We start from the raw sequence: 41,461 nt of genomic DNA, 5'->3' as shown, positions 1-41,461 counted from the left end.
CTCGGCAGGTCAGGTCGCCGACATCGAACAGGCCGCAGCACTGATCCAGGATCAGCCGGCCGAATTCATCGTGGCCGACAAGGGCTACGATTCGGATGCCTTCGTCGAAACAATTACGACGCAGGGCGGTCAGGCGGTAATCCCGCCGCGTTCCAACCGACTCAACCCCCGCTCGTTCGACCGGCATATCTACAAGAGCCGCAATCTGATCGAGCGTTTCTTCGCTCGCATCAAGCAATTCAGACGCATCGCCACGCGTTACGACAAGCTCGCCCACTCCTTCCTGTCGTTCGTCCATCTGGCTTGTTCCATCGTCTGGTTGGCTTGATTGAGAACAGACCCTAGGGAAAACGGCGCGTAGACGAGGCGCAGCTCGTGCCGGGGGCGGAAGGCGTAGGTAAAGGTCAGACGCCCCGCCGCATAGGGGCCGCTGCCCGTCAGCTCGGCCAAGTCGAAACGGGTGCCCGTGGCATCGTTGGGAATCTGCACCTTGTTGCGCGATTGCCAGACGCCGCCGCCTTCGAGTTCAATGGAAAAGCGTGGGTCCGGCTCCTGGGCGGCGGCGCCCGCCGCCAGCAGTGAAGTGGCCAGCCCAAGCCAGCGTACGTTGCTTGCCATGCTTCGCCCTCCTCCAGTCCGACAACGGTGGAGTGCCGGTCCGCGTGGACTTGCAGCACGCGGGTGCGGCGCGTCAAGTCAAGTCAAGTATAGTCCCTGAGAGACGGATTCGACAGGCGCAGCATGCCGGCCGTGCCGGGATCATCGCAGCGCCCGGCCGCAGCCCCGGTAGCGCTTGCCGTCCAGCGTGACCGCCACCGTAGTCGCGAAGACCGCGCCGCTCATGTCATCGCGGCAGGGCCGGTCCACCAGCCGCGCCGTGAGCGCCTGACCGCCGGCCCGGGCCCGGTACAGCACCGCCCCGGGCTCCCGCTCCAGCCGCGCCGCCGCAAAGGCATGGCGGGTCCGGCCGTAATCCGTCACGAAGAGCAGCCCGCCGTCCCGGCCGATTTCCAGATACCAGCCCGGCTCGTTGCCCAGCGCCCGAAAAACCACGCCGCGCAGCCGGGCATCCTCCCAGGCGTCACCCACCGGGCGGCCGCCGCATTGGCTGTAGCGGCGCGTCCCCAGGTCCAGCAGCGCGCTGCTGCCCTTGCCCCAGAAGGTCACCGTCCCGTCGCTGTAGCGGATGCCGGAAGCGGCGATCACCTGCGGCAAGGTCAAGCTGCCTTCGGGCAGGAAGAGCCTGACTTGGGTGCTCGCGAAATGCACCAGGAAGCGATAGCCGCCCTCGCATTCGTAGACGTAGGAGCGTACGGCATCGGCAGCTGCCTGCGGGCGGGGCAGCTCGGGCGGCTGGTGCGCACAGCCGGCCAGCAGAGAGACGCTCAGCGCCGCGCCGAGATGCCGCCAAGGCCAGAACCGAACAGGCCGGACCGCCGTCATTGCAGCTCGCAGAAGATCTCGGCCATGGCCGGATCGCCATGCCGGTTGCCGGAACAGCGCCCGGCGAAAGGCTTCGCGGTCCGCGCCAGCGCGCCGATTTCGGCCACCCTGAGCAGCTTCCAGCCGGCCTCCTCGCCGCCGCGGCTGCCGCCGGCGACCTGGTAGCAGCGCAGCAACTCGTCTCCATCCCGGTCCCGGCCGTAGGCGTAGGGCTCCACGATCCGGGCAAAGCCTTGATAGCGGAGTTCGAGCAGCACGCGATCGCGGATCGCTTCGCAGATGAGCGTTTGCATACGGATGCCTCTCGTTCGATGTGCCGCATGCGGAGCGGGCAGCGCGATATCCGGCCCAACCGCGCCGCTGCCGCCGGCCGCAGGAGCGGGCTGGCCCATGCTTGCTTGCCCACCGGCACGGCGGATCGCGGGCCAGCCCGCTCCTGCACACCAACATGCCAGCCCGCCAGGCTTGGCATGGCACCGCCCCCGCCCGGCATGCCCGCCCCCGCCGGGCGCATGCCGGGTGAAGGGCTAGCGTGGGCGATCCCCGTCGGTTCGCGCGGCCGTGACGCTGCCCGTGCTGGTAGGAGCGGGCTGGCCCGCGATCGGGTTGGTCGAGCGGCACCGTTATCGCGGGCCAGCCCGCTCCTACAGTCCATGAGCAGCGCGGCCAGTTCGCTGCCGGGGCAGCGGTGGCACGACGCCCGCGTTCCCCGAGTACCCTCTCGCTGGGAGCGGGCCGGTTAGGAGCCAGGCAGCCTGATTGCGGACAATTTCCAGGACAAGCCGTCGCGGAGGAACACCATGGTCAACTCCCGCTTCGGATCCACCTTGTCGGATACCCTCACCGCGAACCGGTTGAACGTTTCATAGCCCATTTCAAGCACAGGATCGGCCTCGCTCGCGCCAAGCCCGCCTCGTTGGGCGCCTGCGCCCGCCTGCCTGCCGGGGTCCGGCTGGCGCCCTTTCATCATGGCCGCCAGCCCCTCGGGGGACACGAGCGCATCGATCATGGGATTGATGATGACGCCGGCCATGGCCACGCCAAGCGCCGCGAATGCGTCATCCTCTCTCGCCATCTGTCGTGTCATCTCAGCAGCAAGGCTGGCCTTCAAGCTCGCCTTGAGTGCCGGAAAGTCGACGTGGTCGGCCAGCGCCACCGCATCTCCGCTTTCCGCCGCGCTTTTCATGCTGCGGACGGCCAGATACGGGGCCGCGTAAATCCAGCCGGCAGCGAGCAGGACGATCACACCCAGCATCAGCTTCTTGTTCTTTGTCACGCGGAATCCTCCCTTGTGAAGAATGCCAGCCCCGAGCTTGGCAGAGATGCGGCTCGGGGATGCTTTTTCCACCGGAGCATGATAGCTTATCGGGCGCCGTTCCTCCGTTGTCCACTTGGTCAAGGAAGTTCCCGTGCAGCACCTCAACTCCCCCCGGCGCAACCGCGTCATCTTCGTCGTCCTCATCGGCCTGTTCAGCTTCGCCGCGCTGCGCATCGCCATGGCCCTCGGTCTGGAGCCGACCGCCGCGACCCAGGCCAACGTCGTCACCGGCGCCATGTTCGGCGCGACCCTGGCCCTCGGCGGCACCTACGCCATGCGCGCGCCCCTGCCCTTTTTCGGTGCGGTCATCGTGCTCGGGCTGGTGACCGGGCTGGTGCACCGTTTGCTGGGCATCGGCTGACGCCTGCGGGGAGTTCACTGGTCACGTCCCAGCACTGGCGGTGCCGGGACGTCCAGGCTTCGGTGGCGGGTGGTCCCGGCAGCGTCAGCCGTCTGAGCTGCTGGACCGCGGCGGGAGTGAAGTCCGGCTGGCAGGATGCGTCAGGAGCGCCGCGCCATCTCCGCCGCCCGCCATTCGTGGGCGAGCCTGTCGAGGATGCCGTTGACGAAGCGGTGGCCCTGTTCGGCGCCGAAGCGCTTGGTGAGTTCCAGGGCCTCGTTGATGACGACGCGGTAAGGCACGTCGAGGCGATGGGCGAGCTCGAAAGCGCCGAGGCGCAGGATGGCGCGCTCGACCTCGCTGATCTCGTCCCACTTGCGGTCGCTGAGCTTGCCGCGGATGGCGGCGTCGAGCTCGTCCGCATGGGAGGTCACGCCCCGCCATAGCTGCTGGAAGAACTGCAGGTCGGCGCCCTGCACTTCCTCGTCGGCCAGGAACTGGGCCTCGACCTGGGCGGGATCGCCGGGGTTGAGTTGCCACTGATAAAGGGCCTGCATGGCTGCCTCGCGGGCCAAACGTCTACTTCCGCTCATACCAACCTCTGTGCGCCGTGGAAACTGCGCTTGCGCTGTCCCCTTTGGCAGCCCGAATGCCCGTTTTGTTCAAACTGCTCATAGCTTTTTGAGCAGGTTCACCATCTCGATGGCGGTCATGGCGGCATCGACGCCCTTGTTGCCCGCCTTGGTGCCGGCGCGCTCGATGGCCTGCTCGATGGTGTCCGTGGTGAGCACGCCGAAGACCACGGGGATGCCCGAGTCCATGCTGGCCTGGGCCACGCCCTTGGCCGCCTCGCCGGCGACGTAGTCGAAGTGGGGCGTGCCGCCGCGGATGACCGCGCCCAGACAGATGACGGCGTCGTAGCGCCCGCTCATGGCCAGCTTCTTGGCCACCAGCGGGATCTCGTAGCTGCCCGGCACCTTGACCACCTCCAGATCCTCGGCGCGGGCGCCGTGACGCAGCAGCGCGTCGATGGCCCCCGCCTGCAGGTGCTCGGTGATGAAGCTGTTGAAGCGCCCCACCGCCAGGGCGAAGCGCGCCCCGGCGACCTGCAGATCCCCTTCTATGCTCTTGATTTCCGCCATGTCGCTATTCCTCGTTTGCGGCCCCGAAGGGCTGTTGTCCCACGATCTCCAGGCCGAAGCCCTTGATGCCGTGGAGTTTTTTTTCACTGTTGCTCAGCAGGACGGCGCGCCGCACCCCGAGATCGGCCAGGATCTGCGCGCCGATGCCGTAGTTGCGCAAGGACTCGCCCTCGCCCGGCTCCGGCAGCAGGCCGCGGCGCAGCAGCTCCAGGTCGCGGACCTGGTTCGCCAGCGCCTGGCCGCTCTCCGGATTGCGAATGTATACCAGGGCGCCGCGCGGCGCGCGGGCAATGGCGGCCAGGGCCGCCTGCACGCCCGGTCCGCAGTGGTCGCCGCCGCCGAAAAGGTCGCAGAGGGCGGACTGGGCCTGCACGCGCACCAGCACCGGCTCCTCGCCGGCCGCTGACAGCTCGCCCCAGGCGAGGGTCAGGTGCGTTTCCTGGTCCACCCGGCTGTGGTAGGCGTGCAGGATGAAGGTGCCGTGGGGCGTGGGCCAGGGCGTGCTGGCGACGCGCTCGACCAGGGGCTCGCGGCTGCGACGGTAGGCGATGAGATCGGCGATGGTGCCGATCTTCAAGCCATGCTGCCGCGCGTAGGGTATGAGGTCGGGCAGGCGCGCCATGCTGCCGTCCTCGTTCAGGATCTCGCAGATCACGCCGAAGGGCTTGCAGCCCGCCAGTCGCGCCAGGTCGCCGGCGGCCTCCGTGTGGCCGGCGCGGGTCAGCACGCCGCCCGGCTGGGCCATGAGCGGAAAGATGTGCCCGGGCATGATGATGTCGTCCGGCCCGGCCTCGTCGGCGATGGCGGCCAGGATGGTGGTGGCGCGGTCGGCGGCGGAGATGCCGGTGGTCACGCCCCGGGCGGCCTCGATGGAGACGGTGAAGTTGGTGGCGAAGGGCGTGCGATTGCTGCTGACCATGAGCGGCAGGGCCAGCTGCTGGCAGCGCTCCGGGGTCAGGGTCAGGCAGATCAGGCCGCGGCCGTGCTTGGCCATGAAGTTGATGGCCTCGGGGGTGACGTGCTCGGCGGCCATGACGAGATCGCCCTCGTTCTCGCGGTCCTCGTCGTCCATGAGCACGACCATGCGCCCGGCGCGGATCTCCGCCAGGATTTCTTCGATGGGGCTGATTTGCATGTGCGACATCAGGCGAAGCCGTGCTCGGCGAGGAATTCGGGGGTGAGGCCGTCGGCCTCGCGGCTGACCAGCCGTTCCAGATAGCGGGCGATGAGATCCACCTCCAGGTTCACCCGGGTGCCGGCGCGCCAGGATGCGGCCGTGGTCTGGGCCAGGGTGTGCGGGATCAGGTTGAGATCGAAGTAGCCGCCCTGCACCGCGTTCACCGTGAGGCTGATGCCGTCCACGCAGATGCTGCCCTTGGCGGCGATATAGCGGCGCAACTCCCGGGGCGCATGGATGCGGTACACCACCGAGCGCCCGGCCGGCGACAGGTCCACCACCTCGCCGACGCCATCCACGTGGCCGGCCACCAGGTGGCCGCCGAGGCGGTCGGCCAGGCGCAGGGCCTTTTCCAGATTGACCCGGGTGTCGAGCTGCAGGTCGCCGAGGATGGTCTTGGCCAGGGTCTCCTGGGATACGTCCACCCAGAAAGCGTCGGGCAGCAGCTCGGTGGCGGTGAGGCAGACGCCGGAGACGGCGATGCTGTCGCCCAGCTTGACGTCGCTCATGTCCAGGGCGCCTGCGTCGATCAGCAGGCGCATGTCGCCGCCCTGGGGCTGCTTGGCCCGGATGCGGCCCACTGCTTGGATGATGCCGGTAAACATAGTCTCAACCGCTCCGATCAGTGCGTGCCGTGGGCACGCAGGCCCAGAATGCCCACGGCAATCAGGCCGATGAAAAAGAGGCGCGAGGCATCGCGGGCCTCGCCGAAGAGCACGATGCCGAGGATGCTGGTGCCCACCACGCCGATGCCGGTCCACACGGCGTAGGCGGTGCCGATGGGCAGGCTCTTCAGGGCCAGGGCGAGCAGGTAAAAGCTCAGGACCATGGCCGCCACGGTGACGGCGCTCGGCCCCAGGCGCGTGAAGCCCTCGGTGTACTTCAGGCCCACCGCCCACACGATTTCGCAGAGTCCCGCCAGAAAGAGATACAGCCACGCCATGACTTTCCCGCCGTCAGCTTCGAGGCCGCAGCAGCAGCTTGAGATCCTCGCCCAGCAGCTCGTGCCGCAGGCACTGCCACAAGGATACCTGATCCAGTGCCGCATAGGGTCCCAGATGCGCCAGCGGCAGGCCATCGTGGCCCAGTAGCTTGGGCGCCAGATACAGCACCAGCTCGTCCACCCAGCCGCCCTCGATCAGGGCGCCGGCCAGGGTCGGCCCGCATTCCGCCAGCACCTCGTTGATCTCGCGCGCCTGCAGGGCCTGCCAGACCGCGTCGAGCGCCAATCCGCGCGCCGCCGGCGCTACCGCCTGCAGCTGCGCCCCGGCTGCCCGCAGGGCCGCCTGCCGCGCGGCCGGCGCCCCGGGGCCGTGCAGGATCAGCACCGGCCCGGCCGCCATGAAAAGACGCGCCGCAGGCGGCGTGCGCAGCTCGCGGTCCAGCACCACCCGCAGCGGCTGGCGCAGGACCGTCTCGCCGTCCAGGCGCGGATCGAGCCGCGGATCATCGGCCAGCACCGTGCCGATGCCGGTGAGGACGGCGGCGCTGCGGGCGCGCAAACGCTGCACGTCGGCGCGCGCGGCCGGGCCGGTGATCCACTGGCTGACGCCGTTGCCGAGCGCCGTGCGGCCGTCCAGGCTGGCGGCCAGCTTGAGCCGCACCCAGGGCCGTCCGCGCTGCATGCGGCTGATGAATCCGGGATTCAGGGCAGCCGCCTGCTCCGCCAGCAGGCCCACCTCCACGGCGATGCCCGCCGCCCGCAGGCGCGCGATGCCCTGCCCCGCCACCTGCGGGTTGGGGTCCTGCATGGCCACCACCACCCGCGCCACCCCCGCCGCCACCAGGGCGTCGGCGCAGGGCGGCGTGCGGCCGAAATGGCTGCACGGCTCCAGGGTCACGTAGCAGGTGGCGCTGCGCGCCGCCTCGCCCGCCGCGCGCAGGGCGTGCACCTCCGCATGGGGAGTGCCGGCCTGGGCGTGATAGCCCTCGCCGACGATGCGCCCGTCGCGCACCAGCACGGCGCCCACGCGCGGATTGGGATCGGTCCCGTAGAGCCCCCGCTCCGCCAAGGCCAGGGCACGCGCCATGTACTCGGCATCCGCGCTCAAGCGCCGCCTTTCTTCTCCGGCAGCAGGCTCAGCTGCTGCGCGTCGTTCTCTTCGTAGGCCCGACGCAGGCGCTCGATTTCGGCGCTGAACGCTTCCACGTCCTCGAAGCGGCGGTAGACCGAGGCGAAGCGCACGTAGGCCACCGGGTCCAGCTCGCGCAGGGCCTCCATCACGTAGCCGCCGATCAGTCGCGAGGGCACCTCGCGCTCGCCGGTCTCGCGCAGGCGCTTCTGGATGGCGCGCGCCGCCGCGTGCACCTTCTGAGTGTCCACTGGCCGCTTGGACAGCGCGCGCTGCAGGCCGCGCAACAGCTTCTGCTCGTCGAAGGGCTCGCGGCGCCCGTCGGACTTGACCACGGTAGGCATGGCCAATTCCACCCGCTCGAAGGTGGTGAAGCGCGAGCCGCAGGCGGGGCACTCGCGCCGCCGGCGCACGCTGCTGCCCTCGTCGGCCAGACGCGAGTCGACGACGCGGGTGTCTTCGTGGTTGCAGAAGGGGCAGCGCACGGATGCTCCCTAGCGTCTCTTTAGCCGTAGACGGGGAAACGGCGGCACAGTTCCACCACCTCGCCCGCCACCCGCTCGGCAATGCCCGCGTCGTCCGGGGCGTCCAGCACGTCGCCGATCCAGTTGGCCAGATGATGCATTTCCGCCGTGCCGAAGCCGCGGCTGGTCACCGCCGGCGTGCCGATGCGGATGCCGCTGGTGACGAAGGGCGAACGGGTATCGAAGGGCACGCCGTTCTTGTTCACCGTGATGTGGGCGCGACCGAGGGCGGCTTCGGCGTCCTTGCCGGTCAGGCGGTCGCCCAGGTTGACCAGGAAGAGATGGTTGTCGGTGCCGCCGGACACGATGCGATAACCGCGCGTGGCCACGCCCTTGGCCAGGGCCTGGGCGTTGTCGATGACCTGCTGCTGATAGGCCTTGAACTCGGGAGCCAGGGCCTCGGCGAAGGCCACCGCCTTGCCGGCGATCACGTGCATCAGCGGGCCGCCCTGCAGGCCGGGGAAGATCATGGAGTTCACCGCCTTGGCGTACTCCTCCCGACACAGGATCAGGCCGCCGCGCGGGCCGCGCAGGGTCTTGTGGGTGGTGCTGGTGACGAAATCGGCGTGCGGCACCGGGCTCGGGTGCAGGCCGGCAGCCACCAGGCCGGCGATGTGGGCCATGTCCACCATCAGATAGGCGCCCACCGCGCGGGCGATCTCGCCGATGCGGGCGAAATCAATGATGCGCGAGTAGGCGCTGGCGCCGGCCACGATCATCTTGGGCTTCTCGCGCTCGGCCAGCTCGGCCATGGCATCGTAGTCGATGCGCTCGTCCTCGGCGGCAACGCCGTAGGCCACCACCTCGAAGAGCTTGCCGGACAGATTCACCGGTGCGCCGTGGGTCAGGTGGCCGCCGTGGGCCAGGTTCATGCCCATGATCTTGTCGCCGGGCTTGAGCACGGACAGATAGACCGCCTGGTTGGCCTGGGAGCCGGAGTGGGGCTGGACGTTGGCGTGCTCGGCGCCGAAGAGCTGCTTGGCGCGGTCGATGGCCAGCTGCTCCACCTGGTCCACGTACTCGCAGCCGCCGTAGTAGCGCTTGCCAGGATAGCCTTCGGCGTACTTGTTGGTCAGCACCGAGCCCTGCGCCTCCATGATGCGGGGACTGGTGAAGTTCTCGGAAGCGATGAGCTCGATGTGATCTTCCTGGCGCCGGGCCTCGCCGGTGATGGCGGCCCACAGGGCCGGATCGAAATCCGCAATATTCATCTTCTTGGAAAACATGGTGCCTCTCCGCCAACCCCGCGTCAGCTGGCCGCTGTGTTATGATGGAAAAGTGGGTAAATTAGGAAACTCTTCAAATTACGTGAAAGCAGGCAAAACCGCAAGCCGATCGCTGCGCCCAAAACTACCGTGACGACAACTCCCGCCAAGCCCCAAGCCGCCGCCCCCCCGGGCCGCTTCAACATGGACGCACTGCAATTGCAGTGCGCCGCCGCCTGCCTGGCAGATGCCCTGCGGGGGGCGAGGCTCACCGAGGTACGCAGCGCACCCGGCGGCATCGTGCTGACATTCGGCACCCGCGACCTGCTGCTGCAGATCGCCCGCGCGCCACTGGGCCTCTGGCTGGCCGACGCCCTGCCCGAGGCCGAGTCACCCCCCTTCGCCAACCTGGCGCGCCAGCAGCTCCAGGGACTGCACCTGCAGGCCATCGACGCGCCCCATCCGGACCGGGTGCTATGCCTGCGTTTCGAACGGCGGCACATCAGCGGCCGGCGCGACCAGCGCACCCTGGTGGCGGAGTGGCTGGGACAGCGCAGCAACCTCGTCCTGCTGGAAGGCGACGGGCGAATGCGCTTCGCCTGGCGCTGGGACGAGGTCACGGCGGCGGAAGCGCGCATCCTGCCGCAGCAACCCTACCGTCCCCCGGCCGGCATGGGTGGCGAGCGGCTCTGGTTCATCGCGCCGCGCCTCCGTCCCCCACTGCCTCCGGCAGCCCAGGACGATCTGGCCGCAACGGCCGAAGCGGCGCGGCGGCAGTGCCGACCCTGGCACCGCCTGCGGCGGGACGACCACGACCTGCTGTATCCCATCGTCCTGCCCGGCTGGGATGAGCTCGGCCCGGCCGACTTCCTGACGGGCTGGCCGGCCTTCCTGCGCGAGCGCACCGGCGCGCATGCGCAGGCACCGCTGCAGACGGCGCTGCGACAGCGGCTGCGGCAGCTCGTCCACCGCGAAAGCGAGACGCTGCGCAAGGTGCGCGCGGATGTCGAGCGCCTGCAGGACCCGGCCCGCTATCGGCGCTGGGGACAGGCCCTCTACACCCTGCCCGACCGGATTCCGCAAAGCGATGCGGTGGAGGCGCTGGACTACAACGCCGAGCCGCCCGCCGCCATCCGGGTGCCGGTCACGCCCGGCCTGCCGCTGCATCAGCAGGCCGAAGGCTACTTCAAGCAGGCGCGCAAGGCCGAGCGCGGCCTGGCCCAGGCCCTGGAGCGGCAACGGGCGCTGGAGGACCGGCTCGCCGCGCTGCAGGCGCTCAGCAGGGAGCTGGACAGCGGCGAAGGCACGCCGGCAAGTATCGCCGCGCGCCTGGAAGCCCTCCATCCGCCGGCCGAGACCGGCAAGACGAAGCCGCGCGCCGCCCGCGCAGGCAACGGCAATGCCGAGCCCCTGCGCGTCAGCGTGGACGGCTACGAGATCCTGGTCGGGCGCAGCGCCCGCCAGAACGAAACCATCACCTTCAAGCTCGCCCGCCCCTGGGACATCTGGCTGCACGTGCAGGACCATCCGGGCGCCCACGTGCTGATCCGCATGCCCAAGCAGGAAAAGCGCCCGCCGGACCGGGTGCTGGCCCAGGCCGCCGCCCTGGCCCTGCGCCACAGCCCGCGCGCCGGCCAGGCCGCCGACGTGGACTGGACCCAGGCCCGTTTCGTCACCCGCAAGCCAGGCGGCGGCCCGGGGCAGGTGCTGTATCGGGAGTTCAGGACCTGGCGCGTGGATGTGGATGCGGGAGCATGATGCGCTGCGGCTCGGCATGAGAGAAAACCGGCGGAGCGCAGCCAGCAGATGTTGGGAATCGGAACGGCTAATGTCCCCGACGCGCAGCGATCCGCCGCCACCGGTCCGCTTTGCGGGTCAATGGCGAATTGCGCGACTCGGCGGGGCAAAGGAATCATAGCCCTAACCGCATCCGGCGGGAGGGACTACTGGAGGCGTGTAGGAGCGGGCTGGCCCGCGATAGACTGAATCGCCTGCCAAGGAATCGCGGGCGAGCCCGCTCCCACGGCCAGCGGCGGCGGCGCGGTCCAGGGGCAATGGCCGGGCACCCGCCCTATCAGCCTTCCCCCTGCCCGGCGCGAGCGGTGCCGCGCCAAGCCTGGCGGGCTGTCATCCTGGCTTGTAGGAGCGAGCTGGCTCGCGATCAGCCGTGTCGATTGGCGAGCAATCGCGAGCCAGCTCGCTCCGACAGCCGACGGCGGCAGCGGGGCTCTGGGTTGCCTTTGCCGTTTCCACCCCGTTGTCCCGTCGAGTTGCGCGAGCCGCAGGCGAGAGCAGCCCACGGGAGTGGCAAAACGACCAACGGGAGTTTCGCGAGCCGCAGGCGAGAGCGAGCGCAGTGAACGGCAAAACGACCAGCGGAAGTTTACCGCTGCGCTTTCGGCGCCTATGGCGCCTCAGGCAACGGGCGCGGCCCGTTTTCGCGAGCGCAGCGAGAGCGAACGCAATGAGCGGCAAAAAGCAGGTTGCTGGCGGGCGCAGCCCGCTCCTAACCCCAACCCGTTGGGCGGCACAGGCCCAGCTCAATCTAGCCGCCTACCAGCGACCGCTCCTCGAACCGCCAGCAGGCGGGCCAGCCCGGGAGGCCGGCCAGCGACCCCGCGCACCCACTTCCCTCTTGTATCCTGCCCTTGTTTATATAAATATAACCGGGTCCATTTATAACCTGACCAGGAAGAAGCATGGGCTCAGCGACCGATATCCAGACCCTACAAGGCATCAAGCTCAACACCGTCCGCCAGGCGATCTCCAGCGACTGCTATCAGCGCTCCACCAGGAAAGCCCTGGGCTGGTACGCCTTCGACCTTGTCCTCTATCTGAGCGCCATGTGGGGCGTCTTTGCCAGCCACAGCCCGTGGCTGAAGCTCTTTTTCGGCCTGCTGGCCGGCTGCACCGTGGCTTTCATGTTCGTGTGGGCCCACGATGCCGCCCACGGCGCGCTCTTCAAGAGCAAGCGCGTGGCCGAGGTGCTGGGCACGATTTTCATGCTGCCTTCGCTGCAGATGTATCGCCTCTGGGCCTTCGGCCACAACCGCGTGCACCACAGCTTCACCTCTTTCAGTCCGGTGGACTGGATCTGGCGTCCGCTGACGCCGGCGGAATACGCCAGCCGCTCGCCGTGGCAGCGCTTCATCTATCGGCTGGAGCGCAGCCCCTACAGCTGCGCCCTGCACTACCTGCTGCGCGTCTGGTGGCCCGGCATGGTGCGCTTCAAGCCGGACGCCAACACGGAGGACCGCCATCTCCTCACGCTGAACAAGCTGATCACGCTGGTCTTCTTTCTGGCCTTCTCGGCGCTGGCCTATGCCTACGCGGGCGGCATCGTGGGCGTGATCGCCGCGGTCATCGTACCGTGGCTGGTCTTCAACTACTTCATCGCCCTCTTCATCTTCCTGCACCACACCCACCCGCAGATCCCCTTCTTCGACTCGCGGCAGGAGTGGACCAATACCCTCGGCCAGCTCTATTGCAGCACGGTGGTGCGCTGTTCTCGCCTGAGCGAAATGCTGATCCACAACATCATGGTGCACACGCCGCATCACGTGGACCCGCGCATCCCCTTCTACAACCTGAAGCGCGCCTACGCCGACCTGAAGCGGGAGTACGGCTCGTACATCCACGAGTACCGCTTCCGCTGGTCCACGGTGCGGCACATTTTCAAAAGCTGCCAGCTCTATGACTTCGAGAACAAGGTGTGGTACAGCTTCCGGCAGGGCGCCGCGCTGGTCCGCAACAACGCCCAAGGGGATTTGAGCCGCGCCGCCGGCGCTTGAGAGACAGTGATCGGTGAAACGTGATTCGTGATTCTGATCCGGGCACTGCCGGCTCACGTTTCATGATTCACGTTTCACTCTCCAGACGCCGCAGATGCTTGCGCGTCAGGGCGTGAAAGCGGGGGGTGGGACCCACGTCCTCGTAGATGGGATCGCCTTGGTCATCCTCGGCGATCACGCGCGCGCCCTGCACGTAGGGCAGCGAGGTCTCCAACTCGTCCAGCGCCGCGCTCAAAAGCTCGGCGATGAGCTCCCGCTCGCTGCGGAGCGGATACATCTCCGCCAGGGCGGCGATGCGCGCGGCATCGCGCAGCGGCAGCCGGATCGCCAGTTCGTGTGCCGTCAGTCTGGTGCTGGCGTGCTTCTCCCAAGTATCGATCAGTTCCTTCACCTTCATGGCGCCTCCTGTTCGGAACCAAGGCTCTGCGAAGTGATATGCGGCCCAGGGCGAACGACCAGCGTCTGCTCGCCGCTCTCATCCAGGCCTTATCGCGGGCAAGCCCGCTCCTACAAGTGGCCCCGGCGCCGCTCGCCCCGCAGGAACGGGCTTGCCCGCGATCGCGTCACCTCCACCGGCAACACCCGCCCGCCTAGATGCGCGCCCCGTCCTCCCGGTCGCCGGCGCGGATCAGCTTGGTCTTCAGCACGTGCTCGCGCTTCAGGCCCAGCCACAGGGTCACGGGACTGGCGATGAAGATGGAGGAATAGGTGCCGACGATGATGCCGATCACCAGGGTCACGGCAAAGGGCTGGATCACCGGGCCGCCGAAGAAGAGCAGCGCCAGCACCACGAGCAGCGTGGTCAAGCTGGTCATGATGGTGCGGGACAGGGTGGAATTGACGCTCATGTCCAACACCTCCACCACCGACTTGTTGCGCTGCTGCACCAGGTATTCGCGGATGCGGTCGAAGATCACCACCGTATCGTTGATTGAATAGCCCATCACCGCCAGCAGCGCGGCCAGGGTGGTAACGGAAAATTCCATGCCGCTGACGCTGAAAAAGCCCAGGATCAGGATGGGGTCATGCAGCAGCGCAACGATGGAACCCACGGCGAAGCGCCACTCGAAGCGGATGCTCACGTAGATCAGGATGCCGAGAATCACCAGCAGCAGGGCCAGCAGGCCCTGGGTGGCCAGTTCCTGGCCCACGTGCGGGCCCACGAACTCCACCCGCCGGATCTCCAGGCCTTGACCGCCGGGCGTTTGCTGCAGGGCGGCGGACACCCGGGCGCTGAGCGCCGTGCTGCTGGCCTGGCTGCCGCCCGGCAGGCGGATCAGCACGTCCTGAGGCGAGCCGAAGGTCTGCACCACCGCGTCGCCGAAGCCGTTGCGCGCCAGTGCCTCGCGCACTTGGGAAACGGATGCCGCCTGCTGGTAGCGCACCTCGATGAGCGTGCCGCCGGTGAAGTCGATGCCGAGATTCAAGCCCTTGGTAAACAAGGCAACGAGACTGCCCAGCACCAGGATGGCGGACAGGATGGCGAAATGGACGCGCCGGTCCATGAAGCGGATTTGCGTGCTGCCTTTGAAGAATTCCATGGGCGATCCTCAGATATAGAGCTTCTGCAAGCGCCGGCGGCCCATCACGAACTGGATGACCGCGCGGCTCACCATGACCGCGGTGAACATGGAGGTCAGGATGCCGATGCTCAGCACCACCGCGAAGCCGCGCACTGGGCCGGTGCCGAACTGGAAGAGCACGAGGCCGGCGATCAGGGTGGTGATGTTGGAGTCGATGATGGTGGTCATTGCGCGCTCGAAGCCGGCGTCCACCGCGGCGCGCGGGCTCATGCCGTTGCGCAGCTCCTCGCGGATGCGCTCGTAGATGAGCACATTGGCGTCCACCGCCATGCCCACGGTCAGCACAATGCCGGCCATGCCTGGCAAGGTCAGGGTGGCGCCCAGCAGCGACAGGGCGGCGATGATGAGCACCACGTTGAGGGCGAGCGCCAGATTGGCCACCAGGCCGAAGAGCCGGTAATAGAAAGTCATGAAGGCCAGCACCACCAGCATGCCGATGATGATGGAGTTGATGCCCTGCTCGATGGAGTCCTGGCCCAGGCTCGGCCCGACGCTGCGCTCCTCCACCACCGCCACCGGCGCCGGCAGCGCGCCGGCGCGCAGCATGATGGCCACCGAGTGGGCCTCCTGGGTGTCGGCGAAGCCGTTGATCTGCGCCCGCCCGCCGGTGATGGGCTCGTTGATGACCGGCGCGGTGATGACCTTGTCGTCCAGCAGGATGGCCATGCGCTTGCCGACGTTTTCGGTGGTCAGGCGCGAGAAGATGCGCGTGCCGCGACCATCGAAGCTGACGTTGACGATGGCCTGGCCGGTCTGCTGATCGATGCCGGAACCGGCATCGCTGATGAACTCGCCGGTCAGCACCGTGTGCGTCTTCAGCAGATAAGGCTGGCCGTCGCGGCCGTAGTAAAGGGCATCGCCGGCCGGCACGCTGCCGCCCACGGCGGCAGCCACATCGTGCTCCTCGTCGACCATCTTGAACTCGAGCTGCGCAGTGGAGCCGATGATCTGCTTAGCGCGGGCGGTGTCCTGCACGCCCGGCAGTTGCACGGCGATGCGGTCGATGCCTTGGCGCTGGATGACCGGCTCGCTCACGCCGAGCTGGTCGATGCGGTTGCGGATGGTGATGATGCCCTGCTCCACCGCGAACTTGCGCAGACGCTCCTTTTCCGCGTCGGTCAGGGTGACGCGCAGAAAAAGGCCGTCGGGCGTGCGCTCCGGCAGGAGGGCCAGTTCGGGATAGCGCTCGCCGAACTCGCGGCCGGCAGCGTCGAGGGCGGCCTGATCGTTCAGCTTGATGCGCAGCGCCTGTGCGCCCTCGCGCTCCACCCGCAGGTACTGGATGCCCTTCTCGCGCATGAAGACGCGCAACTCGTCCACGTAGCGATCGACGGCGCGGTTGATCGCCACCTCCGTCTGCACCTGCAGGAGCAGGTAGACACCGCCGCGCAGATCCAGGCCGAGATTCACCGGCTTGGCGCCAAGGGCCTGCAGCCAGCCCGGCGCGGCGGACAGGGAGGCCAAGGCCACTTCCGTCTGCGCCGGCAGGCGCTGGCGCAGGAGCACCTGGGCGCTGGCCTGGGACTCGGCATCAGGGAAACGCGCCCGGATCTCGCCGCCGCCTTGCCGCACCTGCAGATACGGAATGCGCGCCTGCTGCAGCAGAGACTCGACCTGCGCCGGGCTTGGAGCCGCAGTGCCCTGGGGCGCCTTGATCTCCAGGGCCGGATCGGTGCCGTAGACGTTGGGCAGGGCGTACAGGAAGGACGGAATGAGTACCGCCAGAATCAGCAGATACTTCCACAGCGGATAACGATTCATGCAGCGCGTTCCTTAGGCAGGGCGGAATGGAGCGAGGGTCCGGCGTTCAGGTCTTTTTCAGCGAACCCTTGGGCAGCACCAGGGTCACCGCCTGCTTCTGCACCTTGACCACCACGCCGTCGGCCACTTCCAGCCCGAGGAAATCGTCGCCCACGTTGACCACCCGCCCGGCCAGGCCGCCGTTGGTCACCACCTCGTCGCCCTTGGCCAGCGACTCCACCAGCTGCTTCAGCTCCTTGGCCCGCTTCATCTGGGGGCGGATGAGGAGAAAGTAGAAAATGGCGAAGATGACCAGCATCGGCGCGAGCTGCAGCAGCAGGTTGGGCTCCTGCGGCGCGGCCGGCGCCTGGGCATAGGCGGAAGAGATCAAGCCAAGATCAAAACTCATCGCAGTTCCTTTTATACATTTTCCGAATGTGTTGCGCGGCCCGCTCAGGCCAGCGGCGGCACGGCCTGCCCGCGGCGGGCGTAGAAGTCCGCCACGAAGTCTGCCAACTGGCCGCTGGCGATGGCCTCCCGCAGGCCGCGCATGAGATCCTGGTAGTAGTGCAGGTTATGAATGGTGTTCAGGCGCGCCCCCAGGATCTCCCGGTTACGCTGCAGATGGCGCAGGTAAGCCCGGCTGTAATAGCGACAAGTGTAGCACGTACAGGCCGGATCGGGCGGCGCGGTATCCAGTTCATAACGGGCGTTGCGTAGCTTAACCGTCCCTTCGCGGGTAAACAACCAACCGTTGCGGGCGTTGCGGGTCGGCATGACGCAATCGAACATGTCCACGCCGCGCCGCACCGCCTCGACGATGTCCTCGGGCGTGCCCACGCCCATGAGGTAGCGGGGCTTGTCGGCGGGCATCTGCGGCACCAGGGCGTCGAGGGTGGCGAGCATCTCGTCCTTGGACTCGCCCACCGACAGGCCGCCGATGGCGTAGCCGTCGAAGCCGATGGCCTGCAGGCCCTCCAGGGAGCGCGCCCGCAGGTCCGCGTACATGCCGCCCTGCACGATGCCGAAGAGCGCGCCGTCGCCGTCGTAGGCCGCGCGCGAGCGGCCCGCCCAGCGCAGGCTCAGTTCCATGCTCCGACGCGCGGTTTCATGATCGGCCGGATAGGGCGTGCACTCATCGAAGATCATGACGATGTCCGAGCCCAGGCGTTTCTGCACGGCCATGGATTCCTCGGGGCCCAGGAACACGGCGCGGCCGTCCACCGGCGAGCGGAACTTCACGCCGGCCTCGGTGATCTTGCGCAAGGCTCCCAGGCTGAAGACCTGGAAGCCGCCCGAGTCGGTCAGGATCGGCCCGTCCCAGTGCATCATGCGGTGCAGATCGCCGTGCGCTTCCACCACCTCCAGGCCAGGCCGCAGCATCAGGTGGAAGGTGTTGCCCAGGATGATGTCGGCGCCGAGCGTGCGCAGCTCTTCCGGGGTCATGGCCTTGACCGTGCCGTAGGTGCCCACGGGCATGAAGGCCGGCGTGCGCACCTCGCCGCGCCGCAGGCGGATCAGGCCGGTGCGCGCCGCGCCGTCGCGGGCATGGATGTCGAAGCGCAGCGGCCCGTCAGCCACGTTCCGCTCCCAGGGAAGCCCGCTCCGGCGTCACGAACATGGCATCTCCATAACTGAAAAAACGGTACTCCCGCGCCACCGCGTGGGCATAGGCCGCCAGCGTTTGCGTCTGGCCAGCGAAGGCGCAGACCAGCATCAAGAGGGTGGACTCGGGCAGATGGAAGTTGGTGATCAGGGCGTCGACCACGCGGAAGCGGTAGCCTGGATAGATGAACAGGCGCGTCTCGCCGGCATAAGGCCGCAGCTCGCCGTCCGCGGCCGCCGCCTCCAGGGCGCGCAGGCTCGTGGTGCCCACCGCCACCACCCGCCCGCCGCGCCGGCGGGCGGCCGCCACCGCCGCCACGGTGGCGGGCGGCACCTCCAGGTATTCGGCATGCATGTGGTGCTCGCGGATGTCCTCCACGCGCACCGGCTGGAAGGTGCCGGCGCCGACGTGCAGGGTGACGCTGGCCTGCGCCACCCCGTGCTCGGCCAGGGTCGCCAGCAGCGCCTCATCGAAGTGCAGCCCGGCCGTCGGCGCGGCCACGGCGCCCGGGCGGCGGGCGTAGACCGTCTGGTAGCGCTCCAGATCCGCCGCCTCCGGCTGGCGCGCGATATAGGGCGGCAGAGGCACTTCGCCATGGGCGGCCATCAGCGCCGGCCAATCCCGGTCGGGCGGGCTTTCCAGCAGGAAGAGATCGCCCTCGCGCTCCCGCACCCGCACGCTGACGCCCGCCGCCAGGATCACCTCGCCGCCCGGCCGCAGGGGCTTGGAGGCGCGCGCCTGGACCCAGGCCAGATGCGGCGCCGCCAGGCGCTCCAGCATCAGCTCCACCGCGCCGCCGGTATCCTTGCGGCCGTGGAAGCGGGCCGGGATGACGCGGGTATCGTTGAAGACCAGCAGATCCCCCGGCCGCAGCAAATCCGGCAGCTCCCGGAAAAGGCGGTCCTCCAGGCGGCCGCTGGCCCCTTCAAGATGGAGCAGCCGGGAGGCGCTGCGCTGCGGCAGGGGCGCCTGGGCGATCAGATGTTCAGGCAGATGATAGCTAAATTGACTCTTCTTCACGTTGGCGCTTCGGATAAATTTGCACGCGCAGTATACGCGGCCCCTGCATCTCGCGCACGAGCACGTCGAAATCGTCGAAGGCCACGCGCTCGCCCGGCTGCGGCAGGCGCTCCAGGCGCCACATGACGAGCCCGCCCATGGTATCCACCTCCTCGGCGGGGATTTCGATGTCCAGCTCGCGCTCCAGGGTATAGATGGGCAGGCTGGCCGCGCCCAGGAAGCTGCCGTCCGGCAGCCGCTGCCAGCCGCTCTTCTGGCGCTGGAACTCGTCCTGGATCTGGCCCACCAGGGCTTCCAGGATGTGCTCCATGGTGATGAAGCCGGTCACCGTGCCCAGGTCGTCCGTCACCACGGCGAAATGGGATTCTCCTTCGCGAAAGCGCCGGAACAGGTCGAAGGCCGGCAGGTCGCGCGGCACCACGGCGATGGGCCGCATGAAGACGCCCAGGTCGCTCAGCGAGTCGCCGCGGCGCTGGGCGGCGAAGAGGTCCTTCACGTGCACGATGCCGATCACGTTGCTGCGATCCTCCTCGCAGACGGGGTAGCGCGTGTAGCGGTAGCGGTCCATGGTGGCGATGTTGTCCGCCGCCGGCTTGTCCACGAAGAGGCAGACCATGTCCGCCGCCGGCCGCATCAGCTCGCCGGCGGTCAAGTCGGAAAAGTCCAGCGTGCGGGCCAGGATCTCCCCCGCTTCGCCGATCAGCTCCCCCTGGGCATGGCTGGACATCACGATCATCTTCAACTCCTCGGGGGAGTGGGGGCGCTCCTCCTCATGGGCCATTTCCTGGCCCAGGGTCCTCAAGATGAAGTTGGCGCTCTGGTTGAGCAGCCAGATCGCCGGATACATGAGCCAGTAGAAGCTGTACAGGGGCACGGCGGTCCACAGGGATACCGGCTCCGGCTGGCGGATGGCCATGGATTTGGGTGCCAACTCGCCCAGCACGATGTGCAGGTAGGAAATGAGAAAAAAGGCAAAGGCAAAGGAGATGCCGTGCACCACGGCGGGCGACTCGACCCCGAGCGTCAGCAGCGGGCCCTCCAGCAGACGGGCAAAAGCCGGCTCGCCGATCCAGCCCAGGCCCAGAGAGGCCAGGGTGATGCCCAATTGACAGGCGGACAGGTAGGCGTCGAGATGGGCATGCACCTGGGCCAGGATGCGGCCGCGCAGTCCGTGCTCGCGCGCCATGGTCTGCACGCGGGTGGCGCGCATCTTGACCATGGCGAATTCGGCGGCCACGAAAAAGCCGTTGAGCAGCACCAGCGCAAAGGCCAGGAATACCAGCAATAGATCGTTCATACGCGCTTTCTAACATGTCTCCCTGGCAAAAACCACCGATGCCCCAATCCACCTTGCGCAGCCCGAGGCTTCGTACTACAATTTTCGGTTCTTGGCCGGGGTGGCGGAATTGGTAGACGCGCCGGACTCAAAATCCGGTGGTGGTGACACCGTGTCGGTTCGACTCCGACCCTCGGTACCAGACGCAAAGGCCCGGCGTGGCAACGCCGGGCCTTTTTTCGTAGCCGCGCCGCGTTCAGACGAACAGCCGGTCCGTGCCCAAAAGCGCTTCGAATGCATCGGCCGGCATCGGCCTGCCCGTCCAGTAGCCCTGCACCAGATCGCAGCCCATCTCCTTCAGGCAGGCGAACTGTTCCCGCGTCTCCACCCCTTCGGCCGTCACCCGCCGCCCCAGGGCGCCCCCCAGGGCGACGACGGCGCCGACGATGGCCCGGTCGTCGGGGTCGCTGACCACGTCGCGCACGAAGGCGCGATCGATCTTGATTTCGCGGGCGGGCAGCCGCTTCAGGTAAGCCAGCGAGGAGTAGCCGGTGCCGAAATCGTCGATGGCAATGCCCACCCCCATGGCCACGCACTCCTGCATCATGGCATAGCCCACTTCAGGCCGCTCCATGGCCACGCTCTCCGTGACCTCCAGCTGCAGCTGGCACGGGGCGATACGGCTCTCCGCCAGGATCTGCGCCAGTTTGGCCACCAGATCGGGATCCTGGAACTGGCGCGCTGACAGGTTCACGGCCACGTGCAGCTCATGCCCGGCACGATGCCAGCGCTGCGCCTGCCGGCAGGCCTCGCCCAGCACCCATTCGCCGATGGGCAGGATCAGCCCCATCTCCTCGGCCAAGGCAATGAACTCGACCGGCCCGCGCAATCCGCGCTCCGGATCCTGCCAGCGCAGCAGGGCCTCGGCGCCGACGATCCGACCACTGTGGAAATCCACCTTGGGCTGGTAATGCAGGACGAACTCGCTGCCGTCCAGGGCGCGCTGCAGCCCGCGCTTCAGGAGCGAGCGTTCCAGCATCAGGGGGGCCACGGAACGGCCGAAGAGCCGGTATTTGCCGCCGCCTTCCTTCTTGGCCGCGTACATGGCGGCATCGGCATGGCGCAAGAGGGTGGAGACATCCTGGCCGCAGCCCGGGAACTGGGCAATGCCGATGCTGCCGTTGAGCTGCAGCTGCATGTGGTCAAGCTCGAAGGGGACGTTCAGCACCGCCAGCAGGCGCTCCGCCACGGTCAGCACGCTTTCCAGGCCGTCCACCCGCGGCAGGAGCACGACGAACTCGTCACCGCCCCAGCGCGCCAGGGTATCCTCCTCCCGCAGGCAGCTGCGCAAGCGGCGCGCCGCCAGCTGCAGCAGCACGTCGCCCACCTCGTGCCCGAGAGTATCGTTGACCTCCTTGAAGCCGTCCAGGTCCAGGAAGAGCACGGCCAACTGATTGCCGTGGCGCCTGGCCTGGGCGATGGCCTGCAGCAGACGCTCCTCCAGACTGCGCCGGTTGGGCAGATCCGTCAGCACGTCATGCATGGCCTGATGCAGGACCTGCGCCTCCAGCGCCTTGCGCCGGCTCAGATCGCTGAACACGGCCACGTAATTCTGCACGGCGCCTGCATCGTCCCGGATGGTGGCGATCTGCAGCCACTGCGGATACACCTCGCCGCTCTTGCGCCGGTTCCAGATCTCGCCGCTCCAGTGCCCTTCCCGCAGCAGGGCCGACCACATCAGCTCATAGAATGCCTTGTCATGCAGCCCCGAGCTCAGGATGCCGGGAGTCGCGCCCAGGATTTCGGCCGCGGTGTAGCCGGTGATGCGGGTAAAGGCCGGATTGACATGCTCGATCAAGCCCTGGGCATCGGTGATCAGAATGCCCTCGTAGAGATGCTCGAAGACCAGCGCCGTTTTGCGCAGGGCCTCCTCCTGCTGCTTCGCCTGCGTGACGTCCACCACGCAGCCGTGCTGGCGCACCACCTTGCCGGCATCGTCGAGCGCCGGGAAGACATAGTTGTCCAGCCAGCGCACACTGCCGTCGCGGTGATGGAATCGCGCCTGATAGCGGCCGGGAGAACGATCCCGCACCACCTGCTCATGGATCAGCAGCGCCGCCTGCCGATCTGCATCCAGCAGCCGGCTGAACCAGAGGTCGGGATTGCCTTCGAATTCGCCGGCATCGAAGCCGGTCAGGGCATGGGCCGCCCGGCTGATGAAGTGGATGCGCCGCAAGCCGGCGTCCGCGCTCCAGAATGCCAGCGGGGCCAGGTTGATGATCTCCGCGAACTCCTCCGCACTGCCGCTCATCCTGTCTTCCCCGCCCATTGCAGCTCCCCGCGCCCTCATGCCCGGCCGGCGCCAGGATCAGCGCATGGCCGCTTCACCGCCTGCACCGGACGTGCGGCAGTCCCGTCAGGGGACACGGCAATGCGCAACAGGGAGGCGACTCGGAAGGGTAACATCAGACTTTGTCAATTTAAGAAAATACTAACGGCTACTTTAATCTCATGAAGCAAAGGAACACAAGCGATTCAGGCCCGGCAGCCAGAGCACCGCCTCGTCGGCGACGCCTGATCCGACCGAAGGCGCCCAGGCCACCCGCGACGGCCAACCGTCCGCGTGGCGGCAGGCCGATCCACGCGCCTTTCTTGCCTTTTGGCAATGCTGGACTAATAGGACTATCAGCAAGCAAGCTGGCCGCGGCCGCTCTCAAAACAAAATCAAAAACAAAATGGATATTGAGAAAAACCTCATCCCAGACCGAAACTTGGCCGTCAGCGGCCAGCGGGAAGCCCTCCTGGCAGCCCTTTTGGAAGCCAGCGCCAGCCTGAGCAAGGAGCAGGAGGTGGGGGCGATCCTACGGTCCTTCTGCGATGCACTGGTGGCAGCCTCCCCTGAGATTCGCATGGCCTGGATCTACGTGGGCGAGCGGGACCCGGAAGTCATTCGGCCGCTCTATGTCGCCGGCCCGGCGCACACCTATGCCGCCAAGGTGGCCATCGGCCGCGATCCCCGGGCCATGCAGGGGCCGGCCCGTCGCACCCTGGCCAGCGGCCGCCCCATCACCCTGCGGGTGGCGAGCGCGCCCGAGTTCGAGCTGTGGCGGGAGGAGGCCCTTGCCCACGGCATCCGCTCGGTCGTATCCATTGCCTTTCAGGCGCGCGGCGCCGGCGAGGCCGGCGTGTTCGCCCTGGGCGCGGGCGAAGAAGATTACTTCGAGCAGCTTGGACTCGATGCCTTCCAGGCTTTTGCCCGCCTTTGCGAAGTGGCGCTGACCCAGGCCGCCGCGCACCGCCAACTGGAGCAGCTGGCCACCTCCGACCCGTTGACCGGCCTGCTCAACCGGCGCGCCCTGGAAGCGCGCATCGCCCAGGAACACGCCCGCGCGCAGCGTAGCCAGCGGCCCTACAGCCTGCTGCTCTTCGATCTCGATCGCTTCAAACTGGTCAACGACCTCTATGGCCACAGCACCGGTGATGCGGTGCTGGTGCGCGTCACCGAGGCCGCACGCGCGATTTTGCGCCAGACCGACCACCTGGGGCGCTGGGGCGGCGAGGAGTTTCTGTGCCTGATGCCGGACACGGACAGCGATGCCGCTTTGAGTGCCGCCGAACGCCTGCGGCACTTGGTCATGGAACAGCCGATCTCCTGGCAGGGGCGCCCCATTCCCATCAGCATCAGTGCCGGCCTGGTCAGCTTCCCCCTGGACGGCGACACGCCGGACGCCCTGCTCGCCAAGGTGGACGCCGCGCTCTACGAGGCCAAACGGGAAGGCCGCAACCGGGTCAGGCGCAATCGCGGCGGCGAGAACATCTTTTCACTGGCCAACCAGATGGAAATGGCGCTGCACGAGGGCCGGATACGGCCCGCCTATCAAAGTATCGTCGATCTCCAGTCCGGCCAGGTGGTGGCCGAAGAGGCCCTGGCCCGCCTGCTGGCAACGGACGGCAGCGTGCTCGAGGCCGGACGCTTCATCGACGCCGCCCATCAACTGCAGATCGTGCATCGGGTGGACCACGCCGTGATCCGCCAGGTGCTGCAACGCTGCAGCCTACAGATGCAATCCGGCATCCCGCTCGCCCATTTCGTCAACATATCCACCGATCTGCTGCGCCATGCGCATCTGGTGGAGGATTTGCTGGCCTGCGCGCAAGACCACTGCCACGCCTGCGGCGACCTGATCGGCAAGGAAAAACCGCTGGTCATCGAAATCACGGAGCGGGAGTTTCTGGAAGACACCCAGCGGGCGCGCCGCATTCTGACGCCTTTTCTGGATTTCGGCATCCGCCTGGCCATCGACGACTTCGGCAGCGGCTACTCCTCCTTCCGCTACCTGACCGACCTGCCCATTTCCTTTCTCAAGCTCGAAGGCGAACTGGTGCGGCGCGTGGCGCGGGAGGAAAAGGCCCGAATCATCATCCGGCGGATTCAGGACATCGCCTGCGATCTGGGCCTCGTGACCATCGCGGAATACGTGGAAAGCGCGGAAACGGCGGCCATGCTCCGCGACATGGGGGTGAACTGGGCGCAAGGCTACCACTTCGGGCGGCCCCGGCTGGAGACGCTGCCGTAGCAGCCGTTCAGCGCGGCACCGGCGATACCCGTGCCGCACTGCGTGAGCTAACGCAGGCCCAGCACGTCCTGCATGTCATAGAGCCCGGCGGGCTTGCCCGCCAGCCACACCGCGGCCCGCACCGCGCCGACGGCGAAGTTCATGCGGCTGGTGGCCCGATGGGTGATTTCCACCCGCTCGCCGGGGCCGGCGAACATCACCGTGTGGTCGCCGACGATGTCGCCGCCGCGCACGGTGGCGAAACCGATGGTCTTGCCGTCGCGCACCCCGGTGATGCCCTCGCGGCCGTACACGGCCACGGCGGAAAGCTCCCGGCCCAGCGCCTGCGCCACCTCCTCGCCCAGCGCCAGCGCCGTGCCCGAGGGCGCATCGATCTTATTGCGATGGTGGGCCTCGATGATCTCCACGTCGTACTCATCCCCCAAGGTCTGCGCCACCTGGCGCAGCACGCCGAACAGGGCGTTCACGCCGACGCTCATGTTCGGCGCGAAGACCACCGGAACGCCGCGGGCCGCTTCGCGGATCATGGCCTTGTGCCCGGCATCGAAGCCGGTGGTGCCGATGACCATGCCCCGGCCCGCATTGCGGCAGGCTTCCAGGTGCGCCAGGGTAGCGCTCGGCGTGGTGAACTCGACCACCACGTCCACCTGCTCCAGCACCTTGTGCAGGCTGTCCACCACCGGCACGCCCAGGGGCCCGGTACCGGCCAGGTTGCCGGCGTCGCTGCCCAGATAAGCCGCGCCCGGCCGGCCCACCGCCGCGCCGAGCGTTGCCCCGGGATGCTGTGCCACCGCCTGCAGCAGATGCCGTCCCATGCGTCCGGCCGCTCCGGTTACACCAATCTTCACCATATGGATTCTCTCTTTTTATCCGTTGAGTTTCAGGTGCCGAGAAGAAAACAGGGTGCCAAACCGAACGCCTGGCACCCTGCGCATTGCTTTCATTCGGCACGCGGGATTCAGCACCGACTCAGAATCCCATTTTCTCCATGAAATCCTTGACCTTGCTGCTCCAGCTGCTGCCTTCGGGCGTCTGGCTGCCGTGGGCCTGGCCCTCGGTCTCGAAGGCCTCCAGGAGCTCGCGCTGGCGCTCGGTCAGGTTGACGGGCACCTCCACCTTCATGCGGCACAGCAGGTCGCCCGGCATCTGGCTGCGCACCCCCTTGACGCCCTTGCCGCGCAAGCGGAAGACCTGTCCCGACTGGGTGCCGTGGGGAATCCTGAGCTTGGCGCGCCCGGACAGGGTCGGCACTTCCAGCTCGCCGCCCAGGGCGGCGCGGGTGAAGCTGATGGGCACCTCGCAGGCCAGGTTGTCGCCCTCGCGCTGGAAGATGGGATGCGGCTTGATGCGGATCTGCACGTAGAGATCGCCCGCCGGCCCGCCGCGCTCGCCAGGCTCGCCTTCGCCCGACAGCCGGATGCGGTCGCCGGTGTCGACACCCGCGGGGATCTTGACGGAAAGGGTCTTCTCCATGCTCACCCGGCCTCTGCCGTGGCACTTGTTGCACAGGGATTTGATGATGCTGCCCGCGCCGCCGCAGCTGGGGCAGGTGCGGGTCACGGAGAAGAAGCCCTGGCTGGCGCGCACCTGACCCATGCCGCCGCAGGTGTAGCAGGTTTCCGGCTGGGTGCCGGGCTTGGCGCCGCTGCCGTTGCAGACATCGCAGACCTCCGAGGCGGGCACGCGGATCTTCACCTCGGTGCCGAGGGCCGCCTCTTCCAGGCTGAGTTCGAGGTTATAGCGCAGATCGGCGCCCCGGTAGGACTGGGCGCCGCCAAAGCCGCGCCCGAAGGCATCCCCGAAGATGTCGTTGAAGATGTCGCCCAGGCCGCCGAAACCACCGAAGCCGCCGCCGAAGCCGCCTTCGCCGGCCCCGACGCCCGCATGGCCGAACTGGTCGTAGGCAGCGCGCTTCTGCGAATCGCACAGCACTTCGTAGGCCTCGGAGATTTCCTTGAAGCGCTCCTCCGCCTCGTGGTCATCCGGGTTGCGGTCGGGATGATATTTCATCGCCAGCCGCCGGTAAGCCTTCTTCAGCTCGGCTTCCGATGCATTGCGGCTGACGCCCAGAACTTCGTAGTAATCCCGTTTTGCCATATTTCCGTATCCATGCCCCGGTTCACGCCGGGTACTGCGCCATGTCTTGACAGCAAAGCGGGACGGGGGCGCAGGCCCCGCGTCCCGATGCTGCCGGGCTCGCGACCGCGAGGCCGTTACTTCTTGTCGTCCATTTCCTCGAACTCGGCCTCGACCACGTCCTCGTCACCCCCGGCCTTGGCCCCGCCCTGCTGGGCTCCGGCACCAGCCGCGCCGGCGGACTGCGCCCCCTGCTCGGCCAGGCGCTGGGAGGCGGCGGCCAGGGCGGCAACCGCGCTGCGGATGGCCTCCAGATCGTCGCCCTTGACGGCGGCTTCCACCTTCTGGATCTCCGCCTCCACCCGGGACTTGTCGTCGGCCGCCAGCTTGTCGCCCTGATCCGTCAAGGTCTTACGCGTGGCGTGAATCAGCGCGTCCGCCTCGTTGCGGGCGTCCACCAGCTCGCGCGCCTTCTTGTCCTCGGCGGCATGGGCCTCGGCGTCCTTGACCATGCGCTGGATCTCCTCCTCGGTCAGGCCGGAGCTGGGCGTGATCTTGATGGACTGCTCCTTGTTGGTCTGCTTGTCCTTGGCGGACACGTGCAGGATGCCGTTGGCGTCGATGTCGAAGGTCACCTCGATCTGGGGCATGCCGCGCGGCGCCGGCGGAATGTCGGCAAGATCGAAGCGCGCCAGCGACTTGTTGTCGCGGGCCATTTCACGCTCGCCCTGCAGCACGTGCACCGTCACCGCCGACTGGTTGTCCTCGGCCGTGGAGAAGACCTGGGACTTGCGCGTCGGGATCGTGGTGTTCTTCTCGATGAGCTTGGTCATCACGCCGCCCAAGGTCTCGATGCCCAGCGACAGCGGCGTGACGTCCATGAGCAGCACGTCCTTGACCTGGCCGGACAACACGCCGCCCTGGATGGCCGCACCAATGGCCACCGCCTCGTCCGGATTGACGTCCTTGCGTGGTTCCTTGCCGAAGAAGTCCTTGACCGCGTCCTGCACCTTGGGCATGCGGGTCTGGCCGCCCACCAGGATCACATCGGTGATCTGGCCGGTGGACAGCTCGGCGTCCTTCAGGGCGGTACGGCAGGGCCCCAGGCTGCGCTCGATGAGCTCCTCCACCAGGGATTCCAGCTTGGCCCGGGTCAGCTTGATGTTCAGGTGCTTGGGCCCGCTGGCATCCGCCGTGATGAAGGGCAGGTTCACCTCGGTCTGCTGGCTGGAGGACAGCTCGATCTTGGCCTTCTCGGCCGCTTCCTTCAGGCGCTGCAGGGCCAGGCGGTCACTGCGCAGGTCGATGCCGCTGTCCTTCTTGAACTCGTCGGCCAGATAGTTGATCAGCCGGCTGTCGAAGTCGCCGCCGCCGAGGAAGGTGTCGCCGTTGGTGGACAGCACCTCGAACTGATGCTCGCCGTCCACGTTGGCGATCTCGATGATGGAGATGTCGAAGGTGCCGCCGCCCAGGTCGTAGACGGCGATCTTGCTGTCGTCGGGACGCTTGTCCTCGCCGAAGGCCAGGGCCGCCGCCGTGGGCTCGTTGATGATGCGCTTGACCTCCAGCCCGGCGATGCGGCCGGCGTCCTTGGTGGCCTGGCGCTGGGCGTCATTGAAGTAGGCCGGCACCGTGATGACCGCTTCCGTCACCGGTTCGCCCAGGTAGTCCTCGGCGGACTTCTTCATCTTCTTGAGGATCATGGCGGAGATTTCCTGGGGCGAGTACTTCTTGCCCCGCACCTCCACCCAGGCGTCGCCGTTGTCGGCCTTGACGATCTTGTAGGACACATGCTTCATGTCCTTCTGCACTTCCGGATCGTCGAACTTGCGGCCGATCAGGCGCTTGACTTCGTAGACGGTGTTTTCCGGATTGGTCACCGCCTGGCGCTTGGCGGCGTCGCCGACCAGGATCTCGCCGTCCTCGGTGAAGGCCACCACCGAGGGGGTGGTGCGCTTGCCTTCGCTGTTCTCGATGACCTTGGCCTTGTCGCCTTCCATGGCGGCGACGCAGGAGTTGGTGGTACCCAGGTCAATGCCGATTACCTTTCCCATATCTTACGCTCCTTGAATTTTGAATTATGATGTTTTCAGACCAGAGACATGATCAGGCCGAGGCACCGGCCGCCTTGGATACGGATACCAGCGCCGGACGCAGCAGGCGGTCGCTCAGCAGATAACCCTTCTGGTGCACCTGCAGGACGCGGTTGGGCTCGCCTTCGCTTTCCACCGCGGCGATGGCCTGGTGGTGGTTGGGATCGAAGCGCTGCTCCAGCGGGTCCAGCACCTGGATGCCGAACTTGTCGAAGACCTGATTCAGCATGTTCAGGGTCATCTCCACGCCCTGGCGCAACTGGGCCACGCCCTCCGCGCCGCCCGCCTCGACGGCCAGCGCCATTTCCAGGCTGTCCTTCACCGGCAGCAGCTCGCGTGCGAAGCGTTCGACGGCGTACTTGTGGGCGTCCTCCAGCTGCCGCTGGCTGCGCTTTTGAAAATTGTCCAGCTCCGCGCGGGCCCGCAGGTACAGCTCCCAGTTCTCCTGGGCCTTGGCCGCCCAATCGGTCGAGGCGCCCTCCGCGGCTCCGGCTGCGCCAGCCGTCTCGGCAGCCTGCGGCTCCGGGGACTGGGCATCCGCCGGTGTCTGGCTTTCTTCCTGGCCTGGTGCATGCTTTGCGTCTGTCATAATTTTCCTTGCCCGTGGTTGAAAATGACTCGGTCTATCACTGTTTCAGTAGATGGGGAAAGGCCCCTTGCTTTTCAAGGGTTCAGCGCAGCGACAACACGCCGGACAGAATCTGCGCCGTGCAGTCCACCAGCGGAATGATGTCCTGGTAGGGCATGCGCGTCGGCCCGATCACGCCCAGCACCCCTAGGATCTGGCCGTCCACCTGGTAGGGTGCCGTGATCATGCTGCACTGGCTGAGCGGCGCGTAGCCGGACTCCTCGCCGATGAAGATGCGGATGCCGTCCGCGCGCGTGCACTCGTCCAGCAGATGGACCAGGTCGCGCTTCTGCCGGAACACCTCCAGCAGCTCCCGCAATTGCTGGAGATTGGCCAGATCCGAGCTGTCCAGCAGGTTGAATTCGCCGTCGATGACCACTTCCTCGTCGCGCAGATGCAGCACTTCGCGCCCCATTTCCATGGCGCTGCGCAGGATCTGGTCCATCTGGCTGCGGGTCTGGCTCAACTCCTCCTGCAGGCGCTGGGCCACCGTGCTCAGGGGCAGGCCGGCGAAGAGCTCGTTGAAGTAATTGGCCGCCCGCGCCAGCTCGTTGGGCGGCATGGGCCGCTCGGTCTGGATGATGCGGTTTTCCACCTGGCCGCTCTGGGTGACCAGCACCACCAGCACCCGCCGGTCGTTGAGGGCGACGAAGTCGATCTGGCGGAAAGCACTTTGCGAAATCTTCGGCACCCGCACGAAACCGGCCATGTGCGTCATATTGGAGAGCAGTTGCGAAGCGGTCTGGGCCACCAGGTCCGGAGCCACCGGGCCGGCACCCAACTGGCGCAGCAGGCGCTGGGTGGATTCCTCGGTCAGCGGCCGGACCTGCAGCAGCATGTCCACGAAGAAGCGAAAGCCGCGGCTGGTGGGCACCCGGCCGGCGGAGGTGTGCGGCGACGCCACCAGGCCGATCTCCTCCAGATCCGCCATGACGTTGCGCACCGTGGCGGCGCTGAGCTGCAGCCCCGCGTCGCGGGCCAGCTGCCGGCTGCCCACCGGCTGCCCCTCCACGATATAGCGCTCGACCAGGGTCTTGAGCAGGTGCTTGGCTCGCTCGTCGACCAGCGCCACGTCCTTCGAAGCCGCGATTGGAGAAACGCCCCGTTCCATACCGCTTTAGCACTCCACGAGTTAGAGTGCTAAAAGCTAGCAAGGGGGCGGCCCCAGTGTCAAGAAAGCCTGATCCAGCCTTCGTCCATCCTCCGGGCGGCAGTCCCCTGGAAGCACCCGTCCGCGCCTCGTCTTGGATTAATTCGCGACCCGTGCTAGCTTTCCCGCTATGGGCACCCAATTCCAAAAAATCGGCCTGCTGGGCAAGTACCAGGACCCCTCCACCGGCCCCTGCCTGCTGAAGCTGGCGCAACTGGTGCACCAGCTGGGCCTGGAGCTCTTCGTCGAGGCCGAAAGCGCCGTGCACATGGGCGGCAGCGCCCTCCCCCATGCCGTGACCACGCTGGAGGAGATCGGCCAGCACTGCGACCTGGCCATCGTGCTGGGCGGCGACGGCACCCTGCTGGGCGCGGCCCGCAGCCTGTGCCTCTACGGCGTCCCCCTGCTCGGCGTCAACCTGGGCCGCCTGGGCTTCCTGGCGGACGTTTCCCTGGAACAGATGGAGCACGCCCTGCCGGCCATCCTCGCCGGCGACTACGTGCTCGACCGCCGCACCCTGCTGCTGGGCAGCATCTGGCGCGACGGCGGCTACGTGCTGCACCAGGCCCCGGCCCTGAACGATGTGGTCGTCCATAAGGGCAACTTCGCCCGCATGATCGAATTCGACACCTACATCAACGGCGACTTCGTCTACACCCTGCGCTCGGACGGCCTGATCGTGTCCACGCCCACCGGCTCCACCGCCTACGCCCTGTCCGCCGGCGGCCCCATCCTCGAACCGAGCCTGGAGGCCATGCTGCTCGTGCCCATCTGTCCGCACACCCTGAGCAACCGGCCGCTGGTGGTCTCCGACCAGGCCACTCTGCGCATCTGCATCAACGACACCCGCAACAACCCGGCGCAGGTCAGCTTCGACGGCCACAAAACCTACAACCTGCACAACGCCGACGAAATCCACATCAGCCGCGCGGCGTGCGCCGCCACGCTCATCCATCCCAAGGGGGGGAGCCATTACCAGGTGCTGCGCCAGAAACTGCACTGGGCGGAACACCTGGGAGATGCCTAGCCATCCATGCTCAGCCACATCAGCATTCGTGATTTTGCCATCATCGACAGCCTCGACCTGGACCTGGACAGCGGCCTGACGGTGCTCACCGGCGAGACCGGCGCCGGCAAGTCCATCGTCGTCGATGCCCTGTCCGTGGTCCTCGGCGAACGCGCCGATCCGGGCATGATCCGCCACGGCGCCGAGCAGGCGGACATCGCCGCGGACTTCCAGCTGGCCGACGCGCACCCGGCCCTGGCCCTGCTGGAGGAGCTGGCCGTCGCGGACGAGGGCAACTGCCTCTTGCGCCGCATCGTCAGCCGCGGCGGCCGTTCCCGCGCCTTCATCAACGGCCGCCCGGTCCCCTTGCAGCAGCTCAAGCAGGTGGGCGATCTGGTCGCCGACATCTACGGACAGCATGCCCACCAGAGCCTGCTGCAAGCCGACGTGCAGCGCGAGCTCCTGGACGCCTATGCCGGCAATCAGCCGCTGCTGGCCACCCTCAGGCAGCAGTTCCGCGACTGGCAGGCCAAGCGCGAGGCCTTGCAGCAGCTGCGCCACAGCCAGCAGGAGCGCGATGCGCGCCTGGAGCTGATCCGCTTTCAGCTGGAGGAGCTGGAGCAGGCCGATCCCAAGCCGGGCGAACTGGAGGCGCTGGAGCAGGAACGGCTGCGCCTGGCCGCCGCCCACCAGCTGGAGAGCACCGCCAGCCGGGGACTGGAACAGCTTTACGAAGGCGAAGGCGCGGTCAGCGACACGCTCGGCGCCTTGAGCCGGCAGCTCACGGAACTGAGCGGGGTGGATGTCCGCCTGGAGGGCATCGCCAGCCTGGTGGACGGCGCCCTGATTCAGGTGGATGAGGCGGCGGCGGCGCTGCGCAACTACCTGGGCCACCTGGAATCCGATCCCGGCCGCCTGGATGCCGTCAACGATCGCCTGGACCAGCTGCAGCGGCTGCTGCGCAAGCATCACTGCGACTACCCCGCCCTGCTGGCCCGGCGCGCGGCCCTGGCCGAAGAGCGCGACCAGCTGGAGCACCTCGGCGAAAACCTGCAGGCGGCGGCCGCGGCGCTGGCGGCCAGCGCCGCCACCTACCGGGAGACGGCACGTCAGCTGAGCGCGGCGCGCGAGGCCGCCGCCCGCACCCTGAGCGAGGCGGTCACGGCGCAGATGCAGCAATTGGGCATGCCGCAGGGCCGCTTTCAGGTGCAGGTCGAAAGCCGGGATGCCGCCGACGAGACTGCTTTCCGCCAGCACGGCCTGGATCAGATTGCTTTCCTGGTCAACACCAACCCCGGCCAGCCGGCGCGGGAGCTGGCCAAGGTGGCCTCCGGCGGCGAGCTGTCGCGCATCAGCCTGGGCATCCAGGTGGTGCTGGCGGGCCAGGGCGTGGTGGGCACCCTGGTCTTCGACGAGGTGGACGTGGGCGTCGGCGGCGCGGTGGCCGAGATCGTCGGGCGCCAGCTGCGCCAGCTGGGCACCCGCAAGCAGATCTTCTGCGTGACCCACCTGCCCCAGGTGGCTGCCCAGGGCCATCATCACCTGCGCGTCACCAAGCGCAGCGCCGGGGATCAGACCCTCAGCACCCTGGTGCCCCTGGCCCCCGACGCGCGCAAGGAAGAGCTGGCGCGCATGCTGGGCGGCGTGCAGATCACCGAGCAGACCCGGGCGGTGGCCGAGGAGATGCTGATGCTGGCGGAAAGCGGCGAGGAGCGCTAGCGCCACGACGGCGCTTGTGGGGATGAGAACAGGTCAGGTCTGCGCGGGCCAACCCGCGCCTGCGGGCTTTGCATTTCAACGCAGGCCGGCGCACAGCCGCGGTCAGCCGGCAACGGTGCCGAGAACGGTGCTATCCGGGGTACGCGGGAACCGGCTTCAGGAGATGCTGTCCGCCGGCGCCGTTTCCGCCGCGCCGGTCATGGAGCAGACTCCCCGCTCGCGCATGCCGCGGCAGGTGCCGTAGAGATACAGGCTGTGCTCGTTGATGCTGAAGTCATGGTTGGCAGCGACTTCCCGCTGCCGCTCCTCGATGGCCGGATCGTAGAATTCGATCACCTTGCCGCACGCCGTGCAGACCATGTGATCGTGGTGTCCACCCTCGTCCAGCTCGAAGATGGAGCGGTCGCCCTCGAAGTGGTGGCGCTTCACCAGGCCCGCCGCCTCGAACTGGGTCAGCACCCGGTAGACCGTCGCCAGCCCCACCTCCTCGCCGGCATCCAGCAGCTGACGGTATACTTCCTCGGCGGTGAGATGGCGCGTCTGGCTGTTTTCCAGGATGCGCAGGATCTTCAGGCGCGGCAGCGTAGCCTTCAGCCCCGCCTTCTTCAAATCTTCACTATCCAGTCTCTGCATGGGACAATCCTCGTCGTTTCGTTTAGGATAGACCGTCTTTTTACGGGCATTGTACTGGATTTGGGCCGAAGGATAATAATTCTTGTTATGAAAACAACCGTGCGCGCGCTTTCTTTCGCTCTGATTCCCGCTCTGGGCCTTGCCGTGGCGGGCTGCAATCTCTACCGGGTGGATGTGCAGCAGGGCAACGTCATTCAGCAACAGCAGGTCGAGCAGCTCAAGCCCGGCATGGATCGCGGGCAGGTGCAGGAATTGCTCGGCACACCGCTCGTCACCGACCCCTTCCACCCCGAACGCTGGGACTACGTCTACAGCTTCAAGCCGTCCTACGGCAAGCGCGAGCAACGCCGCATCACCGTGATCTTCGACGCCAGCGGCAAGCTGCTGCGGGTGGAAGGGGATGTGAAGCCGGCGGCCGCGCCGCGCTAGGCCGCGCCGCGCCTCATTCGCCGTCTTCCGCCTTGGCCGCCTTGCCCGCCTTGGCGCGCTCCGCCCGCACCTGCTTTGGATCGGCGATGAGCGGACGGTAGATTTCGACGCGCTCGCCCGCGCGCAGCACACGGTCCATCTTGGTCAGCTTGCCGAACACGCCGACCTTGAGCTGCTCGAAGACGAGCCGCGGACACTGCTCGAGGATGCCGGAGCGCTGGATCGCCTCGCCCACGGTCGCCCCCTCCGGCACCTCGATTTCCAGCAGCCACTGCTGGGCCGGCTCGGCGTAGGCCACTTCCACTTTCATGGCGTCAAATCTCGGTGGGGATCTGATCGGCGGCCACCCGGTCCTGGCCGTAAATGGCCCGCGCGCGGCCTTGGAAGGCGTTGACCATGGTCTCGGTGGCGTGCTTGAAAATGGGCCCCAGCAGGAGCTCCAGGAGCCGGCTGGAAAAATCGAACTGCAGATCCAGGCTGACGCGGGTGCCGCCGCGCACCGGCTCGAAGCGCCACAGCCCTTCCAGCATGCGGAAGGGGCCGTTGACCAGGCGGATCTCGATCATCTTGTTGCGCTGATGAAGGTTGCGCGTGGTGAACGCCTTGCTCAGGCCACCCTGCGCGAAACTGAGCTCGGCCAGCACCTCGTCGCCCTTGCGGCTGAGGATGCGGGCACGGCTGACCCAGGGCAAAAAGGCCGGATAGGAAGGAATGTCTTCGACCATAGAGAACACCTGCGCGGGCGTATAGGGCAGAACGGCCGTTTTTTGGACTTTGTGCATGCATTCTCCTTAACGTCTGTAGCGGGCCAGGGCGCTCTTCTGCAGCACCCGGTCCACGATGCCGAGCCCGTTTTCCAGCACGCGCTGCCAGCGGGGGCGCGCCAGCCAGCTGGCGAGGGTGATCTCCTGGGATTGCTGGAACTCCCGGGACAGGAGGGTGACCAGCAGATTCACCAGGGGCCGGCCGCGGCACTCCAGGTTGAGTTCGCGGTTGAACCAGTGGCTGAGCAGGTCCAGGTTGGCCGAACCCACGGTCGCCCAGCGCCCGTCCACCACCGTGCACTTGCTGTGCAGAAAGGCGGGGGAATATTCGAATATTCGCACCCCGGCCGCCAGCATCCTATGATAATACCTTCGCACCCCATGGCGTAAGATGGGATGGTCGGTCAAGGGGCCGGGCAGCAGGATGCGCACGTCCACCCCGCGGTGGGCGGCCTGATACAGGGCGCGCCGCACCCAGAAATCCGGATTGAAGTAGGGCGTGGCGATCCAGACATGGGTGCGCGCCGCGCGGATGGCCGCCAGCAGGCGCTCGTGAATGGTGTTGCGCCCGGGCGGCGAATTCAGCAGCAGGCGCCCCTTGCCGAGCACCGGCGCCGCCGCGCCGCCAGGCATGGCCGCCCGCAACGGCAGGAGCGGCACCCGGTGCGTGCTGCCGAAGGCCATGCGCATTTGCGTGGCCAGCGGGCCGCCGAAGCACACCATGAGCTCCCGGTAAGGCTGGCCGGTCCATGCCCCGGTCAGCCAGGCATCGGCGATGGCGAAGCCGCCGAGGGCGGCGAAGCGGCCGTCCACCACCAGAATGCGGCGATGGGTCCGGCGCATGGTCTGGCGCAGGTTCAGGTAATCGAGCCGGTGATACCAGACCAGATGCGCGCCGGCCTGGCGCAAGCGCTGGACCCAGGCCCGCGGAAAGGCCATGCAGCCGATGGCGTCCAGGGTCAGGTGCACCCGCACCCCCGCCTCCGCCTTCGCCACCAGGATGTCCAGCACGCGCGCGGGCCAGTCTCCCGCCTCGAAGATGTAGATCTCCAGCAGGATCTCCTCGCGCGCATTCAGGAGGCAGGTGTCGATGGCTTCCGCAATGGTGGCCATTTCCGTGTACAGCCGGAAATCCTGCAACTCATGCCATTGTCCGCGCGAGCCCTTGGCCATTCCTCCCCCGATCCGTGAAAGGCGCTAGGCATTCCCTGCCCGAGTCCTCTACAATGATTCCACTAAAACAAAGCATCCGCCCGTTTCCATTAGGACCGCTGTCCATGAGCCAATCCACCATCGCCCTCAACCGCCAGGCCGGCTTCGAGTACTTCATCGAAGAACGCTTCGAAGCAGGCATCGTGCTGGAAGGGTGGGAAGTCAAATCGCTGCGGGCCGGCCGGGTCAACCTGAAGGAAAGCTACGTCCTGATCAAGGACGCCGAGCTGTGGCTTTTCGGCGCGCACATCTCCCCCCTGCCCACCGCCAGCACCCACATCAAGCCCGACCCCTTGCGCACGCGCAAGCTGCTCCTGCACAAGCAGCAGATCAACCGCCTCATCGGCCAGGTGGAGCGCAAGGGCTACACCCTGGTGCCCACGGCCATGTACTGGAAGAACGGCCGCGCCAAGCTGGAGATCGCCCTGGCGCGCGGCAAGCAGCTGCACGACAAGCGCGCATCCATCAAGGAACGCGAATGGGAGCGCGACAAGGCCCGCATTCTGAAAGGGGGCCGTTAGCCGCAAGGGTGCTGTTGCGGCGCCGTGCGCCGTCATGCCCGCCGAGTCTCGTGCCCAGCTGCCGGAAACCATAACACATGAACAAAACCTTTCTCCAGCACAGCTTCCTGCTCTTCGTCCTGGCCCTGCTGCTGCTCGGCATCGGCGCCGGCGACAGCTCCCTGTGGGACATCGACGAGCCCAACAATGCCCAGGCCCTTAAGGAAATGACGAGCCGCGGCGATTACGCCCTGCCCACCTTCAACGGCGAGCTGCGGCCCGACAAGCCGATCCTCAACTATTGGGTGATGGCGGGCATGACCCGGCTCTTCGGCTTCAACGAATGGGGCCTGCGCGCGGGGGCGGTGCTGTTCGGGGCGCTGCTGGTGCTGCTCATGGCGGTGCAGGCCCGGCGCCTCTTCGACGCGCAGACGGGCCTGATGGCGGCGCTGCTGGGTGCGACCGCGCTGCACAGCCAGGTGATCTTCCGCGCCGCCGTGCCCGACCCCCTGCTGATCTTCTTCGTCGCCCTGGGCCTGCTCAGCTGGCTCGCGGGCTACCTGAACCCGGCCAGCCGGCGCCGGGACTATCTCCTGAGCTACGCCGCCCTGGCCCTGGCGGTGCTGGCCAAGGGGCCCATCGGCGTGCTGCTGCCCGGTCTCATCATCCTGCTCTTCCTGGCTTGGCGCCGGGATCTGCCGCACCTGTGGCGCGAGGGCCGGCTGGGGCTCGGCATCCCGCTCTTTCTGCTCATCGCCGTGCCGTGGTACGTATGGGCCTGGTGGGCCAGCGAAGGGGAATGGCTGCGCCAGTTCCTCGGCGCCCACAACGTGGACCGCTTCCTCGATCCCATGGAGGGACACCGCGGCCCCCTCCTCTACTACCTGGCCACCATCCCCGTGGCCCTGCTGCCCTGGTCCGTGCTGCTGCCCCAGGCCCTGGCGGCCCCCTGGCGCCGCTTCGGCGCCCGCCTGGCGCAACAGGCGCCGGCGCAGGCCTTTCTCATGGTCTGGGCGCTGACCTGGATCGCCTTCTTCAGCCTGGCGGCCACCAAGCTGCCCAACTACGTGTGGCCGGCTTACCCGCCGCTCTTCATCCTCATCGCCCTGCGCCTGGTGCAGGCCCTGCGGGGCGAGCTGCCCCTGCGGCGCGGCGGCGCCCTGCTGTCCATGGCGGTCCTGCTCGCGGCGGGCATCGCCCTGATCGTCGCCGGCCAGGTCCAGATCCCCAAAGCGGTGCCGGAACTGCCGGCCCTGGGCGTGCTCGGCCTGCCCTACGCGGCGGCCGGCTTGCTGGGCCTCGCCTTCCTGTGGCGGCAGCGTCTGGCCCCGGCCGTCGCCGGCCTGAGCGCGGCGGCGGCGGCCCTGACCTTCGTGCTGGTGGCCTGGGCCCTGCCGCACCTGGAGGAAGCCAAGCCGTCGCGCAGCTTCGGCCAGCTCATCCAGGGCCTGCAGGGCGAGGCGCCCTACACACTGGCGGCCTGGCGCTGGTTCCAGCCCTCCCTGCTCTTCTACGGCGGGCGCGGCGAGCAGCAGATCCATCGCCTGACGGACTTGCAGGAACTGAAGCGTCTGCTGGCGATGGGCCGGCCCGTGTACCTGGCCCTGCCGCAGGCCGAACTGCCGGCCTTGTCGAGGGTGCTGGGCGGCCGGGCGCGGGCCTATCTGCTCATGGAAAAACGGGATCTCTACAGCGGGAAGGTGGTGGCGCTGGTGCGCATCGAGCCCCGGCACCCCTGAGGCGGGGCGGGCCCGCCGGCCCTCAGAGGGGGCAGTGGGTCATTTCCTCGTAGGCGCAGCACTGGTCGCGCCCGCCCTCCTTGGCGGCATAGAGCGCCAGATCGGCGTTGTGCAGCAGGCGCTCCAGATCGGTCTCGCCGTTCAGGTACTCCAGCGAGGTACGGCAAGCCAGGCCCAGGCTGATGGTGATGCGGACGAGCTCGCCCTTGCCGGTGCGGCAAGGCAGGCGCCGCACGCCGTCGAGCAGCATCTGCGCCACCCGCCGGGCGCCGCTGCAGTCGGTGCCGGGCAGGGCCAGCGCGAACTCCTCGCCGCCGAAGCGGGACAGGATGTCCGTTTCGCGCACGGAGGCGCGCAGGAAATCGCTGATGCAGCGCAGCACCTCGTCGCCGGTGGAATGCCCGTAGCGGTCGTTGATGCGCTTGAAGTGGTCCACGTCCAGCATGATCAGCGAGAACGGGGCGTCGTTGCGGGTATCGCGCGCCAGGGCCAGCTTGGCTTCCTGGAAGAAGAAGCGGCGGTTGTAGAGCTGGGTCAGCTCGTCCACGAAGGACAACTGCTCGTATTTTTTCTTCAGTTCCAGGGTTTCCTGCATGAGGGCGTCCATGGCGGCCACGCGCTGGTCCACCTCCTCGTGCATGTGGCGGACCAGGCGATTGGTTACGATGGCTTGGGCCAGGAAATTGGCGAAGATGGCGCCCAGGCGCTCGTGGGCGGGGGTGAAGAAATCGGCGCGGGCGTGATACAGGAAGATCGCCCCCAGCAGCCCCTGATCGCCGCCCAGGGGCAGCATCAGGGCCGACCCGCCCGGCTGGTCCCCGGCGGACAGGGGCGTGCGCCGGACCACGGATTGCGCCTGCACCATCTCCGCGGACAGCTTCCTGAAGCATTTCCAGAACGGGGTCTTCTTCAGGGGGATTTCCACCTGCTGGTGCTCGGGACTCCAGGCCAGCGTCAGCGCCTCCCGCCACAGCCGGTCCTCCAGGAACTGCACGCTGACCACGTCCACGCCGAGATAATCGATCCACAAGCCCAGGGCTTGGACCAGCAGCTGCGGCCCCTCCAAGCGATAGGCATTCAGCTCGGACAGAGCCCGCAGGACGGACAACCCGTCCACCTGATCGATCCGGTCCTCCAGCCACTGCAAGCCGGACGCCGTCACGGCTCCGCCCCACTCATGGCCGCCGCCATCAGGCGCAGCCCTTCCTGCTCCTGTCGCAACCCGGACAACACGCCGCCGACCCGCTCGGCATCCAGACCCAGCTCCGGCCATCTCGATGTGCTGTGCTCATGGAACTGCATCGTCGTCTCTCCCTGCTCCAAGGCTTCGTGCAAGAGGCACGCGGCATGCACGACGGATACCAGCTTGCCGTGATGGCCGTCGTAGTCCGGATCGTGGTAGTGGCCAATCACCGAAATCACCTCTTCGGGCAAATGCCATTTCCTGGCCAGCAGCACGCCCGTGCTCTGGTGCGACATGCCGAAGCGCGCCTCCTCCAGCGATGCCAGGGAAGCACCCTGCCGCGCCGCGACCTCCAGCAGCACCTGGTCCATTTCCTCGGGCGCCAGGTGGGCCAAGGCGGCAATGCCGAGCTGATGCAGCAAGCCGCCCAGATAGGCCTGGGCCGCGCCCTCGGCATTCGCCGCATTTTTCGGGCGCCTGCCCAGCGCCTTGCCGGCACAGGGGCGCGCTGCGCCCGCCAGCAGGGCGGCGGCCTTGGCCACGGTGACCGCGCGCAGCCAGAACGCCTCGGGGCGAAACGCCCGGCCGGCACGCAGGCGGAAGCTCTGCGCCATCAGCAGCGACAGCGCCAGATCCTTCACCAGCTTCAGCCCCAAGGCCTTGATGATGGCGGCGCGGATGGTAAAAATCCTGCCCTGATTGCCGTAATAGGCGGAGTTGGCCAGTCCGACAAGCGCGCCGCCAGCCCCGGCTCCAGCGCCACGGCACGCTCCACGGCCTCGATGTCCGCCTCCTCGTCCGCGAACACCCGCAAAATCGCCGGTGCCGCGGCGGGCAGCGGGGGCAAAAAGCGCAATTCCTGGATCTGGGCACGAAGGCAGCCGGCAGCCGTATTCATATGCGTACTCCGCTGAGCTCGTCGGTAGGTGCTGGGCTCTGAGGGGGGAACTATGTTATGGTTTGTTTGTCTATTGAGTTTGCAAGATAAGCATAGTACAAATTACGGATGAATCAATGGCGCTGCGGCGCCCAGGTTTACCACGGGGGCGATCGGCTTCGACGGAGATCGCGACACCTTCGGGGCATGCAGAGCTGCGATTAAGCTCTTAAAACCAATCGCAAACACGTATAACTGCCAACGACAGCGACTACGCCCTGGCCGCTTAATGCAGCCAGCCCTCCACCCAGGCCTGCCTGTGGGCTTGGGAGCCGGCAACGGTAATCCCGGCAACGGGATTTGGGGGGTCGACCTACACGGGATCGCGGTGCGGCACGTCTGGGGCCAATCCGCTAAACCAACCAGACTCGCCTGCTCGGTATCCTGTCAGTCGGAGACCCTGCAGGTCAAATCGTAGACTGACTACGCATGTAGAACCGGACGGTAGAGGGTTTGCGGACGCGGGTTCGATTCCCGCCGCCTCCACCAATATATAAAGGTCAACCGTTCTCGGTTGGCCTTTTTTCTTGCGCGCTCCCGCGTGTTCGCGGGGACTCCTGCGGATTCCTGCGGACTTC

At 67.4% G+C, this 41,461-nt stretch carries 42 protein-coding genes, 1 tRNA gene and 1 other RNA gene; 12 read left to right on the top strand and 32 right to left on the bottom strand.

Features of this window, described 5'->3' with window-relative positions:
- Positions 1-328: IS5 family transposase (locus G579_RS0111330; RefSeq protein ID WP_028990065.1), on the top strand; the 328-nt coding region annotated here is incomplete at its 5' end.
- Here G579_RS0111330 and G579_RS19075 read toward each other — a convergent pair.
- From G579_RS19075 to G579_RS18340, 4 genes are all read right to left on the bottom strand, one after another.
- On the bottom strand, positions 259-618 hold the full coding sequence (locus G579_RS19075; protein WP_155989818.1) for a hypothetical protein: 360 nt from the start codon (positions 616-618) through the stop codon (positions 259-261). The genes G579_RS0111330 and G579_RS19075 overlap by 70 nt on opposite strands.
- Before the next feature lie 141 nt (positions 619-759).
- Positions 760-1,443, bottom strand: coding sequence for an MliC family protein (locus G579_RS19225; protein ID WP_051181465.1), 684 nt, complete (start codon positions 1,441-1,443; stop codon positions 760-762).
- The gene (locus G579_RS19220; RefSeq protein WP_038019584.1) at positions 1,440-1,736 is read right to left on the bottom strand and encodes a hypothetical protein; all 297 of its coding nucleotides are present in this window, start codon (positions 1,734-1,736) and stop codon (positions 1,440-1,442) included. The genes G579_RS19225 and G579_RS19220 overlap by 4 nt, the downstream gene beginning before the upstream one ends.
- Positions 1,737-2,182: 446 nt before the next feature.
- Positions 2,183-2,719 (bottom strand): DUF2939 domain-containing protein, encoded by a 537-nt coding sequence (locus tag G579_RS18340; RefSeq protein WP_051181462.1) that lies wholly within the window; start codon positions 2,717-2,719, stop codon positions 2,183-2,185.
- Between the two features lie 133 nt (positions 2,720-2,852).
- Between G579_RS18340 and G579_RS19215 the strand changes: the two genes are divergently transcribed.
- A complete protein-coding gene (locus G579_RS19215; RefSeq protein WP_028990283.1) occupies positions 2,853-3,122 on the top strand; it encodes a hypothetical protein in 270 nt (89 codons plus the stop codon).
- 140 nt (positions 3,123-3,262) lie between these two features.
- On the opposite strand, the gene nusB is transcribed toward G579_RS19215, so the two are convergent.
- From nusB to glyA, 8 genes are all read right to left on the bottom strand, one after another.
- Positions 3,263-3,694, bottom strand: a complete 432-nt coding sequence (nusB, locus tag G579_RS0111305; RefSeq protein ID WP_028990282.1) for a transcription antitermination factor NusB — start codon at positions 3,692-3,694, stop codon at positions 3,263-3,265.
- Positions 3,695-3,772: 78 nt separating this feature from the next.
- Positions 3,773-4,243 carry a 6,7-dimethyl-8-ribityllumazine synthase gene (gene ribH, locus G579_RS0111300; RefSeq protein ID WP_028990281.1) on the bottom strand — a complete coding sequence of 157 codons (471 nt, stop codon included), beginning with the start codon at positions 4,241-4,243 and terminating at the stop codon, positions 3,773-3,775.
- A 4-nt stretch (positions 4,244-4,247) separates the two neighbouring features.
- Positions 4,248-5,378, bottom strand: coding sequence for a 3,4-dihydroxy-2-butanone-4-phosphate synthase (gene ribB / locus G579_RS0111295; RefSeq protein ID WP_038019600.1), 1,131 nt, complete (start codon positions 5,376-5,378; stop codon positions 4,248-4,250).
- A gap of 8 nt (positions 5,379-5,386) precedes the next feature.
- Positions 5,387-6,025 carry a riboflavin synthase gene (locus tag G579_RS0111290; protein WP_028990279.1) on the bottom strand — a complete coding sequence of 213 codons (639 nt, stop codon included), beginning with the start codon at positions 6,023-6,025 and terminating at the stop codon, positions 5,387-5,389.
- 17 nt (positions 6,026-6,042) lie between these two features.
- Positions 6,043-6,363: a quaternary ammonium compound efflux SMR transporter SugE gene (gene sugE, locus G579_RS0111285; protein ID WP_028990278.1), complete on the bottom strand. Its 321-nt coding sequence runs from the start codon at positions 6,361-6,363 to the stop codon at positions 6,043-6,045.
- Positions 6,364-6,376: 13 nt separating this feature from the next.
- Positions 6,377-7,471, bottom strand: a complete 1,095-nt coding sequence (ribD, locus tag G579_RS0111280) for a bifunctional diaminohydroxyphosphoribosylaminopyrimidine deaminase/5-amino-6-(5-phosphoribosylamino)uracil reductase RibD (protein WP_230973841.1) — start codon at positions 7,469-7,471, stop codon at positions 6,377-6,379.
- On the bottom strand, positions 7,468-7,977 hold the full coding sequence (gene nrdR, locus G579_RS0111275) for a transcriptional regulator NrdR (protein ID WP_028990276.1): 510 nt from the start codon (positions 7,975-7,977) through the stop codon (positions 7,468-7,470). Before nrdR ends, ribD begins: the two co-directional genes overlap by 4 nt.
- A 20-nt stretch (positions 7,978-7,997) precedes the next feature.
- Entirely contained in the window at positions 7,998-9,242 is a 1,245-nt protein-coding gene (gene glyA, locus G579_RS0111270) for a serine hydroxymethyltransferase (RefSeq protein WP_028990275.1), read from the bottom strand.
- A gap of 129 nt (positions 9,243-9,371) precedes the next feature.
- On the opposite strand from glyA, the gene G579_RS0111265 reads away from it, so the two are divergent.
- On the top strand, positions 9,372-10,979 hold the full coding sequence (locus tag G579_RS0111265) for an NFACT RNA binding domain-containing protein (RefSeq protein ID WP_155989816.1): 1,608 nt from the start codon (positions 9,372-9,374) through the stop codon (positions 10,977-10,979).
- 941 nt (positions 10,980-11,920) lie between these two features.
- Positions 11,921-13,012, top strand: a complete 1,092-nt coding sequence (locus tag G579_RS0111260; protein ID WP_028990273.1) for a fatty acid desaturase — start codon at positions 11,921-11,923, stop codon at positions 13,010-13,012.
- Between the two features lie 67 nt (positions 13,013-13,079).
- On the opposite strand, the gene G579_RS0111255 is transcribed toward G579_RS0111260, so the two are convergent.
- From G579_RS0111255 to G579_RS0111225, 7 genes are all read right to left on the bottom strand, one after another.
- On the bottom strand, positions 13,080-13,409 hold the full coding sequence (locus G579_RS0111255) for a hypothetical protein (protein WP_028990272.1): 330 nt from the start codon (positions 13,407-13,409) through the stop codon (positions 13,080-13,082).
- A gap of 193 nt (positions 13,410-13,602) precedes the next feature.
- Positions 13,603-14,553, bottom strand: a complete 951-nt coding sequence (secF, locus tag G579_RS0111250; RefSeq protein WP_028990271.1) for a protein translocase subunit SecF — start codon at positions 14,551-14,553, stop codon at positions 13,603-13,605.
- Between the two features lie 9 nt (positions 14,554-14,562).
- Positions 14,563-16,356, bottom strand: a complete 1,794-nt coding sequence (gene secD / locus G579_RS0111245; RefSeq protein WP_028990270.1) for a protein translocase subunit SecD — start codon at positions 16,354-16,356, stop codon at positions 14,563-14,565.
- A gap of 46 nt (positions 16,357-16,402) precedes the next feature.
- Positions 16,403-16,744: a preprotein translocase subunit YajC gene (yajC, locus tag G579_RS0111240; RefSeq protein WP_028990269.1), complete on the bottom strand. Its 342-nt coding sequence runs from the start codon at positions 16,742-16,744 to the stop codon at positions 16,403-16,405.
- Between the two features lie 44 nt (positions 16,745-16,788).
- Complete coding sequence (gene tgt / locus G579_RS0111235; RefSeq protein WP_028990268.1) at positions 16,789-17,901, bottom strand: tRNA guanosine(34) transglycosylase Tgt; 1,113 nt, start codon at positions 17,899-17,901, stop codon at positions 16,789-16,791.
- Between the two features lie 7 nt (positions 17,902-17,908).
- A complete protein-coding gene (queA, locus tag G579_RS0111230; protein ID WP_028990267.1) occupies positions 17,909-18,961 on the bottom strand; it encodes a tRNA preQ1(34) S-adenosylmethionine ribosyltransferase-isomerase QueA in 1,053 nt (350 codons plus the stop codon).
- Positions 18,942-20,258, bottom strand: a complete 1,317-nt coding sequence (locus G579_RS0111225) for a hemolysin family protein (protein WP_028990266.1) — start codon at positions 20,256-20,258, stop codon at positions 18,942-18,944. The genes queA and G579_RS0111225 overlap by 20 nt, the downstream gene beginning before the upstream one ends.
- 94 nt (positions 20,259-20,352) lie before the next feature.
- On the opposite strand from G579_RS0111225, the gene G579_RS0111220 reads away from it, so the two are divergent.
- Positions 20,353-20,439 (top strand) — tRNA-Leu (locus tag G579_RS0111220).
- Between the two features lie 54 nt (positions 20,440-20,493).
- On the opposite strand, the gene G579_RS17170 is transcribed toward G579_RS0111220, so the two are convergent.
- Positions 20,494-22,548: a putative bifunctional diguanylate cyclase/phosphodiesterase gene (locus G579_RS17170; protein WP_051181460.1), complete on the bottom strand. Its 2,055-nt coding sequence runs from the start codon at positions 22,546-22,548 to the stop codon at positions 20,494-20,496.
- 424 nt (positions 22,549-22,972) lie between these two features.
- Here G579_RS17170 and G579_RS17165 point away from each other — a divergent pair, with 424 nt between their 5' ends.
- Positions 22,973-24,814: a putative bifunctional diguanylate cyclase/phosphodiesterase gene (locus tag G579_RS17165; protein WP_081662746.1), complete on the top strand. Its 1,842-nt coding sequence runs from the start codon at positions 22,973-22,975 to the stop codon at positions 24,812-24,814.
- A 47-nt stretch (positions 24,815-24,861) separates the two neighbouring features.
- On the opposite strand, the gene dapB is transcribed toward G579_RS17165, so the two are convergent.
- From dapB to hrcA, 5 genes are all read right to left on the bottom strand, one after another.
- On the bottom strand, positions 24,862-25,665 hold the full coding sequence (dapB, locus tag G579_RS0111205) for a 4-hydroxy-tetrahydrodipicolinate reductase (protein WP_028990265.1): 804 nt from the start codon (positions 25,663-25,665) through the stop codon (positions 24,862-24,864).
- Positions 25,666-25,783: 118 nt separating this feature from the next.
- Positions 25,784-26,911, bottom strand: coding sequence for a molecular chaperone DnaJ (gene dnaJ, locus G579_RS0111200; RefSeq protein ID WP_028990264.1), 1,128 nt, complete (start codon positions 26,909-26,911; stop codon positions 25,784-25,786).
- Between the two features lie 116 nt (positions 26,912-27,027).
- Complete coding sequence (gene dnaK / locus G579_RS0111195) at positions 27,028-28,944, bottom strand: molecular chaperone DnaK (RefSeq protein ID WP_028990263.1); 1,917 nt, start codon at positions 28,942-28,944, stop codon at positions 27,028-27,030.
- A 52-nt stretch (positions 28,945-28,996) separates the two neighbouring features.
- Positions 28,997-29,572, bottom strand: coding sequence for a nucleotide exchange factor GrpE (grpE, locus tag G579_RS0111190; protein WP_028990262.1), 576 nt, complete (start codon positions 29,570-29,572; stop codon positions 28,997-28,999).
- A gap of 82 nt (positions 29,573-29,654) precedes the next feature.
- Positions 29,655-30,722 carry a heat-inducible transcriptional repressor HrcA gene (gene hrcA, locus G579_RS0111185; protein ID WP_051181457.1) on the bottom strand — a complete coding sequence of 356 codons (1,068 nt, stop codon included), beginning with the start codon at positions 30,720-30,722 and terminating at the stop codon, positions 29,655-29,657.
- 169 nt (positions 30,723-30,891) lie between these two features.
- Between hrcA and G579_RS0111180 the strand changes: the two genes are divergently transcribed.
- Both G579_RS0111180 and recN read left to right on the top strand, forming a co-directional pair.
- On the top strand, positions 30,892-31,788 hold the full coding sequence (locus G579_RS0111180; RefSeq protein ID WP_028990260.1) for an NAD(+) kinase: 897 nt from the start codon (positions 30,892-30,894) through the stop codon (positions 31,786-31,788).
- A gap of 6 nt (positions 31,789-31,794) precedes the next feature.
- Positions 31,795-33,486: a DNA repair protein RecN gene (gene recN, locus G579_RS0111175; protein WP_028990259.1), complete on the top strand. Its 1,692-nt coding sequence runs from the start codon at positions 31,795-31,797 to the stop codon at positions 33,484-33,486.
- Between the two features lie 156 nt (positions 33,487-33,642).
- On the opposite strand, the gene fur is transcribed toward recN, so the two are convergent.
- Positions 33,643-34,119, bottom strand: a complete 477-nt coding sequence (fur, locus tag G579_RS17160; protein ID WP_211218724.1) for a ferric iron uptake transcriptional regulator — start codon at positions 34,117-34,119, stop codon at positions 33,643-33,645.
- 87 nt (positions 34,120-34,206) lie between these two features.
- On the opposite strand from fur, the gene G579_RS0111165 reads away from it, so the two are divergent.
- Positions 34,207-34,548 (top strand): outer membrane protein assembly factor BamE, encoded by a 342-nt coding sequence (locus G579_RS0111165; protein WP_028990258.1) that lies wholly within the window; start codon positions 34,207-34,209, stop codon positions 34,546-34,548.
- Positions 34,549-34,561: 13 nt separating this feature from the next.
- Here the strand turns inward: G579_RS0111165 and G579_RS0111160 are convergent, their stop codons facing one another.
- Genes G579_RS0111160 through G579_RS0111150 form a run of 3 tightly spaced genes read right to left on the bottom strand, consistent with a single transcriptional unit; the run spans position 34,562 to position 36,485 of the window.
- Positions 34,562-34,858, bottom strand: coding sequence for an RnfH family protein (locus G579_RS0111160; RefSeq protein ID WP_038019576.1), 297 nt, complete (start codon positions 34,856-34,858; stop codon positions 34,562-34,564).
- Positions 34,859-34,862: 4 nt separating this feature from the next.
- Positions 34,863-35,330 (bottom strand): type II toxin-antitoxin system RatA family toxin, encoded by a 468-nt coding sequence (locus G579_RS17155; protein WP_051181455.1) that lies wholly within the window; start codon positions 35,328-35,330, stop codon positions 34,863-34,865.
- Between the two features lie 9 nt (positions 35,331-35,339).
- Positions 35,340-36,485 (bottom strand): phospholipase D-like domain-containing protein, encoded by a 1,146-nt coding sequence (locus G579_RS0111150; RefSeq protein ID WP_028990256.1) that lies wholly within the window; start codon positions 36,483-36,485, stop codon positions 35,340-35,342.
- A gap of 104 nt (positions 36,486-36,589) precedes the next feature.
- On the opposite strand from G579_RS0111150, the gene smpB reads away from it, so the two are divergent.
- Positions 36,590-37,045: an SsrA-binding protein SmpB gene (gene smpB / locus G579_RS0111145; RefSeq protein ID WP_028990255.1), complete on the top strand. Its 456-nt coding sequence runs from the start codon at positions 36,590-36,592 to the stop codon at positions 37,043-37,045.
- 77 nt (positions 37,046-37,122) lie between these two features.
- The gene (locus G579_RS0111140; protein ID WP_028990254.1) at positions 37,123-38,763 is read left to right on the top strand and encodes an ArnT family glycosyltransferase; all 1,641 of its coding nucleotides are present in this window, start codon (positions 37,123-37,125) and stop codon (positions 38,761-38,763) included.
- 22 nt (positions 38,764-38,785) lie between these two features.
- Here G579_RS0111140 and G579_RS17150 read toward each other — a convergent pair whose 3' ends face one another.
- Genes G579_RS17150 through G579_RS19530 form a run of 3 tightly spaced genes read right to left on the bottom strand, consistent with a single transcriptional unit; the run spans position 38,786 to position 40,844 of the window.
- Entirely contained in the window at positions 38,786-39,925 is a 1,140-nt protein-coding gene (locus tag G579_RS17150) for a GGDEF domain-containing protein (RefSeq protein WP_051181453.1), read from the bottom strand.
- The gene (locus G579_RS0111130) at positions 39,922-40,626 is read right to left on the bottom strand and encodes an HDOD domain-containing protein (protein ID WP_230973842.1); all 705 of its coding nucleotides are present in this window, start codon (positions 40,624-40,626) and stop codon (positions 39,922-39,924) included. The genes G579_RS17150 and G579_RS0111130 overlap by 4 nt, the downstream gene beginning before the upstream one ends.
- Complete coding sequence (locus G579_RS19530) at positions 40,593-40,844, bottom strand: hypothetical protein (protein WP_230973839.1); 252 nt, start codon at positions 40,842-40,844, stop codon at positions 40,593-40,595. Before G579_RS19530 ends, G579_RS0111130 begins: the two co-directional genes overlap by 34 nt.
- A gap of 144 nt (positions 40,845-40,988) precedes the next feature.
- On the opposite strand from G579_RS19530, the gene ssrA reads away from it, so the two are divergent.
- Positions 40,989-41,372: a transfer-messenger RNA gene (gene ssrA, locus G579_RS18705) on the top strand.
- Positions 41,373-41,461 lie beyond the last annotated feature (89 nt).

The organism is Thermithiobacillus tepidarius DSM 3134, from assembly GCF_000423825.1.
GTDB classification, from domain to species: Bacteria; Pseudomonadota; Gammaproteobacteria; order Acidithiobacillales; family Thermithiobacillaceae; genus Thermithiobacillus; species Thermithiobacillus tepidarius.
The sequence above is the reverse complement of the archived record's forward strand: the minus strand, read 5'-3'. Positions and strand labels throughout refer to the sequence as shown.

Bases quoted from the DNA above. Each gene is read 5' to 3' on its own strand.
- recN (WP_028990259.1), top strand. From the start codon at position 31,795: ATGCTCAGCCACATCAGCATTCGTGATTTTGCCATCATCGACAGCCTC.
- dapB (WP_028990265.1), bottom strand. From the start codon at position 25,665: ATGGTGAAGATTGGTGTAACCGGAGCGGCCGGACGCATGGGACGGCAT.
- G579_RS17170 (WP_051181460.1), bottom strand. From the start codon at position 22,548: ATGAGCGGCAGTGCGGAGGAGTTCGCGGAGATCATCAACCTGGCCCCG.
- hrcA (WP_051181457.1), bottom strand. From the start codon at position 30,722: ATGGAACGGGGCGTTTCTCCAATCGCGGCTTCGAAGGACGTGGCGCTG.
- sugE (WP_028990278.1), bottom strand. From the start codon at position 6,363: ATGGCGTGGCTGTATCTCTTTCTGGCGGGACTCTGCGAAATCGTGTGG.
- G579_RS0111180 (WP_028990260.1), top strand. From the start codon at position 30,892: ATGGGCACCCAATTCCAAAAAATCGGCCTGCTGGGCAAGTACCAGGAC.
- G579_RS19530 (WP_230973839.1), bottom strand. From the start codon at position 40,844: ATGAATACGGCTGCCGGCTGCCTTCGTGCCCAGATCCAGGAATTGCGC.
- G579_RS19220 (WP_038019584.1), bottom strand. From the start codon at position 1,736: ATGCAAACGCTCATCTGCGAAGCGATCCGCGATCGCGTGCTGCTCGAA.
- dnaJ (WP_028990264.1), bottom strand. From the start codon at position 26,911: ATGGCAAAACGGGATTACTACGAAGTTCTGGGCGTCAGCCGCAATGCA.
- G579_RS0111140 (WP_028990254.1), top strand. From the start codon at position 37,123: ATGAACAAAACCTTTCTCCAGCACAGCTTCCTGCTCTTCGTCCTGGCC.
- ribB (WP_038019600.1), bottom strand. From the start codon at position 5,378: ATGCAAATCAGCCCCATCGAAGAAATCCTGGCGGAGATCCGCGCCGGG.
- yajC (WP_028990269.1), bottom strand. From the start codon at position 16,744: ATGAGTTTTGATCTTGGCTTGATCTCTTCCGCCTATGCCCAGGCGCCG.
- G579_RS17155 (WP_051181455.1), bottom strand. From the start codon at position 35,330: ATGCACAAAGTCCAAAAAACGGCCGTTCTGCCCTATACGCCCGCGCAG.
- dnaK (WP_028990263.1), bottom strand. From the start codon at position 28,944: ATGGGAAAGGTAATCGGCATTGACCTGGGTACCACCAACTCCTGCGTC.
- glyA (WP_028990275.1), bottom strand. From the start codon at position 9,242: ATGTTTTCCAAGAAGATGAATATTGCGGATTTCGATCCGGCCCTGTGG.
- G579_RS17165 (WP_081662746.1), top strand. From the start codon at position 22,973: ATGGATATTGAGAAAAACCTCATCCCAGACCGAAACTTGGCCGTCAGC.
- grpE (WP_028990262.1), bottom strand. From the start codon at position 29,572: ATGACAGACGCAAAGCATGCACCAGGCCAGGAAGAAAGCCAGACACCG.
- fur (WP_211218724.1), bottom strand. From the start codon at position 34,119: ATGCAGAGACTGGATAGTGAAGATTTGAAGAAGGCGGGGCTGAAGGCT.
- G579_RS0111260 (WP_028990273.1), top strand. From the start codon at position 11,921: ATGGGCTCAGCGACCGATATCCAGACCCTACAAGGCATCAAGCTCAAC.
- G579_RS19075 (WP_155989818.1), bottom strand. From the start codon at position 618: ATGGCAAGCAACGTACGCTGGCTTGGGCTGGCCACTTCACTGCTGGCG.
- G579_RS0111150 (WP_028990256.1), bottom strand. From the start codon at position 36,485: ATGGCCAAGGGCTCGCGCGGACAATGGCATGAGTTGCAGGATTTCCGG.
- secD (WP_028990270.1), bottom strand. From the start codon at position 16,356: ATGAATCGTTATCCGCTGTGGAAGTATCTGCTGATTCTGGCGGTACTC.
- G579_RS0111165 (WP_028990258.1), top strand. From the start codon at position 34,207: ATGAAAACAACCGTGCGCGCGCTTTCTTTCGCTCTGATTCCCGCTCTG.
- smpB (WP_028990255.1), top strand. From the start codon at position 36,590: ATGAGCCAATCCACCATCGCCCTCAACCGCCAGGCCGGCTTCGAGTAC.
- G579_RS0111290 (WP_028990279.1), bottom strand. From the start codon at position 6,025: ATGTTTACCGGCATCATCCAAGCAGTGGGCCGCATCCGGGCCAAGCAG.
- G579_RS0111225 (WP_028990266.1), bottom strand. From the start codon at position 20,258: ATGAACGATCTATTGCTGGTATTCCTGGCCTTTGCGCTGGTGCTGCTC.
- G579_RS0111255 (WP_028990272.1), bottom strand. From the start codon at position 13,409: ATGAAGGTGAAGGAACTGATCGATACTTGGGAGAAGCACGCCAGCACC.
- G579_RS19225 (WP_051181465.1), bottom strand. From the start codon at position 1,443: ATGACGGCGGTCCGGCCTGTTCGGTTCTGGCCTTGGCGGCATCTCGGC.
- ribH (WP_028990281.1), bottom strand. From the start codon at position 4,243: ATGGCGGAAATCAAGAGCATAGAAGGGGATCTGCAGGTCGCCGGGGCG.
- G579_RS0111160 (WP_038019576.1), bottom strand. From the start codon at position 34,858: ATGAAAGTGGAAGTGGCCTACGCCGAGCCGGCCCAGCAGTGGCTGCTG.
- nusB (WP_028990282.1), bottom strand. From the start codon at position 3,694: ATGAGCGGAAGTAGACGTTTGGCCCGCGAGGCAGCCATGCAGGCCCTT.
- secF (WP_028990271.1), bottom strand. From the start codon at position 14,553: ATGGAATTCTTCAAAGGCAGCACGCAAATCCGCTTCATGGACCGGCGC.